Genomic DNA, 57,671 nt, shown 5'->3' with positions numbered 1-57,671 from the left:
TCGGCAGCGGGATGGCTGACAGCAATGCCCTTGTATATGGATGGGCCGGCTGGCTGTAAAGGTCCGCGGTTGCCGCGAGTTCGACGACCTGGCCGAGGTACATGACGGCCACTCTGTTGCAGATGTTACGGATGACGGACAGGTCATGCGAGATGAACAAATAAGTGAGGCTCAATTCTTCCTGCAGGTCCTGGAGAAGATTGATGACCTGCGATTGGATTGAAACGTCAAGAGCGGAAATAGGTTCGTCACAGACAACCACTTTCGGGTTGAGGGCAAGGGCTCGGGCAATTCCGACCCTTTGCCGCTGCCCGCCCGAAAATTCGTGGGGATAGCGGTTCATGTGATGCTTTTCGAGTCCGACCCGCTCAAGCAGCCATTGGACCCGGTCGCGCCTTTCAGCAATTGACCCGTACCGGTGGATCCTCAAAGGCTCGCCGATGATGTCACCAATCTTGTGCTTCGGATTAAGGGACGCATACGGATCCTGGAAGACAATCTGGAGGTCCCTGCGGATTGGGCGTAACTGGGATTCGCTGTATTTTGTAATATCGTTCCCCTTATACAGGACCTTGCCTTCGGTCGGTGTCTGGAGCTGGAGGATATTCCGGCCCAACGTCGATTTTCCACAGCCCGACTCGCCGACAACCCCAAGTGTCTCACCGTCTTCGACCGAGAAGGTGACTCCATCGACCGCCTTCACCCAGCGAGTGCCCCGGCTCAAAAGGCTTTTCTTCAAAGGAAAGTATTTTTTAATATTCTGAATCTCAAGCAAAGGCTGGTGCCCAGTGGTTACGGCTGTCATCAAATCACCTCCCGTTGGGGAAGACTTTTATAATGCCAGCAGGCGACTCGCCTGTTCCGTCCTGTATCCTCGACCGAAGGTTCCTTTTGCCTGCAGAGGTCTGTTGCGAACGGGCACCTCGGGTGGAAATTGCAGCCGGTCGGCTTGTTTTGCGGATTGGGAATCGTCCCTTTGATGGTCTGCAGCCTGCCAGGGACACCTTCAAGGGAAGGCATCGCTTCGAGCAGCCCCAATGTGTAGGGGTGGTATGGCTTTTCAAAAATATCCCACACACCAGCCTCTTCAACGACCTTCCCGGCGTACATGACCACGACCCGGTCGGCCATATCGGCAACGACGCCCAAATCATGGGTGATCAACAGAATCGACATGCCCATCCTTTTCTTCAAATCCTTCATTAGCTCAAGAACCTGTGCCTGGATGGTCACATCGAGAGCTGTTGTCGGCTCATCGGCGATCAAAAGCTTCGGGCTGCAGGTCAGGGCCATGGCGATCATGACCCTTTGCCTCATGCCACCCGACAGCTGGTGCGGATATTCATTGATCCGCTGTTCCGGCGACGGGATGCCGACCAACTTCAGAAACTCGACTGCTTTTGCCAGGGCTTCCTTTTTTTTCAGGCCCCAGTGGTACTTGAACGACTCGGCGATCTGGTCTCCGACTGTAAAAACAGGGTTAAGGGACGTCATCGGTTCCTGGAAGATCATGGCGATATCATTGCCCCTAATTTTGCGTAGTTCCTTTTTGCTTTTGGCGAGGAGGTCCTCGTCATTCAGTTCGATTGCGCCCCTCTCGACCCTGCCGGTGTCGGAGAGTAGCCCCATGATTGCCAGGGAGGTCACGCTTTTGCCTGACCCCGATTCCCCGACAATGCAAACCGTCTCGGAAGGCATGACCTGGAAGGATACCCCGTCTACGGCCGGAACCGTGCCGCGTTTCCCGGTGAAGTTTACCGCCAAATCACGGACTTCCAGGATCGATTTTGTCATGATTCCTGTACTTCCCTGATCCGTTCAACCACCGGAATCGCCTCACAAATCAATTGTCCGGGGTGGACCGGCCAGTAGCGGTGGCCAATAGCTGCAATATAGGCATCGTCTGTCTGGCAGCGGAGTTCCTCAGTGACTTCGCCGTAGAGATTCATGACCTGGCCGAGGAGGTCGCCCTTGTTGACGATACCTCCGACCTTGCAGTGTGGGACAAACAGTCCGCCCTCGCCGGTGAAAAAGAAGTCCGCACCGTTGATGACTGTATACGCATCCTGAAGCGGCGGCTCGCCTTCGAGCATTCCGAGCGCCCTCATGGCGTTTGTTATTCCCATCTTGAACAATTCCTCATGCTCCTCGGTCACGTTCCCGCCGCCGCATTCGATTGTGACCGAAGGAACTCCGTTGTTGACCGCGGCAGATGTTCCGGTTCCGTTGACGACACTTTCTGCGTGCGACCTCCAGATGACATCGGCACCCATCCGTTTGGCCAAATATAGTGACTTATCGCCGGTTTCGGTTCCGTCGACATCGACGATCACATAATATGGCACATATGCGCCATTGCCGCCGGAGTGAAGGTCAATGACAACATCGGCAGATTCTTTTTGAGTTGTCAAAAGCGTGTGGGCAAGGCGCTGGCTGTAGGTTCCATTCGCATCGCCCGGGAATACCCGGTTCAGGTTGGCCCCGTCAAGCGGCGAAGTCCGGAAGCGTGCCTTGAACGCCGGCAGATTCGTGACCGGTACGCCGACAAATGTTCCTTTCAGCTTATTTATATCAAGCTCCTGGAACAGTCGGATGATTGAGGCAGCCCCGCCGTATTCATCGCCATGGATACAGCCCTGCACCCAGACAATCGGCCCATCCTCGACTCCGGCTGCAACAAGGACTGGCAGGTTGAATGGCGAGCCGTCTGTATCCGTGCCGGCTGGCAGGTAGCCTCTTGTTTTTTCCCCCCGTTTGATTTCCGCTGTACCGATTGTTTGAACCAATGTTTTTGTCATTTTGAATTCCTCCCGACGATTTTTGAAATATATGTTGAAGCTTTGCCGGCAACTTTCGTCTGGCATCCGTTTAACGCTTTTTTATTCCGCGGCAGCCAGTGCTTCCTCCGGAATCGCCTCGGCGATTAGTTCGCCTGGGTCCGTCGGCCAGTACCGGTGGCCGATTGCTGCGATATAGGAACGGTCGGCCCTGCAGCGGATTTCCTCCTGCACATCCCCGTACAGGTCGATAATTGAACCGATAAGATCGCCTTTATTCAGGACGTCCCCTACCTTGCAGGCCGGGACGAACAATCCGCCCTTTTTATTGAAGATGAAGTCGGCGTTGTTGATGACCGTGAGTTTTTCCTGGACAGGCGCTTCGCCCTCAAGCATTCCGAGCGCCTTCATCGCATTTTCAATCGAATATTTGTAGAACCGTTCGTGCTCTTCAGTTACATTCCCGCCCCCACATTCAACCGTCACTGCCGGGATGCCACTGTGGACGAAGTTCGCTGTTCCGGTTCCGCCTGTACCCGCTTCCTCGGCTGAGCGCCAGATGACGTCTGCACCCATCCGCTCTGCAAGCCACATTGATTTTTCTCCAGCTTCCGTACCGCCTGGTTTGACGATAAGGTAGAACGGCACTTCGCAGCCGATCCCGCCGGAGTGGAAATCGAGGACATAATCGGCCGTCTCCGTCACCGTGTTGAGAAGGATATGGGCCAGCCGCTGGCTATAAGTGCCCTTCGGGTCTCCCGGGAACGCCCTGTTGAGATTGACTCCATCAAGCGGGGAATTGCGGTGCCTTGCCTTGAAAGAAGGCAGATTGGTTACCGGGACCCCGACAAAGGTTCCCTTTAGTGTCGCTACATCAAGCTCCTGAAAGAAACGGATGATGGAAGCTGCTCCGCCAAACTCCTCACCGTGAATGCAGCCCTGCACCCAGAGGGTTGGTCCTTCTTCTGCTCCCGCTGCCACAAGAACCGGAATCTCGAATGGGCTCCCGTCCGTATCGCTGCCGGCTCGGATGGAGCCGGTTGTTTTTTGGCCTCTTCTTACTTCGGCTGTTCCTACCAGTTTCATGAACGCACCTCCTTTACTCCTTTAATTAAGGGGCCGGGCTTATCTGCCTTTATCAGGCAGACAAGCCCGGGTGATCCCTCATTAAGCTTTCGTATATGTTTCCACAACCAGCTGGCCCGGATGGAGCGGCCAATACCTGTGGCCCGTTGCGGCAAGATAGGCGCTGTCGGAAGAGCATCTGATTTCTTCGGCTACATCACCGTACAGATTGATGATCGAGCCTATCAGCTCCCCTTTGTTGACCACGCTTCCGACCGGGGCAGCCGGAACGAACAGCCCGCCCTGTCCGGCAAAAATGAACTCGCCGTGGCGGTAGACGCTGTACTTTTCCTGGACCGGTGCTTTGCCCGGCAGCATGTCAAGTGCCTTCAGAGCATTTCCAATCGATTCCCTGTAAAGCGCCTCGTGTTTTTCGGACACGTTGCCGCCTCCCACTTCAACGGTGACACATGGGATGCCCTGCTTGGTGAGATAGTCGGTGCCGACCCCGCCGGTCGAACCTTCGCCGCCGACCTGCCAGATGACTTCAGCGCCCATCCTCTCTGAGAGCCACATCGATTTTTTGGACGCTTCATTATCGCCGTTCCGGCAGATCATGAAGTAATCGACATGGAGGCCAATTCCTCCTGAATGGAGGTCGATGACATAGTCCGCTGTCTCAGTGATTGTATCAATAAGTGCCCTAGCGAGACGTTGACTATAGGTCCCCTTGGCGTCTCCCGGGAAAATCCTGTTCAGGTTGGCCCCGTCAATCGGGGAGGTGCGGTATCTCGCTTTGAATGATGGCAAGTTGACGACCGGGAGGCCGACGACCGTCCCTTTCAATGTGCTGACATCCACATCCTGGATGAACCGGATGATGGACGCCGTCCCACCGAATTCATCCCCATGGATGCCGCCCTGGAGCCAGACAATCGGTCCGTCTTCCTCCCCTGCTGCGATGAGTACCGGGATGTTGATAGGTGAGCCGTCCGTGTCGCTCCCCACCCGGAGCCATCCTTTCGTCTTTTCACCTCTGATTACTTCAGCTGTACCGATTTTTTTCATTTACATCACCCTTTCAAACTTGCTTTGCGTCTTGTTACTTCTGGTATTCCGCATCACGGACGATCGTGTATTCATCAATACGCGACTTATAGCTGTTAATCCCTTTTCTCACCCCAATGATTTGCGGTTCGTAATAGAGTGGCAGGGTCGGGAGGTCCTGATAAAGGATTTCCTGGATTTTTGTATAAAGCTCAACCTGCTTGTTTTGGTCAATCGTCTGGGCGGCTTCTGCCATCAGCTTGTCGACTTCAGGGTTTTTATAGCCGATTTCGGAAGTCGCCGAGTTGAAATAGCCGTCCCAGTGCTTGCTTGGGTTGATGGTGAAATCCGTTGCGCCGATGAACCAGATGTCGTATGCATCGGTATCGGTTTTTGGAATATAAGAACTCCATTCGAGTGTCTCGAGCTGAATATTGACGCCGGCTTTCTTAAGCATCCCGGCAATTGCTTCTCCCATTTGCTTATCCATTGCGTAACGGCCGATTGGGGCGCCCATCTTGATTGGCGAACCATCATATCCGGACTCCTTCAGCAGCTGCTTCGCTTTATCAAGGTCAAATGGATAGACTGGCAGGTTTTTATCAAAGCCAATGGTTCCAGGTGGTGATACAGATGAAGCAGGGATGGTTGTTCCGGCTAGGACGTTGTCAATAAGCCCTTTCCGGTCAATGGCAAGCGACAGCGCATGGCGGAATTTCTGGTTCGCAATCCATTTGTTTTTAAATTCGAGTGACAGGAAATCGACCCTTAGCGTCTTGGTAACGGACACACTGAGGTTCGGGTCACTCTTGATTGTGCTCAGCTTATCGGCAGACATTGTTTCGGCAATTTGGACATCCCCACGCTGAAGGGCGGCCAGGCGCACGGAACTTTCAGGCATGATTCGGAACCTTACGTTCTTTGTCTTCGCTTTTTCGCCCCAGTAATCGTCGAACCTGGTCAAAAGCAATTCGTTGTTAGGCGTGTACTTTACAATTTTGTACGGTCCGGTACCTACCGGTTCAGTGTTGTATTTATCGCCAAGTGATTTGACGGCGCCAGGTTCAACAATCGGCACCTGGGCAAGCGAGCTGATCAGACCACCGGTCGGTGTCTTTGTCTTGATAATGACAACGTCGTCCCCTTCAGTCGTGACTTTATCAACATCGCGCAGCCAAGTTTTCATTGGCGTGTTGTAGTTTGGGTCGATGATCGAGTCAATCGTGAATTTGACTGCTTCAGGCGTCAGCGGCTGACCGTTGTGGAATTTCACGCCTTTGCGGAGGGTGAACTTCCAAGTCAACGGATCGACGTTCTCAAATTTCTCGGCCAGGACGCCGACGATTTTCACATTCTCCCCGTCAATTTGCCTGAACACGAGCGGCTCGAAAATATGCGCATTCATGCTGTAGCCCGGTCCGGACCATGTTTTGCGCGGATCAAGACTGATGGGGTCAGATCCCGTTGCAATGGCGATTTCGTCTGCAGCTTTGCTTGTGCTGCTTTTTCCCTTGGCATCCGATGTACTGGTTGACGAACAGGCACTGAGGGCCAGGATGGCAATCAACAGCCAGGCAAAAATACTCGTTTTCTTCACTATTACGCCTCCTTGTATTGTTTTTTTAATGCTATTGTTAAAAGTTGTTGATTTTCGCTTCAGGCGCTTCGCTTTCCGCGAGCGGTACGTGACATTGTTGATAAATAATTCTAAGTTTGTTTAGTGAAGCGATAAAGAGGTAATGTTGTATATGACTAAAGCGAAAAGCAGAAAAAAATAATAGGTTAGCGGCGTGAGGCAAAATAAGCGATTTTGTCACCGGTTGTGACGGCCTGGTTTCCGGCCATAGGAAATGCAATCACCACCCCTTCCACTGGAGCAAGCATTTCACTTATCTGCTGCCCAAAGGAATCATGGACAGTTGCAAAAACCTCACCTTCTTTAACCGAATCGCAGATTTTCTTTTGCAAATAAACGAAGCCGCCCGTATCCGCAAAAACGGATGTATAGAGCATTGGTTCTGTAAATGGAGGTGTTTCCTTTAATGGTTCAGGGTTTCCGTCTAGCATGCCGAGATGCTTCATGACGTTGATTGTTCCAGTCACACCGGCATCACTGGACTGCGGGTCGAACCGCCGTGAAAAGACCAGTTCCGGAGTAATCACCGGCTTGCCAATTGAAGACAGGTAACCGCTGAACGTTCCCGGCAGCTTTCCGGACGGTGCTACCGTTATCGCCCCGAAGGCTTCTGCCATTCCAAGCGACTTCGCCCTGACTTCTTCTGTCCCGTCCTCATCAATGATGGTAAACACACAGGACGGCGGGTTGCAGGAATGATAGTCAATGACATAGTCAGCTTCAGTGACGAGCCACTCGGCTACGAGATTGGCAATCCTTTGGCTAAGGGTGCCTTTTGCATTCCCTGGGAAGACCCGGTTCAGGTCGGCTGAATCCTGTGGGGTGAACCTGTTAGCAACCCCTAATGCGAACGGATTGACTACAGGAACGGCAATTACTTTTCCTTTCATTCTGGTAAAATCCAATTCTTCATTCATAAGACGGTTAATCACGTCGTACCCGCCGATTTCAATACCGTGGATGAGTGCGGTCAATAAAAGCGTTGGCCCAGGTTCCTTTCCTTCCCCCACCAAAACCGGGATATCGATTTCCGTGGAGTCAGGCAGCGACCCAATACGAATCCTGGCTACCTTCAGTTCACCAGGCCTGCTTTCAAGCTCTTGCAGACTCTTCATCTTCATTTGTTCCAACAACTGCTCCCCCTTTAGTTAAATCTCGTGTTCGTTAATGCGGATCCAGTGCATCCCTCAGACCGTCACCAAACAGGTTTGCACTGATGGCAACGAGCATCAGCATCAGGCCAGGGAAAACGGCAATCCACCAGGCATCGATCATGTACTCCCTTCCATCTGCGAGCATCCCGCCCCAGGTAGGCTGGCTGGCAGGAACGCCCAATCCCAGAAAGCTTAGCGATGATTCGGCAATAATCAGCGTTGCAATTTCGAAGCTCGCAACGACAATGAACGGAGACATAATATTCGGCAGGATATGCCGGAACAGCACCGTAAACCGTGACGCACCAATTGCCCTTGTCGACTCTATGAATTCAAGATGCTTGATGGACAGCACTGAGCTTCTTACCACTTTTGCATACGAAATCCAACTTGTAATCGATAAAACGAGGATGACATTCCAGACACTCGGCCCGAGGATGGTGACCATCGTCAGAGCGAGCAGGATGAACGGAAATGCGAGCTGCATGTCGGCGAGCCTCATCAGGGCACTATCGACCCAGCCTCCTGAATAACCGGATACCATCCCGATTACCAGCCCCATCACTCCGCCAATCAGGACAGCCCCAGTGGCGACGCTGATTGAGACCCTCGAACCCAAGATGACCCGGCTGAATATGTCACGGCCCAATTGGTCGGTCCCGAGGATATGTTTATGGCCTTCAGTGTCTGTCCATCCCGGCGGCTTCAGGCGCCATTCGATGTTTTGCGCCTGCGGATCGAGCGGTGCAAGCAGAGGGGCGAAAACGGCCATCAGCACAACGAGGAGGAGGAGAACCAGGCCAAGCACTGCCACTTTGCGTTCGGTTATTTTTTTCAGAAATTTAAGCAAGTTTCTTCCCTCCCTACGAATCAACGACAATCCTGCGGTCAATTACGGCATAAAGGACATCAACTATGAAATTGATGACAACAAACGTAATCGCAGAAACGATGACGAGTGACTGTATCATCGGATAATCCCGGAATTGGATGGACTGCACCGTCAGGAATCCAATTCCGGGCCAGGAAAAAATATATTCTGTGATGATGGCTCCGCCGAGAAGCTGTCCTGTCTGCAGGGCAATCATGGTAAGCGTTGGAATCAGCGCGTTCTTGAACACGTGCTTGAACAGGATAATGTATTCAGGCAGGCCTTTTGCCCGGGCGGTCCGGACATAATCATTGTGAAGGACATCAAGCATACTCGACCGCATCAGCCTGGCGATAAGGGCGAGCTGATACACCGCCAGTGTAAAGGCCGGCAGGATAATATTGTTCCAGCTCCCGTAACCGGTCGTCGGCAGCAGCTGCCACTTTACTGCTACCAGCAGAATCAGCATCATCCCGAGCCAATAACTTGGGACAGACTGTCCCAGCATCGCCAGGATACTCACTGCATAATCCGAGATGGAGTTTTTCTTGACCGCCGCCAAGATACCGAGTGGAATCGCCAGGCAGATGGCAATGACCATGGCCCAAAACACAAGGATTGCGGTCGCAGGCAAGCTTTCGAGAATCAGCCCCATCGATGGCACACCCCTGTTCAGGGAATCCCCAAAATCCAGGACTAGCAACTGTTTCAAATAAACCATATACTGGGACCAAATCGGGAGATTGAGACCCATCGCTTCCCTCATCTGGTTCAGTTCTTCTTTCGTGGCGTTTTCAGGCAGCATCATCCTGGCCGGATCACCCGGGACTACCCGAAGGATGATAAAGGCGATTACTGAGGCTCCCCCCAGGACAATCAAGGCCTGGACGAACCGCCGTAATAGGAACTTTCCCATTCTTTCACCTCACTTTGTTCTACTTGTTTAATAGATCGGCCGCTGCATTCCTGTTATCCGATACAAGTCACCTCCTTAAATGAGAGTAATATCTAGTGTTTTTTTCTATTGGAGTATTCGATATAAGTTAATCTTTTTTTCAGAAGCCTAAGAGGAAGGATGAATAAACGTTCATTATTATTTAACATTTTCGTCATGTTTCGTTTTTCGGTGGGTTTTTCGAGGTGATTTCATGTTGTTTAAGATATTTTTAATTAAGTATAAATTAATTTTAGAATATTGTGAATAGAAAAAATAAAAATTTTGAAATATATTTTCGGTTTCTTGTTAATTGTAATTTAAAATCTTTGTGGATTATTCCAAAATCTATTACCTGACTTGTCTTCTCTTTGTTTAATTTTATAAGTTCCTTGCACCGGCTGCTTTCCGGAGCAAATAAAAACGTAAAAAAGAAAATATTAATAATGAATCATTCGCTTTAACGGCTACATATATAGTTAATTTTTTCGAAACTCAATATAAGAGTACTTATATTCATTGGAATTCTTTGTAAACTATTACTTTACAAAAAATCTGTATGCTACATTGCGAACTATTACCCAGGATCGGAAAAATTTATCATAAAGAATTGATCGCTAATATGATTGAATTGATTAATTACTGTAATTCCAAAGTGGAAGTATCATTACGAAACCAGGAAATCCCTTTATAAAGATGACTTTTAGAAACTAAAATAAGGAAAGGAGATGTATCTCCTTTCCTTTCATTTATAAATACCCTTTTTCTTTTAAACTGGTATACTCCACATTAGCATTGATTACCAAGGGTGAACTTGTGTGCGGAACATATACTGCGTGTCTTTCTATGCTTGATGATGACTAAAACCCGCATGAAATTAGCACTATTGCAAAGTAAGCACATATTTAAATATATTAAAGTTGAAGCTCAGGTGGTCAAAAAGTGGTCAGTTTGGTGGTCAATTTTTCACCCTTTATAAAACTAAACCTTACTGAGCCTACCGCCCGTCTGGCCCTAAATATTACAATCCATTATCTTGTCATCGAAATTCACCTATCTAAACGTTAAAGTAACCTTTAGAATAACCTTTTCGAATTACCTAATTACCCATAAGTAATTCTTTTCCCGTATGATATAAAAAAATACCTTTTTATTTTTTTGCCCATTTTATTAATAAATTCTCAAGAATACTACCGGGTCTTAAATTATTTTTGATTCCTTGCAAGAAAAACTTTTTTTCATCAGCCGGAAAATTACTTGACGCAATTAATAAAGCCCTTTGGCTCCATTCATCTAACCTAGGGTATTCTTCTTTCAGTTCCCTCAACCAATCTGATTTATTTGTTATGTGTGCAGATAGAATAACTTCTCTCTTTATATTTTCAGAAGAAGATCTATACATACTAATAACTTTATGAATATGATTAAAGTGAATTGTATTTGTAAATAAACTTAAAATTGAAATTTGAAAAAATTCATTAGCTTTAAAAATTTCTGTGTCAAGCAAATTAATTAAATCTTCCCCAACATTATACATTTCTTCATTTTGGGTGTTAGCAACCGAAACAAAATATCGACAAATATCGCTTATAGCTGGTACAAAATTATTAAAATTCCCCGTTATATATTTAATTGCATTTGGGGTTCCAATTCTTGAAAGTCTTCTAAAGAACCATCTAATACGATTATAATCTGGTTCATTCTGTTTCAAATATTTATCTAATAAAATGCTAATGTTTTCTTCTGAAAACAACTTCATCTTTTCCTCTGGAATGTCCCCTACTCGTATTGCTCCATAACCCCCAGATGTATATTTTCTAAATATTTCTGTCATTTCTTTCTCTAATTTATCGATAGGATTATCATCCAAATTTTCTTCGCAAATTTTAATGAATTCAGAAGAAGAATAAATTTTTGTCTTTTGATTTTGTAATATTAGTCTTTGTTGTTTATCTAATATAGTAGCAATTTCATAAACTAGTTTTTGGGCTTGTACAGGATCGTTGCAAAACATTACAATATCATCTGAATACCGGCAAAAATCTACCCCTCTTGTTAATAAACTATTATCAATTGGTATCAAAGACATCTCAGCTAAGAGATGTACCGAATGAGGACCAATTGGTATTCCACGTGATACACGTTGTGTAACCGATTCTAAAAGATTCATGATAGTTCTTTTAATTGCATTTGGGAATTCACAACTGATTAATTGGTTTTCTATGGTGTGATGATATATTTGATTGTAAAAGTCAGCAATATCTACATATACTGCAAACTGATAATTTTGTGCTTTCTTTTTACTAGTATCCCAAAATTCATGCCACGCATTGGAATCATTATATAGATATCCATCTTCACTTGGGTTGAATCGGTAATTAAAGACTTTCTTATCAGCTTTCTCAACTCTTTTTTCTTCAATTTTATTACCGAATTGATAGATTATTGCTGCTAAAAGGATGCTATCTAAAGGATCTAATTGAGTAGCTACCCTATACGATAAATTAGATTTGGGAATGATAAACCTTCTACAAGGTTTCCATACATATTGGCACATATCGATATTAGCAAGCTCATCAGCAATGTTCTCTTTATCGCTATATATAATATTGATTTCTTCCGGTTTAGGAGATAAATCGGTATCACTATCCGTGAAAACATGTTCAATGCCCCATAAAATAGATTCTTTTTCTAATTTCATTTTTTCCTCCATATAATCTCACAACTAATTGATCAGTTATATTTTACCATATCCGAAACCTACTTTCATACTTTCCAGAACCCCAAAGTACAGAACAAAAGTAGGGATTTGGGAAAAAACCGTGCCTTATGACAATAAATTGCAATATAGTATAAAATCATACGGTTTACAAGTAAACGGATGGACGATGATAAGCTATTTCGATTAATGAGAGCTGTAGGCTGGAATAAATCAACCAAACCCATTCTGCGAAACTGGAGGACAGGTTATAGCTACGGTCCTCGTTACAATGAGGACATCACGGTGTTGGGTGAGGCCCTCGGTATAAATTCTTTTGTGGAAGATGTCAATTTTTATTACAATGCCATGTCGAAAATAAGGGTGGAGCGACGCAAAGCTTCAAGGATTTTCCTTGAAAGATTCGCCTATATTTTTGAAATAAAAATTTTATCATTTCTATCTCTTTTGTTAAAAAAATCGACACCAGTTAGTTAAAGTGAATTGTTTCACATATTAATAATCAAAAATTACTCAGAAACAAAGCTCACAATTAATTATTGTATAAAGACACAAGGTTTTCCCCAAGGAAATCACTTGTTTTTACTTTACAATGAGAATTAATCGCTCTTATAAACCCATACTGTTTTTCAAACAATTTAGAGTAGTTTTTTCCTCTTCAATTTGGCTATTAATTTGATCATAAATTTCTTCACAAGCTTCTAAAATATTTTCAAGGTAAAAATTAATTTCTTCATTTAGTCCATCTGATGGCTTTTCGTCTTCATCAAAATTTTGGTATCCATAATGAACCTCTATGAACCCATAACCAGAGTTAGAGTTCTTTCGCTGCTTTTCATATTCTAGCCCGCTTGTGAACTGGGTCACTCCATGTGTAAGTTCGTGCCCAATCACATCTAATGAGTTTGTAAAACCCAACAAAAATAGTTCGCTGATTAATATATGATATTAATGATCACTGGTCATGACTCATGCCTCATAAATTGGATCTCCGTGAACTGATATTCTGCCTTTTGCTCATAATATTCCTTTACAGGGACACTCTATAATCAAAAATAAACTTCTATAGGTTGGAGGCTGTCAGAATGAAGGTTTTATCAATGATCCAGCCGTGGGCAAGCCTTTTTGTCCTTAGAGAGGCAACATATGAAACAAGGTCATGGAGAACGAATTATCGGGGGCCACTTGCCATTCACACAAGTAAAAAAATAGATAAACACGTCTCTAACCATATAGCCATAAAGTCGTTGCTTGGTAAGCACGGATACACACCAGAGAATCTTCCAACTGGCCAGATCATTGCTGTATGCAAACTTGTAGATTGTTTGAAGGTAACTGAAAACAATGAGACATGGGCCATTCTGGAGGATGGTCGAATCGTATCAGGGAATGACTATTTTATGGGTGACTTTATAGTGGGAGGTTATGCTTGGGTAGTTGAGGATATGCAGATGCTGGATGAATTTATTCCAGCAAAGGGAAAGCTAGGATTATGGGAGCATGTTTTAATTTTATAGGAGCTGATACATTGCACACGATGCGCTGAATCAGCTCCTTTTTATTATAGAAAAGAAAACCCTAGGCTAGGCCTAGGGTTCCAAAAAGCTTTCAGCGTTGTATGAAAAAAACTCTCCCGAGGTGCTAAAATATTTTTGGTTCGCCAACCAAAATAACAGCAATGGATTGCTATGCATTATAAATGAACCGACAGCCATTCTAAGAATAATATTGTCACTACACTACCGATGATCCCAAGTCCAATCCGTTTCATTTTTGAGCTTTCAACCTTTGAAATAAAATAAAATGTAAATAAAATACCTACCACCCGTTTGTGGAATAAGGGTTTGTTGTTTATATATTAGAGAGTGACTCAACTCGTCTTATCGGTAATAAGAATGGATAAACTGGAGTTGGCATGCCCTTACTCCATCATCTTTCCGCACATTGATCCAACTGATTTGTATATCGAGTTTTACCTCGATGGAGTAAAGAAAATCTATTTCACCCTTAGTACGGCTTTAAGCTCAGAATCCTAAGTTTGGCATCTAGAGCTCAACCGGAGGGGGGCCAAACCACCTGGACTCGACTTCCATGTCTTACAAGGCTTCACTTGTTGCATTCATAAAAACAACAGAAAAAAAGAAAGAGATATGAAATCTTGCTTACATTGATTTTCAATGGCTTGTGTTGAGGCTCTCAGCCATCATCAAGTCGTTCTTGTAAGCAGCCATAGCCAGTTCATACCTTACCTTTTTGCCCGCTTCCACGAAATCCGCTTCCTTCACAAGACCTGATATTGAATATTGGTGACCCCTGAAATCCACGTTCAGTTCGGTGAGTTGGTTGAATTTAAAACTCTCCACGGGAGCTCCGTTCTCATCCTTCAACAGGTATTCACCGTATTTCTCGTTGCATATTTGTGCCACTTCCTCCATCACCTTGAAGGCATCGTCCGGATTTTGCCTATAGTTGAGGACAAGGCTTTCGTTCACCCGGCGCCTTCCCCGGTTCCCGTTCTGAAGTTCCGTGATGTTGCTATAGGAGACCGTATAGAGGTATCCGTCATACTGGCGGATCTTAAGGTGGCGCATACTGATTTCCTCGATTTCCCCCTGACGGTTTCCATTGATGATGACATAATCCCCGTGATGGATCTGGCGTTCAAACAAGTAGGTCAGCCCCATTATGTAATCGCGGATGATATGCTGGAGGATCAATGCCAAGGCACCTGCCACCACGACCGAACCAGTGACAAGCTTTGCCAGGTCGAAGAAATGGCTAAGCACATAAATAAAGAAGAAAGCCAGTCCCAATACCTTTATCACCTGGTTGGAGAAATGCATCAATGTCTTTTCCCGCTTTTCATCCAATAAGCTCGTTTTGTCAAAGAAAAGCCTGATGGATTTGCGGATAAAATAAACCATGAGTATAATCAGCAGCGCCACCGTTAAAATTTTGACGGGCAACTGCTGGAACAGTCCGAAGAAAAACAACATATCAACCCCCTACTTTTTTACACTATACCAAAGGAATGTGGTTAAAGACAAAAACCTTCCTTTTCCAACAAACCTTAACGATAGCATGGTTTCATTAAAAGAAGAAGCACTATCCGTGCTTCTTGAGGATCGATTATATTGCCGATAATGTGTTTTCCGCTACGGATTGGATATTTAAAAGTATAGAGATAAAGGTCAATGAGGGAATTGATTCGGGGTAAGTTAATACCTTCTTTCGTTCTTATTGCACTAACGGGGGCATTAGTTCATCATAGAATCACCAAAGGGCACTAGGAAAGGTCCTTTTTCTTTTGTTAAAAAATCAACATTATCGTTTAAAAAAGCCTATTAAAAAGAAAAGCTGCCTTTCCTGGCAGCTGGAACTTCAACTAACCACCCGTTAGTTGAACAAGGAATCGAATAACCTATTTATATTGATTAAAATTTGTACGATGCGCCTGATTTTTGATGATCGTTATTAAAATTTATCATTAAATTCCTTGCCCTTAATCTGCCATTAAATTATATTTCTTTAATATGTCCATTGTAATATTTTTAGCGTCTTTACTTGTTCCATCAATATTCGTAGCAAAACTATATACTCCATTGTCCGTTTCTATAAAACCAACATACCAGCCTATGTCTTGCCCTTGCCCTGTTTTTCCGTAAAGGGTATAGGTATCCCCTTCCTTCTGGATCATGATTCGTTTAACGGTTTTCATTACATCCTTATCAAAAGGAAGGTCCCCTTTATACAATGTTTCCATAAAATCCGCTTGTTCCAGTGGAGAAATTTTGAGTGAACTATCCAACCAAAACTGATCAATTCCTCCACTAATGTCCTGGTTACCATAAGAAATCTTTTGAACCCATTCTTCCATTCGATCCTCTCCAATGTCACGAGCCATATCTTGATAATACCAAACGACAGAGTTCCTCATAGCCGATCCAAGCGTGTGATCTTGGTTCCAGACCGGGATTTCTCGTTCAACACCATCCCAATATTTAATATCGTATTCATCTTCTACAGCTCCTACCTGTAAACCAATGAGTGAATTAGGCACTTTAAAAGTCGATTGCGGTGGAAATGGTTGATTCGCTCGGTCATTGTTATAGACGAATGTTTTATCTTTTTTCATATCACGTAATATGAACGTTCCGTCATGGTTCGTAAAAAATTCATCGACTTCAAGTTTCTTAACATTCAGGTTGCCCTTGGCAGCGTTCGCTTCACTTAGTGGTTGAACACTTGTAATTAATAGAACAACCGCACCAATAAGTGCTAAAACAAATGCCGAATTCTTTCGTTTTATCATATTCGATTCCCCTCTCTAAATGTAAGAACAGGCACATTCTATCAATTTAATCATCTCATAAACATGAAATGAGTATTAATTTTATCTAAAACATTTGTAAAAGTGTACTTTTTGAACCCTTTTTAAATAACATATTGGTAGCAATAGTAAGCGCAACAAGCCGACTCTCCTTAAAGAAAGTCGGTTTAATTGATATCGAACTAACTGGATTGTCAACACTAAACTAGACAGTTTTTTTAAGGTGTCCAAGTTTGTATTCGATGGGGCTTATGTATCCTAAAGTTCCGTGAATTCGAATGTGGTTGAACCAGTGAACATAGTCATGAAATTCTCTTGTTAAATCTTCTAAACTAGCGAAATGGTGACCTCTAACGAACTCTGTCTGGATGATTTTAAACGTGGCTTCTGCTACCGCATTATCATAAGGGCAGCCCTTCATACTTAATGATCGTTTGGATTACAAAGAATTTAGAAGGTTTACAACATACAAAGGAAGGAATAAATTGTGAACTGAAATTACTCCAGGATATAGCAAATGAAACAGATATTTTGGTACAGGAACCAATTCAAAGGCGTTCTGGACTTGAATACCTGATCTAGAATTGATTGAAGTTGAAGCTTAGTTTGAGAAGCGTTGCTTGTAATCGTTTCTTGTTGTCTAGGGTGATGAACACGAAATAAATAAGAATATGGTAGAGTGGGATCAGTAACCTTATAGGTCGATATTTTCATTGTGTCTTAATAGAGAAATTTGAGGAGAGTTTATGCCGTAATCTCCAAGTATGCCTTTAAGTATTGAATCAGGTATAAATACCATTTAACAACTCCCTACTTTTCACTTTTTAAATGATAAATGATAGCTCTATCTATTCTAGAAGTTCACAAAAATCCCTGTTTTTTGTTTATATATAACCTGTTCCTTTTAGTTCAACCTTTTTAAAGGAAACTGGATATTTATTTCAAATATAGGTGTTGTTCAATTAAATGAGCATTTAAATTAAAAATGACGCTTTCCTTGTTCCGGAAAAGCGCCCGATTGTTGATGAGATCACCATCACTATTCATCAAGCAAAAATCTCCCCTTTTTACTCATATACATTGCAGAACAATATTTCCTGTAATGGCAACGACACAATTAATCGCCTAACGGCGCGAAACAGAAAGTGAACCACCTTCGGTACTCACTTTCCGTTTCGGTTAAAATGGGATTCACGTATTAACTATGTTTACATACTGCCGCCCAAATTTATTTTTTAAACGAGCCCTAGGCGTTTTTTCTCAAATTATTTAATTTTCACCTGAACTAAGTTCGGGTAGACAGCTACTGGCTCCGGCCATTTAAAGCTTTCTTCAGGACCGTACAGCTCAACAATACACTTCATATCATCACGAGTATCCCTGTAGTCATAGTGGAAGTTCCTTCCCCAGTAACCATACTGCACCGAACTTAAACCATTTTTCTTGCAAAATTCTAGCGCACTTTCATAGGATTCCGTATCCAATGCCACATGATGGATTCCTTCCCCATGCTCTTTTAAAAATCGTGCATAATCACTGATTTCATCCAAAGGTTCAATTAGTTCCCATTGGACTCCTCCTATATCTGCAAGAGCTAACCGCATAGCATAATCAATTCGCTTGCCGCCCATACTCATATCCACCACTGTATCCTTGTTAAATTCATATACTGCCCAAGGTCCAATTCCATATTTATCTGCATATATTTTCATGGTCTGATCCAAATCCTTTACTACGACACCTAATTGAAGGACTTTAGTAAATACCGATTTCATTGAATTCTCCTCCTTTTCTTAGCCTAAAACTATTGTTTAAATTATATTATTTTTCAGAATATTTTACAATTTACTTCTCTTATTCCATTAAATGGCCCGATTGTTGAGGATTGCTCTACACCACCACCACTGAGTAAACCTTGTACCGATCTCTAAAAGGTTACTGATTTGATCTTTAGTGTATAAGAAATAAGATATTTTGCGGTCCCGCAGACTTATCATCCCCAGCCAGGTTTTTGTGTAAAAACAGCGGGTCTATTTAAATGTCTTCCTTTTCCTATTTAAGTATTATTTTGTTAACAAATGTAGGTTAATGGGATTATTTTCTATGGTATGTATTGTAAAATATATTTTCTTGTAGTAATCTGTCAGCGATTTAATACTGTCGACAATAGTAGATATAGTTCATTGGTTGTAAGACAACTCTAATATACTCCAAACCAAAAAAATGAGGGAGGGATTTGATGTCTAGGTTATACAAACAATTTATTTCAGTTGTACTTCTGTTGTTTTTGGCTACAGGAATAATTACTCCTACACAAGTACAGGCTGGTCTAAATGGCGGAGGATATTGGCTCCAAAACGACAAGGAAAAGATTAAAAAGGCAACTGAGCTTATGAAGCAAGGAAAGTCCATCGGAGAGTTCGGGAACAAGCAGGATCAGCTGCAGGAAAAACAAGGATTCCGGTCATTGGATGAATTGAGAAAGGAGGATCAAGAAAGCAAAGCGAGCTACAATGCGGATATGCCGCCCCCTATCAAAACTGCTGTTGGATGGGTACCGCCTGAATTCGATTATGATCACATCCAAACGGTCGAGGAATGCCGGAGCAGCCCGGATAGCGGTTCGGAAACAGGCTATATCAAGAATCGGTATTCGTTCTGCTGGTCTCATGTGGCGGCTTATCAAATCCCTGTGAAATGCTTCGGAGGGATATGTGCATACGAAGGGGTTCAATTCCAATTCACTGAAATAGGGTATGGTTCCAATCAAAGCCGGAAAATGAGGGTCTATTACTCCATTGATGATATCATGGTGACCCATCCATCAATGAACGGGGTGAAACTTGAAATCGATATCGTTTGTGAAGCAAAAGTGAATCCAGGTGATTGTAAAGAGGATCCTGAACAGCCATCTACTGAACGAACTATCGCCCAATGGAAGAACACGAACTTCAGCACAGAAGCATTCCTCTCAGATGCACCTCCAGCGACCGATTTCAACCCAGATCGTCTAGGTTACATGGATTTCTGGCCAAAACTCACCATTAAACATGCACCAAGAAAATTCGTTAAAACAATCGATGGCATCAAGCAAACCGTCCGTTTCGATTCAGCAAGATACATGTTCGCATTCCCAGATCAATATTTCTGGCAAGGTGCGGTTTTTAGCAAAGCGACACCGATCATGAATGTTCCGATAACGAAACCAGAATTCTCCATGTTAGCCGAAGCGGGAGAGCATTGGAAATTCGCAATGGATCACCCGGAACAGACGAAACCCCAAATGGTCGAAAAGAAAATACCTGGCGCTGTCGGTGAGAGCACGCTGAAACGTATGTATTCGAAACGTCATCCCGAGGAATATAACCGAAATCGCAACAAGACAAGAAGGGTATGTGATAACCTTTTCAAGGATGAGGATCGCACCGGCAAGGATTGTGACGAGTATCCGTTCGCTTCCACATGGGAAGGGTCCGCGACGAATGGATCGGACAACTTTTCAGTGAGACTCATCTCATCGGACTCCAATCAAGCTGCAGGGTCATGGCTTGCTACCTGGTACGCGTATGACCGTGTCCTGGACGGAGACCGATTCCATGTCCAGGTTGAAGCGCCGGAAAAAATAGCGACGATCCGATCGGAAGGGCAGCCTCAGGACGGACAGGACAACCGATCAAGTGATAACTTCACAATCGGAAACATCCCTCCTTACGCGACCAAGTTACAATGGAAAATCGTCGACGGTCCTAAGGATGTGAAATTCGACGTCATGAAAGACATCAGCTTCGGTGTCGATGAAACGATCTACTATGACCTACAAGATGGATCCGAGACAGAAATCAAAACGAGTGAAGATTTCTATATCGCCAGACCGGAAAACACCGATGGAGAGAGCTTTACCGTCGAAGTGTATGCAATCCCTTAATATATATAAGGCTTTAATATGAAACGAGGCTGCCTGAAACTGAGCGGCCTTCGTTTTTTGTATTAGGTAATTCCTTCTCACAACCCCTCCCATTATTCAACTATATGGCCCTATTCGTGAATAGGCCAAATAAATTTACTTTAAATAAAAGTGGTAATGACTACAAAATTCTTAACTAGAATGCGAAATGCAAAAACGATAAAGATAATACCTATTAATTGAGATCGACGATTAGATATTTGAGTTCCTCAATCTACTTTACCTTCAAAATCTCATATAAAAATAAATCTGAATTGGCACGAAATCGGCACGACCCAAATTCAATAGAAAAAAGACCTCGGTATAATCCTTATATACCAAGGTCTTTTTGAGTTTATCCGATTGAACCTTCCATCTCGAACTTGATTAATTGAGGTTTTCATAGTGTTTCATAGGTTTGTAAAAACGTTGATATACCAATGTATTTCAAATTTCTATTTTCAAAGCTTTTTAAGGTTTTTCAAACTCAATCGGCACGAAATCGGCACGTCGATATATGCTTAGTTTAATTATCCTCATAATAAATCAAATATTTTTGTAATAGATTACTTGGTCAACTAACGCACACGTTTAGATGAAAGTGCAGATTTAAATTTGTTCTAAAATAGGTTTCGTTACTCTAGTGCCTTCTTTATATAACTAGGTTCCTCCTCTTATTTGAAAAAAAACTCCTAAACTTATTTTCAAGACACTTCCCCCGTTTTTAATTAGCTCAGGAAGTTTCAGTGGTCTAAAAAAATCTAAATGGATGAATCTATTATTCTTGTTATAAGTTTTTTTTCACTCTTGCTCATTACGTAACGTCATGTTTTATACTAAAGATACCGGTAAACAGCTAGCGCAACAGAAAGGAGTGGGTTATGAAGCAACATTGGAAAATAGGGGATATTGCTAAATTAACCGGACTTACAGTTCGTACCCTTCGATTTTACGATCAGATTGAATTGTTTTCTCCATCAGGGTATTCCGATAGTGGTCATCGGTTATATAACGAATCCGACATAAAACAACTGCACCATATCTTATCATTAAAAGATCTTGGCTTATCGCTTGAAGAAATTCAATTGGTACTTAAGGGGGACACGTGGACCCCGTCTGATATCGTGGATATTCAAATTGACCGGGTACGGAAAAATATTAAAACGCAACAGAAACTTCTGGCTGAACTTGAACGAGTTGCTGAGCAAATGAATTGCCAGGAGCCAACTTCCGTCGCCGAATTTATTTCACTACTTGAAACAATGAAGATGAGCCACGAAAAGTATATCATTGAACACCGACTGAACTGGGAACAAAATTTTGATCAGCTTGGTAATTTTCTAAACAAAAATTAAATTTGGGAGGATTCATGTTATGAAAGAGCGATTTACTACTCACGCTACATTTCAAATAGAACGTATATATCAAGCGACACCTGAACGTGTGTTTACGGCATGGTCAAACAAGAGCTCCAAAGCTCGCTGGTATCAGCCTGCTGAGGTTTTCGACTTCCGCGTAGGTGGTCGAGAATTTAGTCAGGGTGGCCCTGCAGGTGGACCTGTTTTTACCTTTGATGCTTATTACCAGGAAATCGTGCCCAATGAACGACTAGTGTATTCGTACAGTCTAGACCAAGGGGAAATCCGCATATCGGTTTCTATCGCTACCATTGAATTGATCCCGACCAGAGAGGGTACTAAACTGGTGTTTACAGAACAAGGAACGTTTTTCGACGGACATGATACGCCTGAACAACGTGAACAGGGAACTAAAGAATTGCTGGATCTTTTGGGCAAATCTCTTGGGGAAAGAAATGCAGAAACTTTCGAACTCGTGTCTCGGCGTAAGTTTGATGCTCCTCGGAATTTGGTCTACCGGGCTTGGACGGAACCGGATCTACTTGCCCAGTGGTGGGGACCTAACGGTTTTACAAATACTTTCCACACGTTCGATTTAAGGCCCGGAGGAGTCTGGGAGTATACAATGCATGGCCCCGATGGAGAAGACTATCCGAACCGAAACGTTTTTCAAGAAATTGGGCCCGAATGTATTGTGCTGAGACACGAGTCCGGGCATCACTTTATCCTGACTGCTACATTCGAGGAAGTTGAGGGCGGGACAGTAATTACTTTCCGGCAAACGCTTCAATCGAAAGAAGATTATAACAAGCTGAAACTTATTTGCGAAGAAGGGAATGAACAAAATTTAGACAGGCTTGGATCGCTCTTGAAAAGGATTTACAAATAGGCTTGATAAATTAAATTTTTATAAGTTCATTAGCTTATTTCGAGAAATGCAAAGGGCTTATAATTAAATAATTTGCTCTTACTTATAAGAATCGCTTCATTGTAAAGACCTTGGAATATTAAAATTGGCCAAGGTCTTTTGTATTTAACCTTTATTAGTTTTGGGTTCCAAGTTGAACTTTTGTGGGGAACATATCCCTCTCTTTTTTTTCTTTTCAAAATATGTCTAAAATGTTGTTATATCAGCTTTTTTAATTTATTGCTTTTCAAGATATTTATTATCTTTCTAAATTATTTTGGTCCAATTTTGGTCGGAATTTTGGTCCGACTTAACTAAGTGATAATACAGATTTATTAAGGATCTATAGGTTTATGATTCCATTAAGGATATTAACCATCAGAATAATGATACAAAACTAGAAATCACATTTCAATAAGTAACTTAATTTTTTATTGTAACTTTTCTCACATCATTTATATTTAAAATTTCTTTTTCATCTTCATCTTTACAAATTACTAACTCCTCTTTATCCAAATCCAAAGAATCAATATATCCTTTTAAAACTTTATTCTTTGTTTTTATTTCAATAAGAGTTTTTTCTGTCTTTAACTGTATCAAAGGAACAATAATTAGTGTATAAAATAAACAATAATCAAGATATGTAACAAAACCGTATGCCCAATATCTTAATATAAGGATTGAGTAATAATTCATTTGTATTCTATTTCCATTGATTACAGGCGACTTTGACATGTGACTCTCTTCTGGTAACCGTGGTTCAAGTTCTTGTAACCTAGTTATATGTTTCTGACCTAGTTTCCCCTTATTATGTACATATGCATGTCTAATTTCTCTCCATGACTCATAAGCACCAAAAGCCATATCGGGAGTAGAACGTTTCTTTGGAGGTTTTGTTAATTGAAATTCATTCAGAAAGAAGTTAATCATATTATTGTTTGACCAAGCCGAACGTACCTTCTTTTTGATTTCATTTTCACTCAGTTCAGGATTAAAAACTTTCTTCAATAAGTATTCATACAAATCTTCTAAAAATGCATCGATTGTAGAAACTGACCTTATAAGATAATCGTTTCCTATTTTTTTTGGTATATCTTCTTTATATTTTTCTACAAGTTCTTCCCTATTGAATCTATAATCAATATCTGTAGGATACCTAAGTTCTTGTGGAATATTTTCAATAGTACTTAATCCAACTACTTTGAGTTCGCTCCGATACCTTTTCATAGCAACTTCACTAGCATTTAAAAGGATTGCTGTATTTGTAAAATCAGAAATTACTTCAGAAAAATACTTAGCACAAATTGACGACAATGATTCATAGTCTGCATTTTCTCTCATTATCATTTCATTACCTATCTCCCTTTTGTTTTTGTCACTAATTTATGACACTATTTTACACCCTGATTTTACCATATAAATAAGTAAGTGTGAAAAACTGTTAAGTTTTTCACTATCAATAAAAAAAAATAGGATTAGGTTCCCCCCAATCCTTTAATCGGTTTTTAGAAATATCTATCTTTCTATGTTCCCAGTAAAGACCCAGCCAGTAACTTCTTCTTTGTATTGATTTACATACATTACATAACTCCAGTTTTTCTTCTTATGAACAATAATGATGGGTGTTTTAATAGGAATTGTATCTATCTTTCCACTTTTTCTTTTATCAGACCGGTATACCGGAGTTACCCTATTTGTTATGCGAACTTTGTTTATATAGTTTGTGGCTTCGCTATATTCATGTGATGAATCATTCTTTATCTCTTTAACATCCTGCGTTGGGTTTTCATGAAAAACCTTGTTTTTAATTTCGTCTTGTACTGCTGGAACGATGACAAAGTTAAACAATAAAATAATAAGATTCATCGTTAAAAGGATAAAGGGTTTATTTTCTTTTAGTGATGTAGGAGTCTCTAAAATCTTTAAAGACCAAGCATTTAGTTTGTCCCACACTCCAGTTGGATTTACCTCAAGCTCTTCATTAATTTCATTTATTCCTTGCTGAACCTGTTTGTCTATTTGTGATAAATCCTCTTTTGCAACATCCAAATTAGGATCAACATAAAGATAAAAGGTATACTCTTTAAGTTTTATTAAATCATCAGAGTTAAACACTTTTGATGAGGAAAAGAAGGGCTAAAAAAATTAAAGCCCCATTGGTTTTAGTCTTGACACCTTAAAGTTAAACACATCTTCAAGGCTATGCCTTTGTAGTTCAAGAATCTTAAGCTTTGTCAGCTTTGGATCACGCTTGTGTATTTTGCAGAAATAGAAGAAGGGATATGTCCTATCCTGCACTATAGTGTCATACTTGCTTAGATATATCTGCTGTAGACCTCTGTCGGCTTCGTCAAACTCTGTGAGATCGACCATTTCATCCATATACTTTTCAGCACCTTCAAGGATAATATCACAGCCCTCTAAGCGCCTCTCTTCTCCGACATCTGTATAGGAGACACCGAATTTACGACAAATAGTCGGTCTGATATCGTATATAGTACATGATTGAGTTTCTTTGTCTAAGAACATGCAGGGATGGTGATTCAGATGCGTACTTCCGGCCATGCTGTCGATTAGGGTTTTGAATACAGATTGATGTACAGCCGTGTCACTACGTTCAATAGGCTTTTTACTGGTCAAGTCCTTCTGGAGAAGTTCGGCAGTCTTGGGATCTTTCTCCTGTAATTCTACCCATAGCTGATAGCCTCTGTCGATGATCTCTTCAACCATAGAGTCTGAATACTTCTCATACAACTTGCTCATGATGTAGTACCATTCAGTACTCGTTATGGAGAAATGATCGTAACAGCACTGGGCGCACCCCTTCTGACAAGGCAGGCATCCGATGTTGACAGAAACCTTCTCCCCCATTTCATTGTAAAACTGTTCTAGATTAGCGAACGCACTACCCTTCAGCACATCCTTATGGCACTTCTTTTGCTTTCTGCCACTGCCACACCAACACGGTTCGTTTCTCACGCCCTGACCTCCATTTGTTATTTTATTCTAATTATGTATATAAATCCCCTTGTAACTATTGTAGCATAATCTTTTGGAATGACATATTTGAATCTTCGCACAATAATAATCAAATTCAAAATCTACAATTTCTTTGAAATGGTATTTTGGTACTAATTATCATCTTTACTCTTCTTCCTTTAGTCCATTGATATAGATGGTGGTAACACACTCTTGTTTTTGTTCAAAAATAAAACGTCCTTAAAAGTGTACTTTTGCGAACACATACGAATTTCCATCAATTACCTAATTACATTTCTATTATAAAACACTACACTGACAATTGGTGATTTATATGTTCATTTCCCCTATGTTATTGCATAAATCGATTGAACCATTTGATAATCGTGATTACATATCAGAATTAAAGTTAGATGGTATCCGTTTAATTGTTTCAAAGATTGACGATCAAATAAAACTATATACGCGACATCATAACGATGTAACCGCACTCTTCCCTGAATTGCATACGATTGATATCCCAGACGGTACAATTCTCGATGGGGAAATCATTGTTTCGGACCGGAAAGGACACACCCGGATTTTGAAGCCATGATGGAACGATTTCAATCCAGACGATCTAATCGTCATGTGACATTTTGTGCCTTTGATATCCTTTACTATGACCACGATTCTGTGATGTTTTTGCCGCTGATCGAACGGAAAGAACTCCTGAAGCGAATCCTGCCGGTCCACCCTCACGCCGTTTATGTTCAACATATTGAGGGAAGAGGATCAGACTATTTCGCCTTGGTCAAAAAGAAAAGATAGAAGGTATCGTATTAAAGAGATCAAAATCCTTCTATCAAGCTGATACCCGATCAAAAACTGGCTGAAGGTGATCAACTACCAATATGAACCGGTGTATTTCACGGGGATCCGGAAGAAGAAGTTTGGATACTTCTATCTTTTGAAGATGGGTCACCGGCAGGGTTAATGGAATTCATGAAGCAGCTGACCGAATGGAACTGTATTCACGATACTGGGATCACATATCGAGCCAGAATGAAAATTACTTCTTTCTGAGACCAAAAATAAAAGGACTCGTTAAATACCGGAATCTCACGAAAACCGGTAAATTACGAATCCCATCCTTTGAACATTGGATTGATTAAATAAAGATTGGGTATGTTACCCAATACTTATTAAAGTATTAAAAATAAAAAAGTTGTTAGATAGCACCCTTTTATATCTGATTATCTAAATCTATCCTTAGGTTCTTCTTTTCTTTAAACAGGGTTTTAAAAGTATTTTTCAGTAACACAAGGGATTTATGGTATTTTTCCATTTGTTCTTTATTTAAAGAATAATCAAGTATTGCTTCGTGAATTAAGGTATGCCGCGTTTCTAACAATTCTGACAAAATTGAAATAAGTGTGTATTCCTGGTCGTTAAAATACATCCTTGTAGTAAGAATATCTTTAAAGAGGTCAATTTTGATAAAATGTGAATATGCTTTATTTGCCGAAGAAAAATTTTGAAAGGAGTAAGATTCCATTTCTACATCTATTATTGTTTTCTCTCCATTTAGCAACTCCTTTACCACGCTATACGGTAATTTATCTTTCTTTTTAAAAATTAAATTTTCTGCTTCCTTGTTAGTTCTTAGATAATAATCAAGAAATTCTTTTAAAAAACTTTCCATGATTGATACAAAAAAAGGAATCAGTATATTATTTCTTAAAAAGCCTTTTTCACCTAAAGGAAGTATTCCAAGTTCCTGATATCTTCTAAGGTGTGTACTATCAACTTCTTCAATTAATGGTTCCACCATCTCTAAATTTCTTTCAAAGGTTATATAAGCATATCCACATGCAATCTCTGTTCTTGAAAGATTAGGTAAATCATTTTCGAAATAACCATATTCTCCATCGGTATATACAACACCGCCAAAAGCTTCTTCAATTTTCTTTATAGTATCTATTTGCATTTGATAATCATGATAACTTCTTCCTGCACTGGTTGAAGTATCGCATACAGTCTTGAAATTTTTCTCTTCATCTTCAAACCAAACTTCCGAATTATGATAAAAATGAAACCAACAACCTCTTAAAGATACAAAATCATCATTATACCAAAAATATGTATTTTCGTATTCTTCTTCTTTCTGATAACCTAATGAAAAGAGAATTTCCTCAATGTCCCGCCTATCAATATGTTTATCTATTAAAATCTGAAGTCTTACACTCATTCATTCACCAGCCTATACTATATCTTTTAATTATTATACATTATGAAAATTCAAATTCCTGATGTATTGATTATATCTTATTATAAAGTAAATCCTAATATCAGAACCACTTCCGGTTTAACGTGTTTCAGTGAACCACCACTTTATTACTACTTGAGATATTAAAAGTACTCTATTATTTATTAATATTTTTAGTGTATCCGTATTCAGTAAGCCCATCTTTTGATATCCCCCTTAAAATTGATTATTCATATTCAAAAAAGAAAGCCCTATAGGAAAGTTAGGTGACTACGCGATCCCCAGCATAGTAAATTCAGTTTCCGTTAGCAATTGCAAACTTGCTTGCTCCAAAGGCTGACAGTATACTATCAGCATTTTTAATTAAACGGTCGTTTTTGGCACAACTCAAAAGATACAGTGAAAAGTCTCTTTTTTAGTAAGAATCCCTTCCCCAAAACTCATGCCCAAAATCAAACTTTCAATATATCTATATAAAACCTTTATGGTATTATTTTTCTGATAACTTCAATTGATGAGTAAGAAGTAGTTCCTACTTTTTAAATATGCCAGGGTAGTGCAAGAAAAAGAGCAAATCCATAAGGATTTGCTCTGCTCTTTTAAATTAAATTATTTCATCTTTTATTTTGGATTCCCAGGTATTATCATGGATTAACCGTTTTTTACATAATTTTGAGTTTATAATTTCAGATTTTGAGAGTTTTGAAATTTCTTTCCATTCTCCTTTAATAATATAGGTTGCATTTCCATAAAAAGCACTCTCAAATATATAAATGTTTTTACTCTCAAAACCATATACAATATAACCTCTATACCCGTTTATTCCCATTGCTCTAAAATTTGGTTTTAGTTTTTCAACTTGCTGTAATCTGTCAGAAAGCAACCTTTTTTGGCCTCTAGCCGCAAGCGTAACTAAACCCTCAATGTATTTATTTTTCTTTTCCCAAGGTAAATCTCCTTGAGGAAGAACTTCCCATCTTAATGGAATGTTCCTAATACTGTCGGCAGAAGTTAAATTATTATACAGAAACTCTACATAGCCAAATAATTCAAGAAATAGGTTTATTATAAGTTTTAAAAGGTCTTTATCAATTTTCTTAAGATCTATGCTCTGATTGGCTATGAGATATTTTTCCTCTCTTTCATTACAGACTATTAATAATTCAACTTCTGGGGCAGGTATTTCTTCTCTGGCAATTCTTTTTACACAACGAGTAATAATTACATAATGATCATTTCCGTGCCAATCTTTTATGTCTCTTGAAAATGAATAACAATGTTCTTCTTTCGGTAAGTCTCTACGTTTTTTAAAACTACCTAAGGTATTAAATTTAGAAAAACGTCCGTGTCTAATATCTGGTAATAATGCATCGCCGCGTCTTATTTCCATATCAAAACCTAAATTTATTAATTTTGGTTGAATGTCTTGATCTATTTTCAATCCCAAAAAGTATACTTTATGCTCCTCAAGATCTTTGATATATAAATCAATATTTTTAATTGATTTAACCCCACTAATTTTCATTTATAATTCCCCCCAACTATCAAAATACAAATAGAATAATTAACATATTTTTATTATAAAGGAATATAAAGTAAAAAACATAAAATTTTTAGTGCTAATGCACTTCTTTTTTCACTGCGGAGAATAAAGAAAAATATCCCCTAATATGTAGAAATTATATGAACTTTAACTACAACAACCATATTTGTTATAAAATGGTCTGTAAAAGGGGGTTAAATATATGGAGTTATATTCATTAAAAATAGAGGGTTTTAGGCGGCATTTTAATACTGAAATAATAATGTCAGATGCAACATTTCTTATAGGGTCAAATAATTTAGGTAAAAGTACAATTTTTAGAGCTTTAGATTTTTTGTTGAATGATAAAAGAAAAGTAGATAAAAATGATTTTTTTTCAATACTAGGCAAAAATGATGATAATGAACAGATTGCATCAACAATAAGATTAACTGCTGTGTTTAGGAACATACCACAGGAAGCGAAAAATTGGAAAGGCTTTAATGCGAAACGACTATTTACATATAAAAGCACTAATGAAAAGGATACCGGTTTAGAAATTCATTATAGAAAAACTTATGATGACAAAAGCTGTAAAATTGAAATGAAGCAACATAAAGTAACTCTTAAAGAGAACTATATGAAATGTAAAACATTACAAGATTTTATAAATGCCGGATTAGAAGAATCCATTGCAACCTCTATATTTAAAGATAAAAAACCAACTGAAAATGTTACAAAAATGATCAGGGATCTAGAGGATGAAGGAATCGATGAAATATTTGATACAAATACATCTGAGGAAATATGGTTTGAGAATCCAGGAGGCATAGCAGGAAATGTGATTTCTCGTCTCCCAAAATTTCTATTAATTCCTGACAGAACTAAAACTGAAGAACTCTCAGGCAATAACGGAGCGCTAATCAAAACCCTTAATAGCTTATTTGAAGATATAAGAGATGCTTCTGAAAATTTTAAAAAAGCGCAGCATTATTTAAACTTACTTGCCAGTGAGTTAAATCCTAACGATGAAACCAGTGACTTTTTTAAAATGCTAAAAGATCTTAACAGGGTTGTAGGTGATGTATTTCCTGACACATCTTTTTTGGCATTAGCGAATTTGTCAAATGCTAGTGATGTAATTACCCCCAAATTTGATATAAAATTAGGGAGTAACATTAATACCACAGTCGAAAATCAAGGTGCTGGAGTAATTCGCTCCGCCATTTTCGCAATGTTAAGATACAGAAGTATGAGAGAAAATAGAAAGAAAAAGGGTTTGAATGAATACATAAGACCATTATTAATTGCTTTCGAGGAACCAGAAATTTATTTGCATCCGAAAGCTGCACAACAAATGAGGGACACAATTTATGATTTAGCTTGTGATTCTAACAATCAAATCATTGCCACTACCCATTCTCCATATATGATTGATCTGAGCAAAAAATCATCTCAAGTACTAAATTGCTTAACGTTGGCAGATGATATTCTGGAACATAATGGTGAAGAAATAAGCATTAAAAAAGTAGAAGCTAATCCATTTAACGTAACAAAGGTTTATACTAACTTGATTGAAGAGGATAAAAACTATTTAAAGATGTTACTAAAAATAGATGATAGTATTGCAAAAGTCTTTTTCACAAAAAAAGTTTTGATTATTGAAGGTGACACAGAAGAAGTTGTAATTAAAGAAACAATATCTAGGATGCCGTCAGAATACAAAAAAGAAGTTTTATATAATTGGGAAATAGTAAAGGCACGTGGTAAAGCAACCATTATATCATTGGTTAGATACCTAAAGGCGTTAGGAATTCATCCATTTGTTATTCATGATATGGATAGTGATAAAGCCAACGCTTCTAAGTTTAATGAACCTATAGTTATTGTGCTTGGGGATCGTTCTAAAAGAGTAATGCTAGAAAATTGTATAGAAGATATTTTAGGTTATAAGGCACCTACAAATGAAAAACCATTTAAGGCATTCTCTTTTATTAAATCTAATTGGGGTGAGGATTGGAACAGCATAACACCCCAATGGAGAAACATTATGGAGAAGATTTTTTTTGGTAAAGAAAATCATGCCACTAGTATTAACTTACAAGAAGTTGCGGTGACAAAAGAAGAGTAAAACTCATCGACAAGCAGAAAAAATTCCCAATCATGATATTTAGCGAGGGTACAATGTGAAGGTATCTGTTTTTTATTGCGACTGTCATTATTAACGTGCACATCCATTTGACTGAGACTTCTTCAGGGTACTCTCATGAGTTGGGCAATTTCAAATATGCTATTAAGGACATGAATATTTATTAAATCCGAAACAACGGATGTAGAACTCCCTATAAAAATCGGAAATATAGTATAGCCCTGGCTTTACGCCACGGGCTTTTTTGTATCCAATTTTTCACATGTGAATGTGGCCAGCCAAAGTATCAATACTGATTAGAACTTTCTGGTTTTGAATGGGATGGCTCACGGAACTTTTTGACATGTTTCTTCCTATTATAATATCTTTTCTTGTAATGTTTGTTCATGCTTCTTAACCAGCTTATAAAATGTAGTCTTTTTTACCCCAATTTCCTGCATGGCCTTAACAGCTGTCGTCTCTCCAGATTTCCATCGAGAGTATACCTCCTTAAACTCTTCTGTCATCTTAGCCTTTGGTCGCCCAAACGCAATGCCATTCTGCAAAGCCACCTCAATTCCTTCACGCTGCCGTTTTCGAATGCGGTCCCGTTCTTCTTGTGCCATCCAGGAAAGAATTTGCAAAACTAAATCGGCAATAAAGGTACCCAAGCTGTCCTTAAATTGGGTGGTATCTAATAAAGGCATATCCAACACCACGATGTCTGCTTGAATATTTTTTGTAATGTCATTCCATTCATGAAGAATCTCTTCCTTGTTCCGGCCAAAACGATCGAGCGAATGAATGTAAAGAATATCTCCTTTACGAATAATCCGTTTTAATAATTTATTGAGCACGTTCGAAATCTTTCCCACTTTGCTTATCGATAAAAATATCTCGTGCGTCGATTCCCACTTTTTTCATGGACTCTAATTGTCGATCTTCATTCTGGTCTTTGCTGCTGACGCATATGTACCCAAATTTCGAATGTCCATTTTTTTCCTCCTTTTCTTGCTCTTTCTGTCTCTTACTTCTATCAAGATCGTTCGTAAAAGTGTACTTTTCTGAAAGGTTTATTTATAACTCAATATTTGGTTATTAAGTTCATGCTAATACCTGTATGGATTTAGCTTTTCAAAGGTACGTTTTGGGATTTTGATTTTGAAGTAGATTTTGAGAACAAATATCATAAAAAAAGAGACCTATATTTAGTCTCTCTTTTAGCTAATCAAAAACCATCGTTTTTAGTATTTATTATTACTATTTTCTCTAAAGGTAGAACGATTTCTGAGATTAAGCCAGGTGGCATAGAATTTTGGATTTTACTTCACTGTTTAGTATGTTTTCATTTTGAAACTTTCCGCTGGTTATAAAGCTCAATGATTTGCTCTTCTCGGCGATATCCTATTAGGACATTTCTACTCCTCTTTCCATCAGTTCCCAGTATCTTTTTGCTATCTATAACAAAACTAGTAATGTACGCTTTATCTGAGTTGTTCTATATGTTTGTTAGTCCAATGCTTCTACATAAGATCGAGAAGCCGTTTAATGATGACAATTACATTGCCAAGTTAAAACTCGATGGGATCCGTGCAATCTTTTCAATAATAGGTAACAAACCTAAACTTTACACTCGGCACAGTAATGATATTTCTGCTCGATTTGCTGAGCTTCTTTCTTATCCGTTACCAGATGGCACTATTTTGGATGGTGAGCTTGTTGTTACAGATGAGACCGGCAAGCCGGTCTTTGAATCCTGCATGCAAGGGTTCTTCCGTTCAAAAGGGAATATCACACATACTGCGTGTTTGATATTCTCTATTACAAGGGCAAGGATGTTACCTCGCGCCCTTTAGAACAACGTAAGCTATTGCTGTTTGATGTGCTGCCGGATGACTCATCTCTAATCGCAAAGGTAAAGTCACTTTCAGGTTTGAATAGTGAGCAGCTTTTCTCTTTATGCTGCAGTCAATCTTTAGAGGGCATTGATCTTAAAAGGAAAGACTCGACCTATACTGCCGGCCACCGCTCAAAAAACTGGCTGAAGGTAATCAATTATTCTTTTGAAGGCGTCCTGATCACCGGCTACCGTAGGTCTGAGTTTGGCTGGTTGCTTAACTTTGAGGATGGTTCCCCCGCCGGAACTTTGGAGTTTGCCTCTCATCATGCACGCCAGACAGTGTATAGGATGGCCGAGAAATTTAATTATGAAGAGTCCAGTGATTTTGTTCGTTTTCCAGCCAATCCTATAAAAGCAAGGGTGAAATTCACTATACAAAAGCTGGTTACTTGAGAATCCCTTCATTTGTGGAATTTCTCTGAGCTGTCTCTTCTCTCCGATCCCATGGAATATTCATCCTGGGTGAATCTATCTTTGAACATTATTGTTCTGGTTTAATGTCATAATACCACTAACAACAATAACAGAAGCCAAACCTATTTTTAGAAGGATGTGGGCCGGTGAGAATGTCTTTTCTAAACCGTTCACATGGTCATAAAAATTATCCCAACTTGCTCCTAGGAGTGCCGCGATAGTTGATACCAACAATACATTGAGAAGCTGGGAATTTGCTTTTTTGTCTTTTAATCTAAGTTGTACAGCCGCAATTACTCCGTACAAAAAACCAAGATATTGTAATACATGCGGTAAGGGAACACCATAATCAGATTTCCCGTATAGATAGTGCCAAATAAAGTCCCAAAGTTGCCCAGCCATAATAGTAATAATACTGATCCAAATCCACCTCATCTTCAACACTCCTTCCTGTTATATGTATATTCCAATATGAAGAGTCTGTTTATTGAAGTTATTAAAACATATTGGTCTAACTAACTACTGTGTTAGCACAACAGAAGGTCAACTTTTACTTTTGATTTTTAATAAATTAAATAAACTAAAATAAAAAAGTAAAATATTGTGAAAAGGATGACAAAAAGCCGGTATTCCTGTGTAAAGGATAACCGGCTTTTATAAAATTTTTAACCCAGCCACTACGAACAGCACAAAGTAATTGTGGCTTACGTTTTGAGCTTTTGTACAAAAATACACACCTATCACAACTTACAATTAACAATTCTCAACAGCTTTGCCCTTCATACTCGGTCAACTATACAGCCTAATTTTGAAACCCATATGTCATCATAAACTGTATCGATATAACGGTCTCCTCGATCAGGGAAAATCGTTACAATATTTGTATATGAATCGAATGTCGGTAAAAGTTGTTTGATTGCAGCCACTGCCGATCCTGATGAACCGCCTGCAAACATTCCTTCATTTAGTAATAAATTCCTGCATCCTTCCACTGATTCTTTGTCATTGACATAAATTACTTCATCTATTTCATTGATATTTAAAATCTCAGGAACACGACTGGCTCCGAAACCAGGAATTTCCCTAGGACCAGCAGGCGCGTTGAATATAACCGAACCAACCGCGTCCACAGCAATAACTTTAAGATCAGGAAATTTTTCTTTAAGTCTTCTACTAGTCCCCATAATGCTTCCTGTAGTACTAACCGGCATGACTAATAGATCCACTTTTTCATCTAGTTGTTCTGCAATTTCAGAACCTGTCCCAAAGTAATGGGCTCTCCAATTGTCTTCATTTGCATATTGATTAATCCAGTAACCATTCGGGAGCTCATCAAGAAGTTTCTTTACCATTTGAATTCTTGACTTCAGGTATCCCCCCTGATCATCCTTTTCCTCTACCATTACGACATTCGCACCTAAAATTTTGAGAATCTTTAAGTTAGTTTTTGTTATTTTTGGATCGACTACACACGTAAACGAAAGGTGATAAAGACGGGCTAACATGGCAAGAGCTATTCCGAGATTGCCTGAACTACTTTCGATAATGTGGGTATTGACATCTATATCACCGTTTTTTATTCCTTGTTCAATAAAAAAACGTGCTGGTCTATCTTTCATACTGCCTCCAGGATTCATATACTCCAGTTTGGCATTAACATTGATATGCTCCTGTGGGAACAACTGATTTAGCCTGACAATAGGAGTGTTACCAATACAATCCTTAATACAATCGTGTATCGGTTGAGTTTTTGTCATCTGGGTAGTAATCATATGAACGACCTCCTACATTTTTTGTAACAGCTGTATCGATTAATATTATTAAGTTAGGCTTCAAAAAGGTACACCTCTTCAGGGTACAATCTGAGGTTATTGTTCCAATTGTTACAAGCTTCTTCCCATTGAGTTTCACATATTGATTGAGACATTAGAAATGATAATGGAATACGTAAGTTTAGCAGCCTTCCATTAACACTAAATCGCGTTACACCAGCAGGCAACACTTGGCCTGATGTAACAACTTCTTTAATAAATTCTAAACTGCAGGCTGGATATCGAAATCGAACCATCTCTTGCTGAACCTTTCCTTGTGAAGATTGAGGTATACGAGTTACTGAAAAGTGATTCGTATAGGTTCCCACGACTTCATGCCAAAGTTTCACTCGCGTCAATGAGTCGTTATGATTTTTTTTCGGATAAATATAGGAATATGAACCATCATCTCTCATAAGTTCAGCTAAGGGTTCTTGTTCAGTAGAAATTGATGTGCATTGAATTTCTGAATGTTGATATAGGGTATCTATCCAGGCCCCTATCGGCAAAACATGATCCCATGCCTGAATTACGATATCTGATGGATTAATAACTTGAACAGGAACTCGATAACAGCCCATTTGTTTTAAAGCGCTAATTCGATGAGCACCATCCAAAATTAAAAATTCATGATTATTTAGTTGCAACCCTATTAAAGGATTTCTTAACACGTTTTCTTTACGAATCAAGTCGATTATCTTGCGTAAGCGAGCAGGCTCATACGGTTCATGAAGTAACACATTATCAGGATTGATCAGCTTAAGAGAAGTCATAATACTCATTTTTTATACCTCCTATACAAGAGCGTCTGTAGCATATTAATTTCCCTGTTTCGGTTGATAAAATTGCACTTTGAACAGTAGGACAATAGGTAGTAACGTAAATAAACTTAGGGCTAACCAAAATTTATCAGGTGAATGAATTTTTACGAAAAAATCATATAAAAATCCTCCTGCTAGGTTACCTAACGACCCACCTAGTGCCATAGCCATATTAGAAAATCCAAAATAGGCTCCTAAAGATTCTTTTGGGGCTATTTTTGCCACATAACTCTGGAATACAGGTAAAAGGACCATTGCCCCAATCGCAATACCAGTTAAAGTCAAAACAAGTGACCATAATTGATTTTCAATAGCATTTGGAAGAAGCATTGCTAAAATTACGAAATAGCTACAGATAAACAAATGCTCGATCCTTCTTTTTTTTGTGTATAAAAGTAATGGCCATTGAAACAAAATTATAATTATGGTGACATAGGAAAATATCCATCCGGAGGACCCAGATACTTTGTCAGCAACTATAGGTATTGTTAGATATAATTGCTGATAAATAAAATGAAAAGGAACCAAACTTATTGTAAGCAGCATAAACTGTTTGTTTTTCACTATATCTGTACTTTCTTGAATCCAAGAAGAAGTTTTACTAGGTAAAGTAGCTTGTGGGAGGAAAAATACTACAATACTTAAGAAAACAAACAGACCTCCTGCCAGCACACTTAGTATCAAAAAACTCTCATCTTTAAAATACAAACCAGCTAATGGTCCCAACACCGTACCTGCATTTTCTACTATATTCATAAGAGAAAATACTTCTTTGTGCCTTTCAGGTGGAGTTAAAGCTGTTAAATTTGCCTTTAAGGCTGGGCTGAACAAGGCACCTCCCAGACCCGTTAAAATAGCCGCTACGATAATTAACATGGGATGAGTGGTTAAGCCCAATGATGCAAATCCAATCCCGCGCATTAAAAACCCAATCAATGCTGTTCTTTTAAATCCTATTCGATCAGCCAGGAATCCTCCTATTATCATAATGCCTTGTTGACTGATAATACGAACGGCAAGGATCAAACCTACAAAGCCAACTGAAAACCCGACTGTTTGGTTAAAGTGGGTAGAAATAGTTGGAACAAACATAAAAAATGTAAAGAAAGAAAGAAACTGCAGGAAAAGAATGAGTATTGAAGAAGATCCCATATATCGTGGGAGTTTACCTTTATTGCTGGATACAAGTTGCATGATCTTCACCACTTTACATTAGAATAAAAAGTTCGGTTTCACCTCCTATGAATTTTCCTCTTACAGTTAGACAGGATAAAGGGTAAATATCAAGAAACCGTGCACTTGAGTTTACAGCAATGTAAAAGAAGTTAAAAATTATCACATACTTTTAACAACCTATCAGCATTTCCATACTAAAGTATTATTTAAATCCATTTTCCGTATAAAACTTAGGCTCTATTGCTCATTCAGGGAAAATTTTACTCACTACGAATGAAACGTGATTATAGAGTAAATTAGTTTGGATCTTATTATTCAAATGTACGAGTCAAATTAAAAAAGCCTCTTTATTGGAGGCCACTGAAGAACTACGTGTTTTCTCAACATTCAGTGCTCTAGTTAAAAAAGGCGACTCCTTATTCCGATTTTTGGAATAGGAGTCGCCTTTTTCTTTTGTTTATGTCTCAACGATCTTCTTCTTTACCCCATTAACTTTATTATCCTTTTTAGATTGACAGCGAAGAACGTCATCGCCCCCTGTAACTCTATGCCAATCAGACCCGAGGATGAGGCCACATCATACCCGTGTCGGTGTTTAATCTCACTATTCTTTGCTTCAATTTTGTATCGTTCTTTTGCTTTTTCCTTGAAGTACTCACTTTCCTGGTAGGCTGCCTGGGCGAGATGCTCTGTAGATTTTATACTGACGGAGTAGGACTTGCTTTTAGCACCTTCTTTGTAACATCCCACTTTAATAGGGCACCGTTTACACTTCTCAATATCAAAGAAATACGTATTCACCTGATTCGCAGGGACACCCTTCTTTCCGCCTTTGGTTTTTCGGATTGCCATATGTCCGGCTTTACAAACATACATGCCCGCATCCTTATTAAATTCAAATTCCTCTTCCTTCTTTCGGTATCCCTGCGTAACGGAAGGGTTTAATTTAGCGACGAGTTTAAATTTCTTTTCCTCACTGTATTCAAGGTTTCCTATTTCAGAATAAGCGGAATCTCCAATAACCGTATTAACCTTCATTCCAGTTGCCTTGCTTTTGTCGATATGTCTTTAATTCTTTGCCGTTTGTTTTTTCACCCGTTGTAACGGTTGCGGCGGTGATGATTCGTTCCTCACACATGAACCTTTTGGCACCTACTGCAATACGAATAGGTATTACTTTTTTTGTACTACATAGATATAAAGAAAATCGACAGGGAATATTTTTTTAACAACTTTCAATCCTGCATCTAAAAAAGCTTTTTCCATGTGTGAGGATGAAACTCTAATGCTTAAAGGGGGTCCCAAGCGACTCTCCGTTCTTTCCCATTCAAAACAAAGCAGATAAGCTCCTGTCTTCATTATCCTTTGGATTTCACTCATTCCTTTGGAAAGGGGATCTACAGCATGTAATACCAAGGAAGCAATGACGACATCGACTGTTGAATCAGATAATGGGATATTTTGTACACTTCCTTGCAACAATTGAATATTTGATATACCTTGCTCTTCCGTATGAGACTTGATCACGTCTAACATCTCAGCCTCAATATCCAGTGCGTAAACAGTCCCCTTGGTTAGCTTAGAGGCCGGTATGGAAAAATAACCGGTACCAGCACCAAGATCTAATATTACATCACTGTTTTTAATTGGCAGCATACCAAGCAATTTTTCAGGAGGTAACAATCTCCTTCTCTCCGGCATATCTAATAAATCCTTATTCTCAGGATTAAAACGCCTTTCATCCATCACAAATTCCTCCTCTAAGTTCTCTACAACATATTGCTTTACCTTTAATAAAAGAATTTGCCCTCATTTATTTGATAATTCAATTCTGAACAAATAAAACGCTTGGGAGGAATACGTACCCAAGCGTTTTATTAATTTATATTTTTTCGGTATTAATCACCAGTATTTCAAATATAGATGTTTGCGATTTTCCCTTTAGCGAACCCATTTGCTTATAAGCAAATTCTTCTTAATTATTCTTTTTAAGCACTTTTAATCCAGTTCCCATATCAGATGCAAAGACATAATCTTTGTCGACAAACACGCCCCATACATCTGCATTTTCAGGAATATATTTTCCGATTTCGAATGGATGAGCAGGCCTGCTAATATCAACTGCACGAACTCCTCCCGCATAATGTGAGAGATACAAAGTGTTTCCTTGCACTTTCGGATCATGAACCGTATTGCCAAACGTAACTCCATCCTCAATATTAGCTACAAGTTCTGTTTTGAACTCGCTCAATAGTGTTGGGTTTTTCTTGTTCTTTATGTCGAAAATACGAGTATAACCATAGGCTTGTTCATAGCCTTCTTTAGTTGGATTATAGACTTCTCTCGTTTCAACTAGGACATCCTCCCCTTTGGCTAAAGCTACAGAGTGAGCAGATCCCTGCTGATTTGGAGAGAATGTCGTCCTGCCTAAAACCTTAGGCTTTTTAGGATTCTTTATGTCTAAAATAATGGTCCCTAAATCCCAAAACGATAAAAAAGCCGTTTGCCCTTTCTTATCCGTCATGGTGCTATGGTTAAACGCAGGCCGGGTTTTTCCGTCCGGTGCATTCCAATTATAACCGTCGAAATCTTCCTGCACATCAGGAAGAGATCGTGGATCGAACTGATAAATTGTTGTTGGTTTAGCAGGATTAGAAACATCAACAATTTGAAAATCTTTTTGTTCGCCATGCGTATAGTAGTCTGCATAAGGATTCGCTGCCAAAACATACGGGTTACCATTCTGTACTGTTAGATAAAGTTCATGCGTCCCTCTGACGCGTTTGTCTAGAGACCAAAACCCTAACTTTTTAGGTTGATATGGATCTGTAACATCGTACAATAAAAACCCACCCACCGATTTGGGGTCATTTCTGTCAATTTGTTGAACACTAACGACTGCTAAGCTTCCTTTAAAATGTTTAGTATTAACTGATTTTACAATCACTTTTTCTTGCCAAGTACCTTCGATATCATCCCCAAAAACAGAGATCTCTTTTGGTTTATTAGGATTCTTTATATCCCAAACCCTTACTCCACCATTCCCACCATTTTGAGTATGTGTACCCGTGTAAGCAAATCCCTTATGTACATACACATCAGCAGTATTATTTTGGACACCATTCTTAAGTTTAATTTGTTGGGAACTAATTTCTTGCCATTTAAAATTTTTGCTGCCAGAAATAGATGGTATTACATTATTAAATCCAACTCTTGTTCCCTTTTCAATAAAATCTTTCCCCAGTTCATCATGGGCAGAAACAGAGGGTACAACCCCACCCAAGCTCATGGCTGATACTAATCCAATTGTTAGCACGATTTTAGACTTCATATATACCTCCTAAATTTCAGTCTTCTTAATTATTTCAAATATTCATAAATTTTAGGAGATGCCAAAAGACTTATTCTTACATCTTTTCTATAATTTTCAACAATCAAAGATAGGTATAAAAGTTAGAGTTTAGATATTCACCATAAAAATAACGTATCCTAAATAGGATACGTTACTTTACAGCCTATCTATTTAATGTTTTTGCTCCTAGATATCGAGGCGCCCAATAAGGGTTTTTCATTGAGCTGATACTAACTCCTCTTGAGGAAGAACTATGAATAAACTCATTATTTCCTATGTATATACCAGCATGTGACGCTCCTGGTTTATATGTTTCAAAGAAAACCAAGTCACCTACTTTAGGAGCATTAACTTTTGTTCCTTTTAAATAGATGCCGGCCACAGTCCGTGGAAGATCTATGTTCGAGGACTTAAGGTAAACATAGTTTAAATAACCACTACAATCGAAGCCCTTCGGTGTTTCTCCACCCCAAACGTATGGAACACCTATATATTTTTTCGCTGTGGGGATAAATCCTGAAGTATTTTGTATAGCTACCCCAGACCTTTTAGAAGTATTTCCTAGACCTAAAGCTTTAAATGTATTTTTTCCAACAATACCATCAGTTTTCAATCCTTTTGCTTTTTGTAGCTTTTTAACCGCAGATTTTGTGTAAGTTCCAAAATATGTAGTATTTTTGCTGTATGTAAAATATCCTTTGCTTTTTAATTTCTGTTGCAACTGTTTCACGTCGGTATGTGACATACCATATTTTAATGTTCGATCTCCTAGAGCGGCCTCCCCAATGATTGGATTAGCTGCTAGAATTCCTGCTACTGTTAGTCCCATAATTAATTTTTTCACACCATTTTCCCCCAAATACATTTTAATTCTTAACCTCTCTTTGAATTCTATCAATCTTTTATTTCAGTATCGTTTTGGTAGGATTACTTTGATATTACAAATATGTGCATATTTTGTGTATTTTCGACTTTTTTCATATTTTTTGGAAAAATCAATCGGTCGTTTGAAAAAAAAAAACCGCCCACATACTGATGGGTCGGTTCATTTTTACTTTTAATTATTTTCGTTTTTTTGTTGAGACGGAGGCACAAATTCATCACCGTTGAAGGAATATGAGATGAATTCATCTAGTTTTTGATTTTGATACATAGTTTGTATAAGTTTATTGCCTAATTCGGGGGTCATATTTTTATACCAGTCACCATCGGGATAAACAACTACCGTTGGACCATCTTGGCATCGACCATTGCAAAGTGTAAGCGTGGTATGAATTTCATCGGTCAACCCCTGATGTTTGATTTCATTTCGAATCGCTTTCGTGGTTTCTTCAGCCCCCTTGCGCTTACAACTAGCACCATTACATAATAAGACATGTTTAGTTACGCCTAATAGTTCCATTTTCAAAACACCTCACTCAGGTGATTGCCTTATTTTACTTCCACAACAAAAGGATACACATTGACTTTGCCGCTGAATTTAAATTCCGCCCAGATCTTATACACTCCCGGTTGATCAAATTGGGTTTCAAATTTTGTTTCCCTCTCTGAAACAGGATGTACGTGAACGTATTTTTCACCTTTTTCATCTAAGATGACCACATGGCCTAGCGCCCCTAAATAAGGTTGCGGGATGCCTTTATTAAATGAGAAACTCAATGTGACGGGATCTTTCACTTTAAACGTGTCTGGTGTCATGGTGACCGTATGATCGCCTATTGTTTTAGTAAAGGTTGTTTCTGGTTTTAATGATGCAGTTTTATCATGGCCATGATCCGTTCCTACTTCTATCGGTAACGGTTTCACCATGTATTCTTTATTTTTCGGTTTAATGTCGATAAATGCTTTGTAATTACCGTCCGACAGTTTTTTCTCTACTTGGAATTTCCCTTTTCCAATTTTCTCTGGATGCAAATGGTAATATTGTTTTAAATCCTCACTAACAATAATCAAATGCATGATTTTCTCATGATTGACTTCAAGCTGGTCAACGGGTTCTCCACCCTTATCTTTTAACTCAATCCGCATTTTTCCATCTGTATAATCAATCATAGGGTCTACGTCACTTTCAGTGTGCATCTCCCCATTATGTTCTTCATGGCTTCCATGTTTACTCGGTTCTTTTGAAGAATGGTGTTCGGTATGAACATCTGTCTGATTACCCGATATTGATGCGTAAACAGAATATCCACCGATTACTAGCGCAAGGATGATTACAGCCGATAATGCCCAACGTAGGACGATATTATTTTTCATGCTGGGATTCTCCTTTACAATTTCACTTTTTGTAATCTTAATGCATTTAATACAACTGATACGGAGCTAAAAGCCATCGCTGCTCCAGCGAGCCATGGTGCTAACAATCCAAGTGCTGCAATAGGAATACCTAATACGTTGTAACCAAACGCCCAAAACAGATTTTGTTTTATATTTCGAATGGTTTTCTTACTCATATAAATGGCATCCGCAATACTGTTTAAATCGCCCCGTATTAAGGTGACATCGGCAGCTTCCATCGCGACATCCGTCCCTGTACCGATGGCCATTCCGATATCTGCAAGAGCAAGAGCTGGCGCATCATTAATCCCGTCTCCTACCATAGCCACCGTTTTGCCATGTTCCTGAAGCTTTTTCACTTCTTCTGCTTTTCCTTCTGGTAAAACCTCAGCAATGACATGGTCGATTCCCACTTCTTGTGCAATAGCGTTCGCTGTTCGTTGATTGTCACCCGTAATCATGATGACATCGAGTCCCATACTCTTTAAACGAGAAACAGCTCGTTGGGATGTATCTTTGATGGTATCAGCTACAGCAATAATTCCGGCATAGTTGTTTTCAATTGCAATCAGCATAGCTGTTTTTCCGTTGCGCTCAAGTACTTCCATGGCCGTATCAACGTCGTTAATGGCTATGTTATTTTCATTCATTAATTTACGTGTGCCGATGAATATCTTTTTATCGTCAACAACGGCTTGAATGCCGTATCCTGGAATCGCATCGAATTCACTGGATGAAGGAAGTTGGATTCCTTTCTCCTTGATTCCTTGTACGATGGCTTGAGCCAGGGGATGTTCTGAGTTTTTCTCTGCAGCACCTACCAATGTTAATACCTGTTCTTCTGTAAATGGCTGCTTTACGATAACATCAGTTAATTCTGGTGTCCCATTGGTCACTGTTCCGGTTTTATCTAATATGATCGTATCAATCCTGTGAGTTGTTTCTAGATGCTCCCCGCCCTTAAACAATATCCCATATTCGGCTGAACGCCCTGATCCTGCCATTATGGATGTTGGTGTAGCTAAACCTAAGGCACAAGGACAAGCAATAACGAGTACGGCAATTAATTTTTCAAGTGCGGCCGCAAAATCCCCAGGGCTTACCCATAGGTACCAAATCAAGAAAGTTAACAAAGCGATCCCTACCACGATCGGTACGAAAACCCCTGATATTTTATCGGCTAGACGTTGGATCGGAGCTTTTGACCCCTGAGCTTCTTCTACCACCTTAATGATTTGAGCTAATGCTGTATCCCGACCCACTTTGGTTGCTTTAATTTTTAAGAAACCATTCTTATTAATGGTAGCTCCTATAACGGTGTCTCCAACCGTTTTGTCGCTGGGTACACTTTCACCTGTTAGCATGGATTCATCCAGGGCAGAACGTCCCTCAATAATTTCACCATCTACAGGAACTTTTTCGCCGGGTTTGATATAAACCACATCTTCAACCTCTACTTCTTCAATCGGAATCTCTTTTTCATCTCCGTTACGAACTACGATCGCTGTTTTGGCCTGTAAACCCATTAACTTTTTGATGGCCTCAGACGATCGTCCTTTTGCTTTTGCTTCAAAGAGCTTTCCAAGAAGAATCAGTGTAATTAACACAGCAGAAGTTTCAAAATAGAGTTCAACCATTCCTCCATTTGAACCAATGGATAGAACGGAGAGATACAGACTATAAAAATAGGCGGCTGAAGTGCCTAAAGCGACAAGCACATCCATATTGGCACTTTTATTTTTTAAGGCCTTAAAGGCTCCTATATAGAACTGTTTGCCGACAACAAATTGTACGGGAGTAGCAAGTGACAGCTGGACCCATGGATTCATAAACATCTTAGGCATGTAGATAAAGGATGTAAATTCAAAGTGAGACACCATGGCCCAAAGTAAAGGGATCGATAATATAAGAGAGAATATGAACTTCCCTTTTTGTCTTTCAATCTCCATCGCGCGGTGATCGACGTTTTCTTGATCTTTTTCCTTTTTAAGGCTTGCATCGTACCCTAGGTTTTGAACCTTTTTCACCATTTCCGCAATTGATACTTCGGATGGATTGTATTCAACGGTTGCAGTTTCCAAAGCCAAATTCACATTAGCGTTGGTGACACCTGGAAGTTTATTCAATCCTTTCTCGATTCGTGTGGCACATGCTGCACACGTCATACCAGAGATATTAAATTCTGCTTTCTTTGATACTGTGCCGTAACCCAAATCCTCTATCTTTTTTTGCAAGTCGGATACTTTAATAACCGTTGGATCATAAGAGACGGTTGATTTCTCTAATGCGATATTTACATTAACATGGTTGACACCCTCTAGCTTGTTCAACCCTTTTTCAATACGAATCGCACAAGCGGCACAGGTCATACCCGTAATTTGTAAGTTGGTTTCTTGTGATTTTGCAGATTCCATTCCTTTACCTCCTATATACCTATATAGGGTATATTCCGATTCAAAAGATAGCGTGCTTCACAGCACGCAAGTTTATCTAGGCTACCTCATATCCTTGGTCATCAATTGTTTCTTTAATTTTTTCTAAGGAAACTTTATTTGAGTCAAACGTTACATCTACTTTTCCTTCGCTTAAGTTAACCTGTACTTCCGATACACCTGCTAGTTTACCCACGCTGCCCTCAATCGCATTCACACAATGATTACAAGACATTCCTTTAACATTTAACGTTTTCTTTTCCATTTTTGTTTACCTCACTTTTTTTATTTCATTAACTTTTTAACCGTGACAAGAAACTCATCCAGCACTTCTTCATCGCCTTCTTGAATTCGCTCTAAAACACAACTTTTCAAATGACCTTCAAGCAAGATTTTTCCGACACTATTTAGCGCCGATTGTATAGCAGAAAGTTGAGTAATTACGTCATCGCAATACGTATCGCGCTCAATTAACCCTTTAACGCCGCGAATTTGTCCTTCAATGCGATTCAAACGTGTGGTTAAATTATTTTTCACTTTATCAGAATGATGACTTTTACGTTCTTCACTGGAACAACAGGTCTCTTCTAATTCTTCTGGAGTGTTAAGTTCCATGGGGTCACCTCCTTTTCTTTATAATACTATACCCCCCTATCCTATGTAAAGCCTAAATTTATTATACATTTTCTTTTTATTTGCAATCATTTTGTATAACATTCTCTAAAGGTGAAAAACCAACACTTGCGATCACAAATTTATGATATTGAATGGTAGGATTTTCTTTGGTAGCAGAAGATAATGGGAAAACCAACATCCCCATTAAATTCATTAGTAACAGGACTAAAATAAAAATACAACTCATTGACTTCGTCATCTGAAACAACCCCAGAAACAATTTTTAGGGTAATTGTAACGATTAAATATCGAGAAATTATGCAGGTTCGTCTACAAAAACAATGGGTAGACTAGGTATGTAAAAAAACATAAATGAAAGGAATGATGTGAGTATGCACGAAAACTATCAACAATGTATTGATGAATGCCTCGCTTGTATGAAGGAATGTAATCATTGTTTTGATGCTTGTCTTAAAGAACAAGATGTCACTATGATGGCACAATGTATCAGATTAGACCGAGAATGTGCCGAAATCTGTGCAATAGCTGCTACAGCGATGAGCAGAAATAGTCCCTTTATGAATGAAATTTGCACATTATGCGCACAGATTTGTGAGGCTTGTGGCAATGAGTGTAAAAATCATAACTCGGAGCATTGCCAACGATGTGCCGACACTTGTTTCCGATGTGCTGAGGCTTGTCGCAAAATGGTAAGCTGATTTTTTAAAGGGAAAAGTCCTCCTCATGAATTTGATGATCTTAAGATTTTTCCTTGTTTTGCAGTTCCAGCAAGTAGTCGTCCAGATTGTCGAATCTTTCTTGCATATCACTCCGGAAGGATTGGACCCAAGAATCCAGAGCTTGGAAGGGCTCGGGCCGCAGCTTGTAAATCCTGCGGTTGGCTTCGGGCTGCACCTCCACAATTCCGTTGTCGCTAAGCACCTTCAAGTGCTTCGAGGCTTGGGGCTGGCGAAGCCCTAGCCGATCGGCGATTTCCCCCACGGTCAGGTGACCGTTGCGCTAATTTGTGCAAAATCTGTGCATTTCCACAGATGTGTCATATTAGAATCCTTGTCATTCATAAATTAAGTTATTGTTGGACAAGGGAGGAGCACGATCGATGTCATTTTATATTTTAAGTGCTTTATCTGCCAGTACGATACTTGTTTTTCTTTCTTCTTTATTTTGTAAGGCAAACAACAGCAACATGAGTCATATGGCTTTCCACATTGATCTCGATGGTTTTGAGTGGGTTGGTAGGTATCCTAATAAGTATACGAATTCATCTTTTGGCAATGATCGAGGGTGGGTTTTCAGGGCTTATGGCAGGTATGATGGGGGCGATGTTATCTGCTATGTTACCGACAGACAAGGCACATATTTTCATTTTAATTAGTGTGCTCTTAACGGTTGGTTTTGCCCTCTTTTGTACCGTGCAATTTTTATCGGATTCTTTTATGAAGGTGATTGAAAAAAACGTTTATCCCTGTATGATCATAGGTTGCGTTGCCCTTTTTATCGTCTTTGTTACTTTCCCCTCTTCGTTTGATCATGCGCATCGTGCTTCCTTTAATACCAACACTGAACATTCCACAATAAAAAAAGCGCCTTCAGAAGCACAGCCGGTGCAATGGACTATCGGAAACAAAAACAATATGTATCTTTCGTCAGAACCCGATTAAAACGGAATGAAAAGATCACCCTGACATTAATCAATCATGACGCTATTGAACATGATATTGAAATATCGCCTTTTTTGTATCAAACATTCAATGGAGGTCATAATTCCTCTTCGTCGCATACACAACACTCTAAAAAGGACAATGTGTTACATCTCCATGCCTCTTCAAAAACAACGAATCAACTAACCTTTGTTCCCAAAATACAAGGCACATATCAATTCTATTGTACTATTCCAGGGCATAAAGAACTTGGTATGATTGGTCATATCCGTATTTCGAATTAAAAAGGGCAACACCCACTCCTATGAATACAAAAAGCCGGTCAACGTTCACCGACCTTAAACTTAATATTAAATTTTTAACAACCGTGCATTGATTGCGACAATAATGGTACTTAAGGACATAAGTACTGCCCCTACAGCAGGATCTAATAAAATACCCACTGGATAAAGAATACCAGCCGCCAAAGGTAAAGCGACGATATTATAACCGGCCGCCCACCATAAATTTTGAACCATTTTTCGATAGGTAGCTTTCGATAAGTCAATAATTGAAACGACGTCTTCAGGGTTACTCTTTGCTAGGATGACGTCTGCTGTTTCCATTGCGACATCTGTTCCTGCCCCTACGGCAATTCCTAGATCGGCGTTTGCGAGCGCAGGAGCATCATTCACTCCGTCACCTGTCATGGCCACTTTTAAGCCCTGTTCTTTAATCTCTTTAATCTTATCGGCTTTTTGATGGGGTAACACTTCTGCAATAATTTCGTCTAATTCTAATTTATCCCCTACCCAATGGGCGACCTGACGGTTGTCACCCGTAAGCATCATCGATTTAATCCCTTTTTCTTTCAGCTTTTTGATGGCGTTCTGAGCCGTTTCTTTCACCTGGTCGGCTAATGCAATCATTCCATGAAGTGAATCATTGACTAGAACAAACGAAACGGTTTTTCCATCTTTTGCAAGCTGTTCGTATTTTTGGGTATCATATTCAATCTGTTCTTCTTTGATATAACCCGGACTGACGACTTTGACGTGTTGCCCATTGATGGTACCTTGAAGCCCTTTTCCAGTAATGGATTGGAAATCGTTGATTTCTAAAAGTTTAACGTTTCGTTCTTTCGCTTCTGCTACCATTCCTTTGGCAATCGGGTGTTCAGATTGTGCTTCTAGAGAGGCCGCCAATTGTAATAGCTCTTCTTCCTTTGAATCACTAAATAAAACAATATCAGTTACTCCAAATTCACCTTTTGTGAGGGTACCTGTTTTATCAAAAACAATCGCGTCTAACCTACGTGCCTCTTCAAAGCTTGTACGATTTCGAATCAATAACCCATGTTGGGCAGAGAGAGTTGTGGATTTTGCTACAACCAATGGAACGGCAAGGCCTAAGGCATGGGGACAGGAGATGACCAACACCGTAACCATGCGTTCAAGCGCAGCATCGAATGGATAGCCTAATCCCAACCAAATGAATAGCGTAACAATACTTGCCCCAAGTGCCACGTAAAACAGCCATTTTGCTGCGCGGTCCGATAACGCTTGTGTTTTGGACTTTGTCGCTTGTGCTTCCTGGACAAGCTTAATCACTTGAGACAAATAACTCTCTTCCCCTGTTTTTTGAATAGAGAGGGTCAAAGAACCCTCACCATTGATGGAACCACCAATAAGCTCTTCTTCTACGTTTTTTTCAACGGGGACCGATTCACCTGTTAACATCGATTCATCAACGGTGGAATGACCTTTCATAATCTTTCCATCTGCAGGGACTTTTTCTCCAGGTTTGATTAACACATGATCGTTCTGCTTGAGTTCTGATACCGGCACATCTTCCACACTTCCATCGTTTCGTATAAGATGAGCTTCTTTTGGCATGAGCCTTATCAGTTCCTCTAATGAGCTGGAAGCTTTCATGACTGACTTCATTTCCACCCAGTGGCCCAACAGCATAATATCGATTAGCGTAGCCAACTCCCAGAAAAAATTGCTGCCTTCAAAACCAAAGACGATCAGTGAGCTATAAAAATAAGCTGATATGATAGCTAACCCGATTAAAGTCATCATCCCTGGATTTTTTTGTCGTATTTCATCCCATAAACCCTTTAAAAAAGGCCAGCCCCCGTAGAAAAACACAATGGTGGAAAGTCCAAATAAAACATACATGGAACCGTAGAATGAAAGATTAAAACCAAAAAACATTTGAATCATAGGGGATAGTACAAGAATAGGAATTGTTAAAATTAACGAAATGTAAAAACGTCGTTTAAAGCCTTCAATCATGTGACCATGATGATGATCATGACCTGCATCAGATTCCGAGTGGTTTTTATGATCATCATGATGTTGATCCATATCATGGTGTTGATGCTCATCATGTGGATGACCATTGTTATGATGATTCATAACGCTCACCTTCCTTGATAGCTTTTCATTCTAAAACGATCTCGCTTCAAATATCTATCCCCATCTTTTCTCCAATCCATACAAAAGCATTGGGCTGCGGTTTAATAACCATAGACCTTCGCCTTTTTTTAACTGGATTTGAATTCCCATTTGTAACCTAAGCCCCAAACCGTCTTTAGGTAGTCATCAATGGGGAATCCAACCTTTCTAAACTTATCTCTGATGTTTCGAATATGGGAGTCAATCGTTCTTCCTTCAGTTTGCTATTCCCCAGATAGACTCAATTAAATGATCTCGGTTAAAGACTTTCCGAACTTTAAAGAAAGCTTCATTTTTTCTCTCCTGCTACATTGTAAAAATTTTAACGATGCCCATTACAATAATCCATAGAATAATAAAATGAAAAAACAACGGGGGCCATTTGTTTTCATTGAAACCTTAGCGTATAAATGTCAAGATTTTATGCAGTTCTTAACGTAACATTCCATTCTGCGTTTGATTTTATGGCTTCAATATGAAAATCAACGATTATTAGTTCACTTTTAAACGTATCCACATAATCAACAAATCAACCCTCCAAGGTACACTTCTCTAACTTATTCTATTGTTTTTGCTTCTATTTCTATTAATCTCTCAGTTCAACCGCATAATTCACAAGAGTTAAGAATATAGTTATAGAAATTTAGATGGACAACCTTTTAAGGGGGACTCAATGAAAAATCCGAAAGAACATTTATTTAGAAAAGTAATGTCTTTGATTTTCATTGCCTTTATTTTATTCTTTTTTGTCGCTGGATTTATCACAACGACAGAGTCAAAATTTCAAGCGTCATTAACCCTTTTGAATAAATGGATGAAAGATTTTACTACGGAAGCTTTTGTTTATGCAATGGGAACAGAAAATCACTATTTTACTCAAATTTTACCCAAAAGTAGTAAACCTCCAAGTGGTTCTTCTGTATTAATGCAGTTCGCCACGAACCTGCGGCCTGGAGATCCGCGAAGTTTATTATCTGAACTGCCAGGATATGCCCTTTACGATGCAGAGATCTATATTGCTGGTAAAGGGACAAACTATTCGACTCTGCCTATTGATACTGTTCCACCTATTCATGAAATATTGAAAGAAAATGACCCCTCTGAAGAAAAATTAACGGTGAAAGAACCAAATAAAGACATCCCTTCACCAAAAATAACTACAAATGGTAAAACCGTCGTGTATATTTACCATTCACATAGCTATGAATCGTTTAAACCCCTGTTAAAAAACAGAGATTATACCAGCTCAAACCCTAAGGCAAATATCATCGCCATAGGAAAGGAACTCAAGAAGGATCTTGAAAAAAGGGGCATTGGAGCTTCAAACAGCTCTCTAAATGTGGGTGAGGCGTTAAAAGCAAGAAACTGGGGAACTGGCAAAGCATACATTCTTTCTAGGGAAGCGGTCCAACATACCCTAGCCAATAACAGAGATATTAATTACCTCATCGATATGCATAGAGATTCTCTGCCAAGGAAATACACAACCATTACCATTAACAATCAATCTTATGCCCGACTGTTTTTTGTTGTTGGCAGAGAACATCCAAACTTCGAAAAAAACCTTCGATTAGCAGAAAGTCTCAACAAACGATTTGAAAAAGAATATCCAGGTTTAAGCAGGGGTGTAATAATAAAAAATAAGCATGAAGGTAACGGAATCTATAACCAAGACTTGTCTCAAAATGCCCTTTTAATTGAAATGGGTGGTATAGACAATAACCTCGAAGAACTATATCGTACATCAGATGCTTTTGCAGATGTCTTCAGTGAGTTTTACTGGCAAGCAGAGAAAGTTAACGCCAATAAATAAGACCAGACCTGTAGGCTAACAATCCACTACTTATTTTTTTCTTATTTCCTTTTGAGAATCCAGAAAGTGTTCCTAAGATTCTATAAGTTACGCCATCCAAAGGTGTGAAAGAGCATCCCAGAGTGGATGCTTTTTTCTTTTTGTAAAAAATGACCCACCCTCTTTCAAGTAATGACTATTACTCTAAGGACAATAATAAAAATCCCCATTCAGTATGAGTTGAGATTTTTTGCTTATATAGGCAACCGTATAAACACTGTGGTTCCCTTAAGTGGGGCACTTGTTATCCAGATGGTTCCCCCATGAGCCTCCACTAGTTGCTTGGCTATGGTTAGTCCAATCCCACTTCCTCCAAATTTTCGATTCCTGGATTTTTCACTGCGATAAAACCGTTCAAATACCTTTTTGACATCGTCAGCTGGAATACCAATACCTGTATCTTTTATGGTTACTTGGGCAGCGTTATTTTCTTTATGAGCCGTTATGATCACACTTCCACCCTCAGGAGTAAACTTTAATCCATTCGTCAACAGGTTAATGAATACTTGAACCATCCGCTTTTTGTCTAATGATAGTTTAATTTTTCCTGGATTGGGATAAAAAAGTAAAATTCCTTTTTGTAAATAGGACTCCTTTAAGGTGTTAATACTCTGTTGTATGACTTGACTTAAATCCTCTGATTTCTTTGATAACACAAAATCAGGAGCTTCAAAGGTTGTCAATTGCTCCAAGTCCTGCACCAACAGAATAAGACGCTCGATCTCTTCCTTAAAAGAATGCATACGGACAGGGGTAGCCTCAAAAATTCCATCCTCGATAGCTTCCAGATGACTTTTAAGGGTAGCCAAAGGCGTTCGTAATTCATGAGCAATATCGCTGGTCATGTTCTTTCGTACAATCTCCTGCTTTTGAAGCTGGATAGCCAGTTGATTAAGAGATTGTTCCAATTCCTGTAATTCATCCTTCCCTTGAGAATCCACTCGTACATTAAGGTACCCTTTCGCCATTTTATCAGCTGCAATTCTCATCTGTACTAGCGGTCTTGATAACTTTTTTGCCACGAAATAACTCAGGATGCAGACCATTATAAAGGCGCCAAGGGATGTCCATAAAATGGAACCAATAACGGCCCTTTCAAAATGTTGAGTTAAAGGTTTTATGGCACGAAATTCAGGTGCATCCTTTTGAAACATTAAAAAGTGTTGATGGACTTCCAGCATGATGATCAGACTGGCAATAACAAGGAGAACGGTGGCCGCCAATATAAAAATGATTGATAAACGAGCATGCAATCCTCTAATCCTCATAAGAACTTCCTTTAAACTTGTAGCCTATACCAAAAACCGTTTGTATGTACTGGGGTTTCTTAGGGTTGTTCTCAATTTTATGGCGAAGATTTTTAATATGCTGATCAATCGCCCTAGTTTCTCCTTCATAATCAAAACCTAATACTTTTTCCACGAGCTCGTTTCTTGAAAACGTCCTTTTCGGATGCCTTGCCAATACCAAAAGAGCTTTATATTCGTTGGGAGTCAAATTTACTTCATTTCCCTTCAAAAAAACTTCTTGTGAAATTGCATCAATGGTTAGCTCTCCATCGTTATACGATATTCGGTCAGCAAGCAAATCAATTTCATTCGATCTTCTCAGTATGGTTTTTACTCTCATCACGAGTTCTCTGGGACTAAAAGGTTTGATCATATAGTCATCCGCTCCCAAGGATAAACCGTTGATCCGCTCCTCTTCTTTTACTTTGGCGGTTAACATCAAAATCGGCACCGAAACTTCTTGCCTGATTGTGTGACACACTTCTTCGCCGCTAATATCGGGCAACATAAGGTCTAAAATCACAAAATCAATGTGACATCTTCTTATTTGGTTGAGGGCTTCTTGTCCAGTTGAGGCCTCAATAGTTTGATATCCCTCGTCTCTCAAATAAGACGAGACAACCTCAAGTATTTTAACTTCGTCATCCACGATTAAAATGGTTTTCATTATTTGAACTCTCTCCCATTACCGTCTTATAACTCCTATTATAAAGGAATAGCTCATGAAGATTTAACAACTACATAACTTCTTTCTACAATTTTCAAAATGGATTAGATGCAGATTTTTTGAAATTATATAAACGCTAGAATAGGCGTTCATGTACACAGTTAAAAAAAGAGAGAATACCATCGTAAGTCAGATGGAATTCTCTCCAAGATGATTAAGACTTATTCAGGTTGAAGTTCGCTTTCGGTTACCCATTTATGATTTTTGACTTTTTCGCCACCTGTTGTAGGTGTGTAGTCAACCATATAGACCGTTGTCTTTTCAGACGATTCGATAACGGCCGAAGCACCTTTCATTCCTTTCATATGATCCGCATTCAATTTGACTTTATCGCCTTGTTTAAGTTCTTTGTTTCCTGCATTCTGAATTTCCTCTTGAATGACCCACTTATGATTTTTCACGGGCTTTCCACCTGTTGTTGGTGTATAAGTAACCACATAAGCGGTGGTATCAAAAGCACCAACAATTTTTGCTTTTGCTCCGTCCATACCTTCCATGTGATCCGCTTTAATAATTGCCTTGCTTCCCACTTCATATTTAGGGTTTTCTGCTTTCTTAAGGTCTTTTGGTACCTCGCCTGAACCTGTATGCTTCATGCCATCATGATTCATGCTTCCATCTTTCATTTCGTGTTTGCCCATGTTTTTATCGCCACTGTCATTTGAACAAGCTGCCAAAGTTAGCGATAACGCCAGTAATGAAGTTGCAAAGATGTTGTTTTTCATTCTCATGTTGTGCACCCTCCTAGACTTTATCTTACTAATAAAATTTATTTTTCACTTTCATTGCCACCAATTATAAAAAAAAGTTGTGAAGAAGTTGTGAAGAAAGGATTGTTATTCAGCTTGATTTTTGCTAACTCAAAAAAATATTTGGTTAAAGAACAAAGGTACTTAAAGATTCAGTTACTTAATTGGTAGTTGTTCCTTCATAATAAACGACCTTTTAACAGTTTATTAATTTAGTGCTTTTAAAATAATGATTAGCGATCTTTGAAATAAGGGACGCTACTAGCGTCAATCGCTATCCATATACCTAACAAAATTAAACCTATTCCAATGACTTTAGTAAAACGTTCTCCTTTAGGAAGAGTTTTTTCTAATAAGCTAAGCAATGTTATAAAGCCCATTCAGAACAGATTCATGATACCAATTGCGAACAAGATCACCATTAATCTTCAACAACATCCTACACAATGTAATCCATTCTCAATTCCCATTCGTATCGCACCTGATTGGTCCGATTTATTTTCTTACTCACTTCGATGCTTTTATTAATCGGATATTTCAATTGGTTACCCTCCATTAGTATAATTCTAATTAACGGTATATCCTTAAATAGAATTTATAGAAAAGGAAACCTAGCACTTTGCACTTCCCTTAATGAAATGGAGGAGATTCGTAAAATGGATGAGAGAAGGTTTAATATTAAGAAAAAAGCTTTATTGGATTCTCCTGAACGAAGAAAATTGTTACCTCCAGAGAAACTGCTGAGCTTGCTGTCTATCAAGAGTAATGATTCAATACTCGACTTAGGTGCTGGTACGGGGTATTTTACAATCCCTGCTTCCATAATGACACAAGGAGACGTGTATGCCTTAGATTTAGAAAAGGAATTATTAGATGTCATTCAATCACAGATAGAAGAACAAAATATATCTAATATTCATCTGATCCAAGGAAAGGCACAAGCTATTCCATTAGCCAGCTCCTCCATCGATATCGTAATCGCTTCCCTAATTTTGCATGCCGTTGAACCGCTTTCCAAAGGAATATGCGAAATTTATCGGGTGATGAAACAGGGAGCCTACCTACTTTGTTTTGAATGGGAAAAAAAAGAGTCACCAATGGGTCCTCCGATTCACATTCGAATCCCTTCTGAGGAAATGGAAGCTTTATTTTTAGAAAAAAGCTTTAAAATAATTAAAAAAGTATTCCCTACGGATTTTCTCTATATTTATATCATTCAAAAAATGTAATATATAACTTTTTCACAAGCGCGGGTGAGCTCGACGTACAAAGGACGGAAGAATAGTAGTACTTTCCTGTAAACTACGATTCGTTTTTGGTAGAGGATCCTTTTATAACCTCGGGAAACTTTTCACCTTGTTTCGCATGAAAGCTCCACCAATCCACGAATATCTTTCTTCATTTTTTTGGTGAAAGAGCACTTGACTTTGCCCTCTTTTGTCTATTGATCTAGAAATAGTTTAACCCAGATTTAGAACGTCTTACAGCATGTACAGACTTAGTTCATTTCAAATTAAAAGGCACATTTCTTAGATTCATTTTAAAATGAATTACCTTTAATAAACATTTAAGTTCTACGTCTAACAGGCAAATAACAAACATGGCTATTCCTAAAGCCAATTCACAGTTAAAAAGCAGGAGTTAGTTTTCTAATTCGTTTCCTTTAATATATTCAGCCTATTTCTGTATTCATCTTCATTAATTTCCCCTTTAGCATAACTGGTTTTAAGGATATCTATGGCAGTATTTTCTTTACTCTCTTTTTTCACAATTGCTCGTATTACAGTATAGACAATCGCGACAAGAACAAGCAAAAATAGTAAAAGGCCCACTATGCAAATTGTCATCATTGATATTCCATTCATATGCATTTGATTCATCATTTTTAATCCTCATTTCTTGTAATATATAAATTTTTCAATACCGAGCTAAAACATAACTTGTATGGATATTTTCCCTAAATAAATATTGCCATATAAGAGGTTTGAAATAGTAGTGCAATGTATTTTTTTATCTTTTAAGAAAGCAGTGCATAAATGAGTAGGCTAATAGAAAAAAACACAATCAAAATGACTATAATTATCCCAATGCAAGTCGAAAAAATTTTAATTATTTTCCCTCAAAAGATGATTTATACCGATGGAAACGATCCAAAATGAAAGTAAACCTGCATCAAATTTTCCTAAAGCGACGAGAAAGTAGAATTAATAAATAGTATTTTTTAAAGTTTAACGTTCTGAAATACACAGATCTAGTACTAAAAAATTTAATAAGAATTAATGAGAAGAAAAATAAGAGAGTACGATTTTGCCCCATGTTTCGTGCCCTACCCTATTCCTTTAAAGCATAAATTACACCACTCTTCTATACACAGAAGATCGATTCCTGTTGTGGAGTTTTGTATGGCGGATTCGGAGTAAATAAATCAGAATTAATAGAAAAACAATATATAGGAATGTAAAGATTTTCGCCAACTTTCCATACAACTTTGATTTTGTCAAGGCCGGTTATAACT

General features: G+C 39.3%; 50 protein-coding genes and 6 pseudogenes (1 of these 56 running past the window's edge). 15 read left to right on the top strand and 41 right to left on the bottom strand.

The genetic code is table 11. The features are described from left to right. Nucleotides 1-805, bottom strand: the 5' portion of a protein-coding gene (locus ABHN01_RS10890) for an ABC transporter ATP-binding protein (protein ID WP_429875569.1). Its footprint begins 191 nt before the window's first position; only the first 805 of its 996 coding nucleotides appear in the window; it begins with the start codon at nucleotides 803-805; its stop codon lies beyond the left edge, outside the window. Further along, on the bottom strand, nucleotides 805-1,698 hold the full coding sequence (locus ABHN01_RS10885) for an ABC transporter ATP-binding protein (RefSeq protein ID WP_429875824.1): 894 nt from the start codon (nucleotides 1,696-1,698) through the stop codon (nucleotides 805-807). Before ABHN01_RS10885 ends, ABHN01_RS10890 begins: the two co-directional genes overlap by 1 nt. Here ABHN01_RS10885 and ABHN01_RS10880 point away from each other — a divergent pair. Continuing rightward, nucleotides 1,652-1,813 (top strand): hypothetical protein, encoded by a 162-nt coding sequence (locus ABHN01_RS10880; RefSeq protein ID WP_429875834.1) that lies wholly within the window; start codon nucleotides 1,652-1,654, stop codon nucleotides 1,811-1,813. The two genes, ABHN01_RS10885 and ABHN01_RS10880, sit on opposite strands and share 47 nt — an antisense overlap. On the opposite strand, the gene ABHN01_RS10875 is transcribed toward ABHN01_RS10880, so the two are convergent. From ABHN01_RS10875 to ABHN01_RS10840, 8 genes are all read right to left on the bottom strand, one after another. Further along, nucleotides 1,791-2,798, bottom strand: a complete 1,008-nt coding sequence (locus tag ABHN01_RS10875) for a succinylglutamate desuccinylase/aspartoacylase family protein (protein ID WP_429875568.1) — start codon at nucleotides 2,796-2,798, stop codon at nucleotides 1,791-1,793. The two genes, ABHN01_RS10880 and ABHN01_RS10875, sit on opposite strands and share 23 nt — an antisense overlap. Before the next feature lie 81 nt (nucleotides 2,799-2,879). Next, nucleotides 2,880-3,863 (bottom strand): succinylglutamate desuccinylase/aspartoacylase family protein, encoded by a 984-nt coding sequence (locus tag ABHN01_RS10870; protein WP_429875567.1) that lies wholly within the window; start codon nucleotides 3,861-3,863, stop codon nucleotides 2,880-2,882. 81 nt (nucleotides 3,864-3,944) lie between these two features. Continuing rightward, entirely contained in the window at nucleotides 3,945-4,910 is a 966-nt protein-coding gene (locus ABHN01_RS10865) for a succinylglutamate desuccinylase/aspartoacylase family protein (protein ID WP_429875566.1), read from the bottom strand. A 34-nt stretch (nucleotides 4,911-4,944) separates the two neighbouring features. Then, a complete protein-coding gene (locus ABHN01_RS10860; protein ID WP_429875565.1) occupies nucleotides 4,945-6,486 on the bottom strand; it encodes an ABC transporter substrate-binding protein in 1,542 nt (513 codons plus the stop codon). A 185-nt stretch (nucleotides 6,487-6,671) separates the two neighbouring features. Beyond that, nucleotides 6,672-7,646, bottom strand: a complete 975-nt coding sequence (locus ABHN01_RS10855; RefSeq protein WP_429875823.1) for a succinylglutamate desuccinylase/aspartoacylase family protein — start codon at nucleotides 7,644-7,646, stop codon at nucleotides 6,672-6,674. Nucleotides 7,647-7,689: 43 nt separating this feature from the next. Next, nucleotides 7,690-8,529 (bottom strand): ABC transporter permease, encoded by an 840-nt coding sequence (locus tag ABHN01_RS10850; protein WP_429875564.1) that lies wholly within the window; start codon nucleotides 8,527-8,529, stop codon nucleotides 7,690-7,692. 13 nt (nucleotides 8,530-8,542) lie between these two features. Then, on the bottom strand, nucleotides 8,543-9,466 hold the full coding sequence (locus tag ABHN01_RS10845; RefSeq protein ID WP_429875563.1) for an ABC transporter permease: 924 nt from the start codon (nucleotides 9,464-9,466) through the stop codon (nucleotides 8,543-8,545). 1,168 nt (nucleotides 9,467-10,634) lie between these two features. Next, nucleotides 10,635-12,185, bottom strand: coding sequence for an RNA-directed DNA polymerase (locus ABHN01_RS10840; RefSeq protein ID WP_429875562.1), 1,551 nt, complete (start codon nucleotides 12,183-12,185; stop codon nucleotides 10,635-10,637). A 156-nt stretch (nucleotides 12,186-12,341) separates the two neighbouring features. Between ABHN01_RS10840 and ABHN01_RS10835 the strand changes: the two genes are divergently transcribed. After that, the gene (locus ABHN01_RS10835) at nucleotides 12,342-12,680 is read left to right on the top strand and encodes a DrmE family protein (protein ID WP_429875822.1); all 339 of its coding nucleotides are present in this window, start codon (nucleotides 12,342-12,344) and stop codon (nucleotides 12,678-12,680) included. A gap of 132 nt (nucleotides 12,681-12,812) precedes the next feature. Here ABHN01_RS10835 and ABHN01_RS10830 read toward each other — a convergent pair whose 3' ends face one another. Beyond that, nucleotides 12,813-13,121 (bottom strand): hypothetical protein, encoded by a 309-nt coding sequence (locus ABHN01_RS10830; protein WP_429875561.1) that lies wholly within the window; start codon nucleotides 13,119-13,121, stop codon nucleotides 12,813-12,815. Nucleotides 13,122-13,288: 167 nt separating this feature from the next. Here ABHN01_RS10830 and ABHN01_RS10825 point away from each other — a divergent pair, with 167 nt between their 5' ends. Further along, on the top strand, nucleotides 13,289-13,720 hold the full coding sequence (locus tag ABHN01_RS10825) for an ASCH domain-containing protein (protein WP_429875560.1): 432 nt from the start codon (nucleotides 13,289-13,291) through the stop codon (nucleotides 13,718-13,720). Nucleotides 13,721-14,377: 657 nt separating this feature from the next. Here ABHN01_RS10825 and ABHN01_RS10820 read toward each other — a convergent pair. The 4 genes and pseudogenes from ABHN01_RS10820 to ABHN01_RS10805 all read right to left on the bottom strand — a co-directional run bounded on the left by ABHN01_RS10820 (nucleotide 14,378) and on the right by ABHN01_RS10805 (nucleotide 18,308). Next, nucleotides 14,378-15,199: a mechanosensitive ion channel family protein gene (locus tag ABHN01_RS10820; protein ID WP_429875559.1), complete on the bottom strand. Its 822-nt coding sequence runs from the start codon at nucleotides 15,197-15,199 to the stop codon at nucleotides 14,378-14,380. 506 nt (nucleotides 15,200-15,705) lie between these two features. After that, nucleotides 15,706-16,515 carry a class D beta-lactamase gene (gene blaOXA, locus ABHN01_RS10815; protein WP_429875558.1) on the bottom strand — a complete coding sequence of 270 codons (810 nt, stop codon included), beginning with the start codon at nucleotides 16,513-16,515 and terminating at the stop codon, nucleotides 15,706-15,708. Between the two features lie 223 nt (nucleotides 16,516-16,738). Continuing rightward, nucleotides 16,739-16,969, bottom strand: a pseudogene (locus ABHN01_RS10810) (IS3 family transposase); the annotation flags it as partial. An 829-nt stretch (nucleotides 16,970-17,798) separates the two neighbouring features. Then, complete coding sequence (locus ABHN01_RS10805) at nucleotides 17,799-18,308, bottom strand: VOC family protein (RefSeq protein ID WP_429875557.1); 510 nt, start codon at nucleotides 18,306-18,308, stop codon at nucleotides 17,799-17,801. 464 nt (nucleotides 18,309-18,772) lie between these two features. Between ABHN01_RS10805 and ABHN01_RS10800 the strand changes: the two genes are divergently transcribed. From ABHN01_RS10800 to ABHN01_RS10790, 3 genes are all read left to right on the top strand, one after another. After that, nucleotides 18,773-20,458 (top strand): NucA/NucB deoxyribonuclease domain-containing protein, encoded by a 1,686-nt coding sequence (locus tag ABHN01_RS10800; RefSeq protein ID WP_429875556.1) that lies wholly within the window; start codon nucleotides 18,773-18,775, stop codon nucleotides 20,456-20,458. Between the two features lie 899 nt (nucleotides 20,459-21,357). Further along, on the top strand, nucleotides 21,358-21,831 hold the full coding sequence (locus tag ABHN01_RS10795; RefSeq protein WP_429875555.1) for a MerR family transcriptional regulator: 474 nt from the start codon (nucleotides 21,358-21,360) through the stop codon (nucleotides 21,829-21,831). A 19-nt stretch (nucleotides 21,832-21,850) separates the two neighbouring features. Next, entirely contained in the window at nucleotides 21,851-22,723 is an 873-nt protein-coding gene (locus tag ABHN01_RS10790) for an SRPBCC family protein (protein WP_429875554.1), read from the top strand. A gap of 441 nt (nucleotides 22,724-23,164) precedes the next feature. Here ABHN01_RS10790 and ABHN01_RS10785 read toward each other — a convergent pair whose 3' ends face one another. The 3 genes from ABHN01_RS10785 to ABHN01_RS10775 all read right to left on the bottom strand — a co-directional run bounded on the left by ABHN01_RS10785 (nucleotide 23,165) and on the right by ABHN01_RS10775 (nucleotide 25,720). After that, nucleotides 23,165-24,088, bottom strand: a complete 924-nt coding sequence (locus tag ABHN01_RS10785) for a hypothetical protein (protein ID WP_429875553.1) — start codon at nucleotides 24,086-24,088, stop codon at nucleotides 23,165-23,167. Between the two features lie 168 nt (nucleotides 24,089-24,256). Next, entirely contained in the window at nucleotides 24,257-24,790 is a 534-nt protein-coding gene (locus tag ABHN01_RS10780) for a hypothetical protein (RefSeq protein WP_429875552.1), read from the bottom strand. Between the two features lie 96 nt (nucleotides 24,791-24,886). Then, complete coding sequence (locus ABHN01_RS10775) at nucleotides 24,887-25,720, bottom strand: YkgJ family cysteine cluster protein (RefSeq protein WP_429875551.1); 834 nt, start codon at nucleotides 25,718-25,720, stop codon at nucleotides 24,887-24,889. A gap of 334 nt (nucleotides 25,721-26,054) precedes the next feature. On the opposite strand from ABHN01_RS10775, the pseudogene ABHN01_RS10770 reads away from it, so the two are divergent. Next, nucleotides 26,055-26,874: pseudogene (locus ABHN01_RS10770) on the top strand (RNA ligase family protein). Between the two features lie 71 nt (nucleotides 26,875-26,945). On the opposite strand, the gene ABHN01_RS10765 reads toward ABHN01_RS10770, so the two are convergent. Together ABHN01_RS10765 and ABHN01_RS10760 are read right to left on the bottom strand one after the other, a co-directional pair. Beyond that, nucleotides 26,946-27,950, bottom strand: a complete 1,005-nt coding sequence (locus ABHN01_RS10765; RefSeq protein WP_429875550.1) for a hypothetical protein — start codon at nucleotides 27,948-27,950, stop codon at nucleotides 26,946-26,948. A gap of 622 nt (nucleotides 27,951-28,572) precedes the next feature. Beyond that, entirely contained in the window at nucleotides 28,573-29,493 is a 921-nt protein-coding gene (locus ABHN01_RS10760) for a hypothetical protein (protein ID WP_429875549.1), read from the bottom strand. A 220-nt stretch (nucleotides 29,494-29,713) separates the two neighbouring features. Here ABHN01_RS10760 and ABHN01_RS10755 point away from each other — a divergent pair, with 220 nt between their 5' ends. Next, on the top strand, nucleotides 29,714-31,621 hold the full coding sequence (locus tag ABHN01_RS10755; RefSeq protein ID WP_429875548.1) for an AAA family ATPase: 1,908 nt from the start codon (nucleotides 29,714-29,716) through the stop codon (nucleotides 31,619-31,621). A 374-nt stretch (nucleotides 31,622-31,995) separates the two neighbouring features. On the opposite strand, the pseudogene ABHN01_RS10750 reads toward ABHN01_RS10755, so the two are convergent. After that, a pseudogene (locus tag ABHN01_RS10750) lies at nucleotides 31,996-32,590 on the bottom strand (recombinase family protein). A gap of 407 nt (nucleotides 32,591-32,997) precedes the next feature. Here ABHN01_RS10750 and ABHN01_RS10745 point away from each other — a divergent pair. Then, the gene (locus tag ABHN01_RS10745) at nucleotides 32,998-33,474 is read left to right on the top strand and encodes a hypothetical protein (RefSeq protein WP_429875547.1); all 477 of its coding nucleotides are present in this window, start codon (nucleotides 32,998-33,000) and stop codon (nucleotides 33,472-33,474) included. Continuing rightward, nucleotides 33,423-33,911, top strand: a complete 489-nt coding sequence (locus tag ABHN01_RS10740; RefSeq protein WP_429875546.1) for an RNA ligase family protein — start codon at nucleotides 33,423-33,425, stop codon at nucleotides 33,909-33,911. Before ABHN01_RS10745 ends, ABHN01_RS10740 begins: the two co-directional genes overlap by 52 nt. 75 nt (nucleotides 33,912-33,986) lie before the next feature. Here ABHN01_RS10740 and ABHN01_RS10735 read toward each other — a convergent pair whose 3' ends face one another. The 13 genes and pseudogenes from ABHN01_RS10735 to ABHN01_RS10675 all read right to left on the bottom strand — a co-directional run bounded on the left by ABHN01_RS10735 (nucleotide 33,987) and on the right by ABHN01_RS10675 (nucleotide 46,416). Beyond that, nucleotides 33,987-34,367: a hypothetical protein gene (locus tag ABHN01_RS10735; RefSeq protein WP_429875545.1), complete on the bottom strand. Its 381-nt coding sequence runs from the start codon at nucleotides 34,365-34,367 to the stop codon at nucleotides 33,987-33,989. A 344-nt stretch (nucleotides 34,368-34,711) separates the two neighbouring features. Further along, complete coding sequence (gene sbnA, locus ABHN01_RS10730) at nucleotides 34,712-35,704, bottom strand: 2,3-diaminopropionate biosynthesis protein SbnA (RefSeq protein ID WP_429875544.1); 993 nt, start codon at nucleotides 35,702-35,704, stop codon at nucleotides 34,712-34,714. A 53-nt stretch (nucleotides 35,705-35,757) separates the two neighbouring features. Further along, on the bottom strand, nucleotides 35,758-36,525 hold the full coding sequence (locus ABHN01_RS10725) for a ParB N-terminal domain-containing protein (protein WP_429875543.1): 768 nt from the start codon (nucleotides 36,523-36,525) through the stop codon (nucleotides 35,758-35,760). Nucleotides 36,526-36,561: 36 nt separating this feature from the next. After that, entirely contained in the window at nucleotides 36,562-37,758 is a 1,197-nt protein-coding gene (locus tag ABHN01_RS10720) for an MFS transporter (protein ID WP_429875542.1), read from the bottom strand. A gap of 462 nt (nucleotides 37,759-38,220) precedes the next feature. Continuing rightward, nucleotides 38,221-38,878: pseudogene (locus ABHN01_RS10715) on the bottom strand (transposase); the annotation flags it as partial. 35 nt (nucleotides 38,879-38,913) lie between these two features. Next, on the bottom strand, nucleotides 38,914-39,486 hold the full coding sequence (locus ABHN01_RS10710; protein ID WP_429875541.1) for a class I SAM-dependent methyltransferase: 573 nt from the start codon (nucleotides 39,484-39,486) through the stop codon (nucleotides 38,914-38,916). A gap of 229 nt (nucleotides 39,487-39,715) precedes the next feature. Next, on the bottom strand, nucleotides 39,716-41,071 hold the full coding sequence (locus tag ABHN01_RS10705; RefSeq protein ID WP_429875540.1) for an LVIVD repeat-containing protein: 1,356 nt from the start codon (nucleotides 41,069-41,071) through the stop codon (nucleotides 39,716-39,718). Nucleotides 41,072-41,255: 184 nt separating this feature from the next. Then, nucleotides 41,256-41,936, bottom strand: a complete 681-nt coding sequence (locus ABHN01_RS10700) for a C40 family peptidase (protein ID WP_429875539.1) — start codon at nucleotides 41,934-41,936, stop codon at nucleotides 41,256-41,258. A 213-nt stretch (nucleotides 41,937-42,149) separates the two neighbouring features. Continuing rightward, nucleotides 42,150-42,494 (bottom strand): (2Fe-2S) ferredoxin domain-containing protein, encoded by a 345-nt coding sequence (locus ABHN01_RS10695; protein WP_429875538.1) that lies wholly within the window; start codon nucleotides 42,492-42,494, stop codon nucleotides 42,150-42,152. Between the two features lie 29 nt (nucleotides 42,495-42,523). Next, nucleotides 42,524-43,348, bottom strand: coding sequence for a hypothetical protein (locus ABHN01_RS10690; RefSeq protein ID WP_429875537.1), 825 nt, complete (start codon nucleotides 43,346-43,348; stop codon nucleotides 42,524-42,526). Nucleotides 43,349-43,362: 14 nt separating this feature from the next. Beyond that, the gene (locus tag ABHN01_RS10685; protein WP_429875536.1) at nucleotides 43,363-45,783 is read right to left on the bottom strand and encodes a heavy metal translocating P-type ATPase; all 2,421 of its coding nucleotides are present in this window, start codon (nucleotides 45,781-45,783) and stop codon (nucleotides 43,363-43,365) included. A gap of 76 nt (nucleotides 45,784-45,859) precedes the next feature. After that, the gene (gene copZ / locus ABHN01_RS10680) at nucleotides 45,860-46,066 is read right to left on the bottom strand and encodes a copper chaperone CopZ (RefSeq protein ID WP_429875535.1); all 207 of its coding nucleotides are present in this window, start codon (nucleotides 46,064-46,066) and stop codon (nucleotides 45,860-45,862) included. Between the two features lie 20 nt (nucleotides 46,067-46,086). After that, on the bottom strand, nucleotides 46,087-46,416 hold the full coding sequence (locus ABHN01_RS10675; RefSeq protein WP_429875534.1) for a metal-sensitive transcriptional regulator: 330 nt from the start codon (nucleotides 46,414-46,416) through the stop codon (nucleotides 46,087-46,089). Nucleotides 46,417-46,808: 392 nt separating this feature from the next. Here ABHN01_RS10675 and ABHN01_RS10670 point away from each other — a divergent pair, with 392 nt between their 5' ends. Next, nucleotides 46,809-47,135: a four-helix bundle copper-binding protein gene (locus tag ABHN01_RS10670; RefSeq protein ID WP_429875533.1), complete on the top strand. Its 327-nt coding sequence runs from the start codon at nucleotides 46,809-46,811 to the stop codon at nucleotides 47,133-47,135. A gap of 40 nt (nucleotides 47,136-47,175) precedes the next feature. Here the strand turns inward: ABHN01_RS10670 and ABHN01_RS10665 are convergent. Then, nucleotides 47,176-47,436 (bottom strand): annotated as a pseudogene (locus ABHN01_RS10665) (ArsR/SmtB family transcription factor); the annotation flags it as partial. Nucleotides 47,437-47,738: 302 nt separating this feature from the next. Between ABHN01_RS10665 and ABHN01_RS10660 the strand changes: the two are divergent. Further along, nucleotides 47,739-48,098 (top strand): hypothetical protein, encoded by a 360-nt coding sequence (locus ABHN01_RS10660; protein WP_429875532.1) that lies wholly within the window; start codon nucleotides 47,739-47,741, stop codon nucleotides 48,096-48,098. After that, entirely contained in the window at nucleotides 48,047-48,382 is a 336-nt protein-coding gene (locus ABHN01_RS10655) for a plastocyanin/azurin family copper-binding protein (RefSeq protein WP_429875531.1), read from the top strand. The genes ABHN01_RS10660 and ABHN01_RS10655 overlap by 52 nt, the downstream gene beginning before the upstream one ends. Nucleotides 48,383-48,448: 66 nt before the next feature. Here the strand turns inward: ABHN01_RS10655 and ABHN01_RS10650 are convergent, their stop codons facing one another. Together ABHN01_RS10650 and ABHN01_RS10645 are read right to left on the bottom strand one after the other, a co-directional pair. Further along, complete coding sequence (locus ABHN01_RS10650) at nucleotides 48,449-50,500, bottom strand: heavy metal translocating P-type ATPase (RefSeq protein WP_429875530.1); 2,052 nt, start codon at nucleotides 50,498-50,500, stop codon at nucleotides 48,449-48,451. Nucleotides 50,501-50,628: 128 nt separating this feature from the next. Further along, nucleotides 50,629-50,809, bottom strand: a pseudogene (locus tag ABHN01_RS10645) (winged helix-turn-helix domain-containing protein); the annotation flags it as partial. A 403-nt stretch (nucleotides 50,810-51,212) separates the two neighbouring features. On the opposite strand from ABHN01_RS10645, the gene spoIIP reads away from it, so the two are divergent. Then, entirely contained in the window at nucleotides 51,213-52,352 is a 1,140-nt protein-coding gene (gene spoIIP, locus ABHN01_RS10640; protein ID WP_429875529.1) for a stage II sporulation protein P, read from the top strand. Between the two features lie 233 nt (nucleotides 52,353-52,585). Here the strand turns inward: spoIIP and ABHN01_RS10635 are convergent, their stop codons facing one another. The 3 genes from ABHN01_RS10635 to ABHN01_RS10625 all read right to left on the bottom strand — a co-directional run bounded on the left by ABHN01_RS10635 (nucleotide 52,586) and on the right by ABHN01_RS10625 (nucleotide 55,132). After that, nucleotides 52,586-53,659, bottom strand: coding sequence for a sensor histidine kinase (locus ABHN01_RS10635; RefSeq protein ID WP_429875528.1), 1,074 nt, complete (start codon nucleotides 53,657-53,659; stop codon nucleotides 52,586-52,588). After that, nucleotides 53,649-54,347 carry a response regulator transcription factor gene (locus tag ABHN01_RS10630; RefSeq protein WP_429875527.1) on the bottom strand — a complete coding sequence of 233 codons (699 nt, stop codon included), beginning with the start codon at nucleotides 54,345-54,347 and terminating at the stop codon, nucleotides 53,649-53,651. The genes ABHN01_RS10635 and ABHN01_RS10630 overlap by 11 nt, the downstream gene beginning before the upstream one ends. 221 nt (nucleotides 54,348-54,568) lie before the next feature. Then, nucleotides 54,569-55,132: a YdhK family protein gene (locus tag ABHN01_RS10625; protein WP_429875821.1), complete on the bottom strand. Its 564-nt coding sequence runs from the start codon at nucleotides 55,130-55,132 to the stop codon at nucleotides 54,569-54,571. 680 nt (nucleotides 55,133-55,812) lie between these two features. Here ABHN01_RS10625 and ABHN01_RS10620 point away from each other — a divergent pair. Beyond that, entirely contained in the window at nucleotides 55,813-56,385 is a 573-nt protein-coding gene (locus ABHN01_RS10620; RefSeq protein WP_429875526.1) for a class I SAM-dependent methyltransferase, read from the top strand. Between the two features lie 420 nt (nucleotides 56,386-56,805). Here the strand turns inward: ABHN01_RS10620 and ABHN01_RS10615 are convergent, their stop codons facing one another. Beyond that, the gene (locus ABHN01_RS10615; protein WP_429875525.1) at nucleotides 56,806-57,039 is read right to left on the bottom strand and encodes an SHOCT domain-containing protein; all 234 of its coding nucleotides are present in this window, start codon (nucleotides 57,037-57,039) and stop codon (nucleotides 56,806-56,808) included. Nucleotides 57,040-57,671: the final 632 nt, after the last annotated feature.

This window comes from Fictibacillus sp. NRS-1165, assembly GCF_050468105.1.
Taxonomy (GTDB): domain Bacteria; phylum Bacillota; class Bacilli; order Bacillales; family Fictibacillaceae; genus Fictibacillus_C; species Fictibacillus_C terrinigri.
The sequence above is the reverse complement of the archived record's forward strand: the minus strand, read 5'-3'. Positions and strand labels throughout refer to the sequence as shown.

Excerpts from the sequence above, each read along its gene's own strand:
- ABHN01_RS10625 (WP_429875821.1), bottom strand. The coding sequence starts at position 55,132 with ATGAAAAACAACATCTTTGCAACTTCATTACTGGCGTTATCGCTAACT.
- ABHN01_RS10690 (WP_429875537.1), bottom strand. The coding sequence starts at position 43,348 with ATGAAAAATAATATCGTCCTACGTTGGGCATTATCGGCTGTAATCATC.
- ABHN01_RS10765 (WP_429875550.1), bottom strand. The coding sequence starts at position 27,950 with ATGAGTGTAAGACTTCAGATTTTAATAGATAAACATATTGATAGGCGG.
- ABHN01_RS10840 (WP_429875562.1), bottom strand. The coding sequence starts at position 12,185 with ATGAAATTAGAAAAAGAATCTATTTTATGGGGCATTGAACATGTTTTC.
- ABHN01_RS10615 (WP_429875525.1), bottom strand. The coding sequence starts at position 57,039 with ATGATGAATCAAATGCATATGAATGGAATATCAATGATGACAATTTGC.
- ABHN01_RS10650 (WP_429875530.1), bottom strand. The coding sequence starts at position 50,500 with ATGAATCATCATAACAATGGTCATCCACATGATGAGCATCAACACCAT.
- copZ (WP_429875535.1), bottom strand. The coding sequence starts at position 46,066 with ATGGAAAAGAAAACGTTAAATGTTAAAGGAATGTCTTGTAATCATTGT.
- ABHN01_RS10630 (WP_429875527.1), bottom strand. The coding sequence starts at position 54,347 with ATGAAAACCATTTTAATCGTGGATGACGAAGTTAAAATACTTGAGGTT.
- ABHN01_RS10855 (WP_429875823.1), bottom strand. The coding sequence starts at position 7,646 with ATGAAGATGAAGAGTCTGCAAGAGCTTGAAAGCAGGCCTGGTGAACTG.
- ABHN01_RS10785 (WP_429875553.1), bottom strand. The coding sequence starts at position 24,088 with ATGATAATGAGAGAAAATGCAGACTATGAATCATTGTCGTCAATTTGT.
- ABHN01_RS10885 (WP_429875824.1), bottom strand. The coding sequence starts at position 1,698 with ATGCCTTCCGAGACGGTTTGCATTGTCGGGGAATCGGGGTCAGGCAAA.
- ABHN01_RS10620 (WP_429875526.1), top strand. The coding sequence starts at position 55,813 with ATGGATGAGAGAAGGTTTAATATTAAGAAAAAAGCTTTATTGGATTCT.
- ABHN01_RS10870 (WP_429875567.1), bottom strand. The coding sequence starts at position 3,863 with ATGAAACTGGTAGGAACAGCCGAAGTAAGAAGAGGCCAAAAAACAACC.
- ABHN01_RS10760 (WP_429875549.1), bottom strand. The coding sequence starts at position 29,493 with ATGAAAATTAGTGGGGTTAAATCAATTAAAAATATTGATTTATATATC.
- blaOXA (WP_429875558.1), bottom strand. The coding sequence starts at position 16,515 with ATGATAAAACGAAAGAATTCGGCATTTGTTTTAGCACTTATTGGTGCG.
- ABHN01_RS10790 (WP_429875554.1), top strand. The coding sequence starts at position 21,851 with ATGAAAGAGCGATTTACTACTCACGCTACATTTCAAATAGAACGTATA.
- ABHN01_RS10675 (WP_429875534.1), bottom strand. The coding sequence starts at position 46,416 with ATGGAACTTAACACTCCAGAAGAATTAGAAGAGACCTGTTGTTCCAGT.
- ABHN01_RS10695 (WP_429875538.1), bottom strand. The coding sequence starts at position 42,494 with ATGGAACTATTAGGCGTAACTAAACATGTCTTATTATGTAATGGTGCT.
- ABHN01_RS10820 (WP_429875559.1), bottom strand. The coding sequence starts at position 15,199 with ATGTTGTTTTTCTTCGGACTGTTCCAGCAGTTGCCCGTCAAAATTTTA.
- ABHN01_RS10685 (WP_429875536.1), bottom strand. The coding sequence starts at position 45,783 with ATGGAATCTGCAAAATCACAAGAAACCAACTTACAAATTACGGGTATG.
- ABHN01_RS10745 (WP_429875547.1), top strand. The coding sequence starts at position 32,998 with ATGATTTGCTCTTCTCGGCGATATCCTATTAGGACATTTCTACTCCTC.
- ABHN01_RS10710 (WP_429875541.1), bottom strand. The coding sequence starts at position 39,486 with ATGGATGAAAGGCGTTTTAATCCTGAGAATAAGGATTTATTAGATATG.
- ABHN01_RS10635 (WP_429875528.1), bottom strand. The coding sequence starts at position 53,659 with ATGAGGATTAGAGGATTGCATGCTCGTTTATCAATCATTTTTATATTG.
- ABHN01_RS10725 (WP_429875543.1), bottom strand. The coding sequence starts at position 36,525 with ATGAGTATTATGACTTCTCTTAAGCTGATCAATCCTGATAATGTGTTA.
- ABHN01_RS10755 (WP_429875548.1), top strand. The coding sequence starts at position 29,714 with ATGGAGTTATATTCATTAAAAATAGAGGGTTTTAGGCGGCATTTTAAT.
- spoIIP (WP_429875529.1), top strand. The coding sequence starts at position 51,213 with ATGAAAAATCCGAAAGAACATTTATTTAGAAAAGTAATGTCTTTGATT.
- ABHN01_RS10795 (WP_429875555.1), top strand. The coding sequence starts at position 21,358 with ATGAAGCAACATTGGAAAATAGGGGATATTGCTAAATTAACCGGACTT.
- ABHN01_RS10875 (WP_429875568.1), bottom strand. The coding sequence starts at position 2,798 with ATGACAAAAACATTGGTTCAAACAATCGGTACAGCGGAAATCAAACGG.
- ABHN01_RS10655 (WP_429875531.1), top strand. The coding sequence starts at position 48,047 with ATGGACTATCGGAAACAAAAACAATATGTATCTTTCGTCAGAACCCGA.
- ABHN01_RS10670 (WP_429875533.1), top strand. The coding sequence starts at position 46,809 with ATGCACGAAAACTATCAACAATGTATTGATGAATGCCTCGCTTGTATG.
- ABHN01_RS10705 (WP_429875540.1), bottom strand. The coding sequence starts at position 41,071 with ATGAAGTCTAAAATCGTGCTAACAATTGGATTAGTATCAGCCATGAGC.
- ABHN01_RS10825 (WP_429875560.1), top strand. The coding sequence starts at position 13,289 with ATGAAGGTTTTATCAATGATCCAGCCGTGGGCAAGCCTTTTTGTCCTT.
- sbnA (WP_429875544.1), bottom strand. The coding sequence starts at position 35,704 with ATGATTACTACCCAGATGACAAAAACTCAACCGATACACGATTGTATT.
- ABHN01_RS10660 (WP_429875532.1), top strand. The coding sequence starts at position 47,739 with ATGGCAGGTATGATGGGGGCGATGTTATCTGCTATGTTACCGACAGAC.
- ABHN01_RS10805 (WP_429875557.1), bottom strand. The coding sequence starts at position 18,308 with ATGAAATCGGTATTTACTAAAGTCCTTCAATTAGGTGTCGTAGTAAAG.
- ABHN01_RS10845 (WP_429875563.1), bottom strand. The coding sequence starts at position 9,466 with ATGGGAAAGTTCCTATTACGGCGGTTCGTCCAGGCCTTGATTGTCCTG.
- ABHN01_RS10720 (WP_429875542.1), bottom strand. The coding sequence starts at position 37,758 with ATGCAACTTGTATCCAGCAATAAAGGTAAACTCCCACGATATATGGGA.
- ABHN01_RS10865 (WP_429875566.1), bottom strand. The coding sequence starts at position 4,910 with ATGAAAAAAATCGGTACAGCTGAAGTAATCAGAGGTGAAAAGACGAAA.
- ABHN01_RS10735 (WP_429875545.1), bottom strand. The coding sequence starts at position 34,367 with ATGAGGTGGATTTGGATCAGTATTATTACTATTATGGCTGGGCAACTT.
- ABHN01_RS10800 (WP_429875556.1), top strand. The coding sequence starts at position 18,773 with ATGTCTAGGTTATACAAACAATTTATTTCAGTTGTACTTCTGTTGTTT.